The organism is Salinicoccus halodurans, from assembly GCF_900114445.1.
GTDB classification, from domain to species: Bacteria; Bacillota; Bacilli; order Staphylococcales; family Salinicoccaceae; genus Salinicoccus; species Salinicoccus halodurans.
Genome location: NZ_FOTB01000006.1, coordinates 230,687 through 288,357 on the forward strand (window position 1 = coordinate 230,687; position 57,671 = coordinate 288,357).

61 protein-coding genes, 5 tRNA genes and 1 pseudogene (2 of these 67 running past the window's edge) are annotated in these 57,671 nt (G+C 39.7%); 22 read left to right on the top strand and 45 right to left on the bottom strand.

The genetic code is table 11. The features are described 5' to 3' along the window. The 3 genes from BM271_RS13500 to BM271_RS13510 form a co-directional block, all read right to left on the bottom strand. Positions 1–3: transfer RNA gene (locus BM271_RS13500), tRNA-Phe, on the bottom strand; it reaches 70 nt to the left of the window's first position. A 24-nt stretch (positions 4–27) separates the two neighbouring features. Then, positions 28–103, bottom strand: a tRNA-Asp gene (locus tag BM271_RS13505). Positions 104–123: 20 nt separating this feature from the next. After that, positions 124–197, bottom strand: a tRNA-Met gene (locus tag BM271_RS13510). A 180-nt stretch (positions 198–377) separates the two neighbouring features. Between BM271_RS13510 and BM271_RS13515 the strand changes: the two genes are divergently transcribed. From BM271_RS13515 to BM271_RS13525, 3 genes are all read left to right on the top strand, one after another. Beyond that, a complete protein-coding gene (locus BM271_RS13515; protein ID WP_046790584.1) occupies positions 378–1,001 on the top strand; it encodes an NAD(P)/FAD-dependent oxidoreductase in 624 nt (207 codons plus the stop codon). 173 nt (positions 1,002–1,174) lie between these two features. Next, a complete protein-coding gene (locus BM271_RS13520; protein ID WP_143544953.1) occupies positions 1,175–1,741 on the top strand; it encodes an FAD-binding oxidoreductase in 567 nt (188 codons plus the stop codon). Between the two features lie 3 nt (positions 1,742–1,744). Beyond that, on the top strand, positions 1,745–1,915 hold the full coding sequence (locus BM271_RS13525; RefSeq protein ID WP_268794022.1) for a Rieske 2Fe-2S domain-containing protein: 171 nt from the start codon (positions 1,745–1,747) through the stop codon (positions 1,913–1,915). 52 nt (positions 1,916–1,967) lie between these two features. On the opposite strand, the gene BM271_RS13530 is transcribed toward BM271_RS13525, so the two are convergent. After that, positions 1,968–2,711, bottom strand: coding sequence for a MerR family transcriptional regulator (locus tag BM271_RS13530; RefSeq protein WP_046791523.1), 744 nt, complete (start codon positions 2,709–2,711; stop codon positions 1,968–1,970). Positions 2,712–2,850: 139 nt separating this feature from the next. On the opposite strand from BM271_RS13530, the gene BM271_RS13535 reads away from it, so the two are divergent. After that, positions 2,851–3,417, top strand: a complete 567-nt coding sequence (locus tag BM271_RS13535; protein WP_052749880.1) for a thermonuclease family protein — start codon at positions 2,851–2,853, stop codon at positions 3,415–3,417. A gap of 59 nt (positions 3,418–3,476) precedes the next feature. On the opposite strand, the gene BM271_RS13540 is transcribed toward BM271_RS13535, so the two are convergent. Both BM271_RS13540 and BM271_RS13545 read right to left on the bottom strand, forming a co-directional pair. Further along, positions 3,477–4,871: a M20/M25/M40 family metallo-hydrolase gene (locus tag BM271_RS13540; RefSeq protein ID WP_234960613.1), complete on the bottom strand. Its 1,395-nt coding sequence runs from the start codon at positions 4,869–4,871 to the stop codon at positions 3,477–3,479. 89 nt (positions 4,872–4,960) lie between these two features. Further along, positions 4,961–5,311 (bottom strand): winged helix-turn-helix transcriptional regulator, encoded by a 351-nt coding sequence (locus BM271_RS13545; protein WP_046790587.1) that lies wholly within the window; start codon positions 5,309–5,311, stop codon positions 4,961–4,963. A 137-nt stretch (positions 5,312–5,448) separates the two neighbouring features. Here BM271_RS13545 and BM271_RS13550 point away from each other — a divergent pair, with 137 nt between their 5' ends. From BM271_RS13550 to BM271_RS13565, 3 genes are all read left to right on the top strand, one after another. Next, on the top strand, positions 5,449–6,297 hold the full coding sequence (locus BM271_RS13550; RefSeq protein ID WP_046790588.1) for a VOC family protein: 849 nt from the start codon (positions 5,449–5,451) through the stop codon (positions 6,295–6,297). Positions 6,298–6,433: 136 nt separating this feature from the next. Continuing rightward, positions 6,434–6,937, top strand: coding sequence for a GNAT family N-acetyltransferase (locus BM271_RS13555; protein WP_046790589.1), 504 nt, complete (start codon positions 6,434–6,436; stop codon positions 6,935–6,937). A gap of 795 nt (positions 6,938–7,732) precedes the next feature. Next, positions 7,733–8,491: a hypothetical protein gene (locus tag BM271_RS13565; protein WP_052749881.1), complete on the top strand. Its 759-nt coding sequence runs from the start codon at positions 7,733–7,735 to the stop codon at positions 8,489–8,491. Positions 8,492–8,891: 400 nt separating this feature from the next. Here the strand turns inward: BM271_RS13565 and BM271_RS13575 are convergent, their stop codons facing one another. Both BM271_RS13575 and BM271_RS13580 read right to left on the bottom strand, forming a co-directional pair. Continuing rightward, on the bottom strand, positions 8,892–9,200 hold the full coding sequence (locus tag BM271_RS13575; protein ID WP_046790592.1) for a DUF771 domain-containing protein: 309 nt from the start codon (positions 9,198–9,200) through the stop codon (positions 8,892–8,894). Between the two features lie 33 nt (positions 9,201–9,233). Further along, complete coding sequence (locus BM271_RS13580) at positions 9,234–9,455, bottom strand: hypothetical protein (protein WP_046790593.1); 222 nt, start codon at positions 9,453–9,455, stop codon at positions 9,234–9,236. 262 nt (positions 9,456–9,717) lie between these two features. Between BM271_RS13580 and BM271_RS13585 the strand changes: the two genes are divergently transcribed. Further along, a complete protein-coding gene (locus tag BM271_RS13585) occupies positions 9,718–10,329 on the top strand; it encodes a DUF4352 domain-containing protein (protein ID WP_052749882.1) in 612 nt (203 codons plus the stop codon). Positions 10,330–10,363: 34 nt separating this feature from the next. Here BM271_RS13585 and BM271_RS13590 read toward each other — a convergent pair whose 3' ends face one another. Continuing rightward, a complete protein-coding gene (locus BM271_RS13590) occupies positions 10,364–10,792 on the bottom strand; it encodes a YolD-like family protein (protein WP_052749883.1) in 429 nt (142 codons plus the stop codon). 107 nt (positions 10,793–10,899) lie between these two features. On the opposite strand from BM271_RS13590, the gene BM271_RS13595 reads away from it, so the two are divergent. After that, positions 10,900–11,778, top strand: coding sequence for a hypothetical protein (locus BM271_RS13595; RefSeq protein ID WP_046790594.1), 879 nt, complete (start codon positions 10,900–10,902; stop codon positions 11,776–11,778). A 204-nt stretch (positions 11,779–11,982) separates the two neighbouring features. On the opposite strand, the gene BM271_RS13600 is transcribed toward BM271_RS13595, so the two are convergent. After that, on the bottom strand, positions 11,983–12,333 hold the full coding sequence (locus BM271_RS13600) for a hypothetical protein (RefSeq protein WP_046790595.1): 351 nt from the start codon (positions 12,331–12,333) through the stop codon (positions 11,983–11,985). A gap of 195 nt (positions 12,334–12,528) precedes the next feature. Here BM271_RS13600 and BM271_RS13605 point away from each other — a divergent pair, with 195 nt between their 5' ends. The 3 genes from BM271_RS13605 to BM271_RS13615 all read left to right on the top strand — a co-directional run bounded on the left by BM271_RS13605 (position 12,529) and on the right by BM271_RS13615 (position 15,589). Then, complete coding sequence (locus tag BM271_RS13605; RefSeq protein WP_052749884.1) at positions 12,529–12,954, top strand: hypothetical protein; 426 nt, start codon at positions 12,529–12,531, stop codon at positions 12,952–12,954. Positions 12,955–13,058: 104 nt separating this feature from the next. Then, positions 13,059–14,060 (top strand): Abi family protein, encoded by a 1,002-nt coding sequence (locus tag BM271_RS13610; RefSeq protein ID WP_046790596.1) that lies wholly within the window; start codon positions 13,059–13,061, stop codon positions 14,058–14,060. Between the two features lie 242 nt (positions 14,061–14,302). Then, the gene (locus tag BM271_RS13615) at positions 14,303–15,589 is read left to right on the top strand and encodes an HIRAN domain-containing protein (RefSeq protein WP_052749885.1); all 1,287 of its coding nucleotides are present in this window, start codon (positions 14,303–14,305) and stop codon (positions 15,587–15,589) included. Positions 15,590–16,011: 422 nt separating this feature from the next. On the opposite strand, the gene BM271_RS13620 is transcribed toward BM271_RS13615, so the two are convergent. The 5 genes from BM271_RS13620 to BM271_RS13640 form a co-directional block, all read right to left on the bottom strand. Continuing rightward, positions 16,012–16,782 carry a LysM peptidoglycan-binding domain-containing protein gene (locus BM271_RS13620; protein ID WP_143544954.1) on the bottom strand — a complete coding sequence of 257 codons (771 nt, stop codon included), beginning with the start codon at positions 16,780–16,782 and terminating at the stop codon, positions 16,012–16,014. Between the two features lie 236 nt (positions 16,783–17,018). Beyond that, on the bottom strand, positions 17,019–17,702 hold the full coding sequence (locus BM271_RS13625; RefSeq protein ID WP_046790597.1) for a phage portal family protein: 684 nt from the start codon (positions 17,700–17,702) through the stop codon (positions 17,019–17,021). 21 nt (positions 17,703–17,723) lie between these two features. Beyond that, positions 17,724–19,412, bottom strand: coding sequence for a terminase TerL endonuclease subunit (locus tag BM271_RS13630; RefSeq protein WP_046790598.1), 1,689 nt, complete (start codon positions 19,410–19,412; stop codon positions 17,724–17,726). Then, positions 19,409–19,741, bottom strand: a complete 333-nt coding sequence (locus tag BM271_RS13635) for a P27 family phage terminase small subunit (protein WP_052749887.1) — start codon at positions 19,739–19,741, stop codon at positions 19,409–19,411. Before BM271_RS13635 ends, BM271_RS13630 begins: the two co-directional genes overlap by 4 nt. A gap of 173 nt (positions 19,742–19,914) precedes the next feature. Beyond that, the gene (locus BM271_RS13640) at positions 19,915–20,259 is read right to left on the bottom strand and encodes an HNH endonuclease (protein WP_046790599.1); all 345 of its coding nucleotides are present in this window, start codon (positions 20,257–20,259) and stop codon (positions 19,915–19,917) included. Between the two features lie 439 nt (positions 20,260–20,698). Here BM271_RS13640 and BM271_RS13645 point away from each other — a divergent pair, with 439 nt between their 5' ends. After that, positions 20,699–21,385, top strand: coding sequence for a hypothetical protein (locus tag BM271_RS13645; protein ID WP_046790600.1), 687 nt, complete (start codon positions 20,699–20,701; stop codon positions 21,383–21,385). 71 nt (positions 21,386–21,456) lie between these two features. On the opposite strand, the gene BM271_RS13650 is transcribed toward BM271_RS13645, so the two are convergent. After that, positions 21,457–22,230 carry a hypothetical protein gene (locus BM271_RS13650; protein WP_046790601.1) on the bottom strand — a complete coding sequence of 258 codons (774 nt, stop codon included), beginning with the start codon at positions 22,228–22,230 and terminating at the stop codon, positions 21,457–21,459. 182 nt (positions 22,231–22,412) lie between these two features. After that, positions 22,413–22,646: pseudogene (locus BM271_RS14545) on the bottom strand (SAM-dependent methyltransferase); the annotation flags it as partial. A gap of 92 nt (positions 22,647–22,738) precedes the next feature. Between BM271_RS14545 and BM271_RS13665 the strand changes: the two are divergent. Continuing rightward, a protein-coding gene (locus BM271_RS13665) for an IS3 family transposase (RefSeq protein WP_268794023.1) occupies positions 22,739–23,886 on the top strand; the annotation gives its coding sequence in 2 pieces (ribosomal slippage) (positions 22,739–23,003 and positions 23,003–23,886; 1,149 coding nt in all). Between the two features lie 208 nt (positions 23,887–24,094). Here BM271_RS13665 and BM271_RS13670 read toward each other — a convergent pair. The 3 genes from BM271_RS13670 to BM271_RS13680 form a co-directional block, all read right to left on the bottom strand. Further along, positions 24,095–24,183, bottom strand: a tRNA-Ser gene (locus BM271_RS13670). A gap of 1 nt (position 24,184) precedes the next feature. After that, positions 24,185–24,259 (bottom strand) — tRNA-Asn (locus tag BM271_RS13675). A gap of 88 nt (positions 24,260–24,347) precedes the next feature. Then, positions 24,348–24,944, bottom strand: a complete 597-nt coding sequence (locus BM271_RS13680; protein ID WP_046790604.1) for a competence protein ComK — start codon at positions 24,942–24,944, stop codon at positions 24,348–24,350. Positions 24,945–25,160: 216 nt separating this feature from the next. Here BM271_RS13680 and BM271_RS13685 point away from each other — a divergent pair, with 216 nt between their 5' ends. Then, positions 25,161–25,385, top strand: a complete 225-nt coding sequence (locus BM271_RS13685; RefSeq protein ID WP_046790605.1) for a hypothetical protein — start codon at positions 25,161–25,163, stop codon at positions 25,383–25,385. 60 nt (positions 25,386–25,445) lie between these two features. On the opposite strand, the gene BM271_RS13690 is transcribed toward BM271_RS13685, so the two are convergent. From BM271_RS13690 to hemE, 4 genes are all read right to left on the bottom strand, one after another. Further along, positions 25,446–26,435 (bottom strand): lipoate--protein ligase, encoded by a 990-nt coding sequence (locus tag BM271_RS13690; RefSeq protein WP_046790606.1) that lies wholly within the window; start codon positions 26,433–26,435, stop codon positions 25,446–25,448. A gap of 65 nt (positions 26,436–26,500) precedes the next feature. Continuing rightward, entirely contained in the window at positions 26,501–27,871 is a 1,371-nt protein-coding gene (hemY, locus tag BM271_RS13695; protein ID WP_046790607.1) for a protoporphyrinogen oxidase, read from the bottom strand. Between the two features lie 18 nt (positions 27,872–27,889). After that, positions 27,890–28,807, bottom strand: a complete 918-nt coding sequence (gene hemH / locus BM271_RS13700) for a ferrochelatase (protein WP_046790608.1) — start codon at positions 28,805–28,807, stop codon at positions 27,890–27,892. Positions 28,808–28,813: 6 nt separating this feature from the next. After that, positions 28,814–29,839: a uroporphyrinogen decarboxylase gene (gene hemE / locus BM271_RS13705; protein ID WP_046790609.1), complete on the bottom strand. Its 1,026-nt coding sequence runs from the start codon at positions 29,837–29,839 to the stop codon at positions 28,814–28,816. Positions 29,840–30,004: 165 nt separating this feature from the next. Here hemE and BM271_RS13710 point away from each other — a divergent pair, with 165 nt between their 5' ends. Next, positions 30,005–30,541, top strand: a complete 537-nt coding sequence (locus tag BM271_RS13710; RefSeq protein WP_046790610.1) for a hypothetical protein — start codon at positions 30,005–30,007, stop codon at positions 30,539–30,541. A gap of 12 nt (positions 30,542–30,553) precedes the next feature. On the opposite strand, the gene BM271_RS13715 is transcribed toward BM271_RS13710, so the two are convergent. Then, a complete protein-coding gene (locus tag BM271_RS13715) occupies positions 30,554–31,756 on the bottom strand; it encodes an ABC transporter permease (protein WP_046790611.1) in 1,203 nt (400 codons plus the stop codon). Continuing rightward, a complete protein-coding gene (locus tag BM271_RS13720) occupies positions 31,749–32,489 on the bottom strand; it encodes an ABC transporter ATP-binding protein (RefSeq protein ID WP_046790612.1) in 741 nt (246 codons plus the stop codon). Before BM271_RS13720 ends, BM271_RS13715 begins: the two co-directional genes overlap by 8 nt. An 86-nt stretch (positions 32,490–32,575) precedes the next feature. On the opposite strand from BM271_RS13720, the gene BM271_RS13725 reads away from it, so the two are divergent. The 3 genes from BM271_RS13725 (at position 32,576) to BM271_RS13735 (ending at position 34,606) form a co-directional block, all read left to right on the top strand. Continuing rightward, the gene (locus BM271_RS13725; RefSeq protein ID WP_046790613.1) at positions 32,576–33,004 is read left to right on the top strand and encodes an HIT family protein; all 429 of its coding nucleotides are present in this window, start codon (positions 32,576–32,578) and stop codon (positions 33,002–33,004) included. 56 nt (positions 33,005–33,060) lie between these two features. After that, on the top strand, positions 33,061–33,444 hold the full coding sequence (locus BM271_RS13730; RefSeq protein WP_046790614.1) for a YtxH domain-containing protein: 384 nt from the start codon (positions 33,061–33,063) through the stop codon (positions 33,442–33,444). 94 nt (positions 33,445–33,538) lie between these two features. After that, entirely contained in the window at positions 33,539–34,606 is a 1,068-nt protein-coding gene (locus BM271_RS13735) for a peptidylprolyl isomerase (RefSeq protein WP_046790615.1), read from the top strand. A 36-nt stretch (positions 34,607–34,642) separates the two neighbouring features. On the opposite strand, the gene yhaM is transcribed toward BM271_RS13735, so the two are convergent. From yhaM to BM271_RS13780, 9 genes are all read right to left on the bottom strand, one after another. Next, positions 34,643–35,584, bottom strand: a complete 942-nt coding sequence (gene yhaM / locus BM271_RS13740; protein ID WP_046791533.1) for a 3'-5' exoribonuclease YhaM — start codon at positions 35,582–35,584, stop codon at positions 34,643–34,645. Between the two features lie 10 nt (positions 35,585–35,594). After that, a complete protein-coding gene (locus tag BM271_RS13745; protein ID WP_046790616.1) occupies positions 35,595–38,522 on the bottom strand; it encodes an ATP-binding protein in 2,928 nt (975 codons plus the stop codon). A 7-nt stretch (positions 38,523–38,529) separates the two neighbouring features. Beyond that, positions 38,530–39,714 carry a metallophosphoesterase family protein gene (locus BM271_RS13750; protein ID WP_046790617.1) on the bottom strand — a complete coding sequence of 395 codons (1,185 nt, stop codon included), beginning with the start codon at positions 39,712–39,714 and terminating at the stop codon, positions 38,530–38,532. An 89-nt stretch (positions 39,715–39,803) separates the two neighbouring features. Next, positions 39,804–40,160, bottom strand: a complete 357-nt coding sequence (locus BM271_RS13755; RefSeq protein ID WP_046790618.1) for a YlbF/YmcA family competence regulator — start codon at positions 40,158–40,160, stop codon at positions 39,804–39,806. A gap of 54 nt (positions 40,161–40,214) precedes the next feature. After that, entirely contained in the window at positions 40,215–41,345 is a 1,131-nt protein-coding gene (locus BM271_RS13760) for a DUF445 domain-containing protein (RefSeq protein ID WP_046790619.1), read from the bottom strand. Between the two features lie 90 nt (positions 41,346–41,435). Next, positions 41,436–41,891 carry an XRE family transcriptional regulator XdrA gene (gene xdrA, locus BM271_RS13765; RefSeq protein ID WP_046790620.1) on the bottom strand — a complete coding sequence of 152 codons (456 nt, stop codon included), beginning with the start codon at positions 41,889–41,891 and terminating at the stop codon, positions 41,436–41,438. A gap of 168 nt (positions 41,892–42,059) precedes the next feature. After that, positions 42,060–43,364 (bottom strand): dicarboxylate/amino acid:cation symporter, encoded by a 1,305-nt coding sequence (locus tag BM271_RS13770; RefSeq protein WP_046790621.1) that lies wholly within the window; start codon positions 43,362–43,364, stop codon positions 42,060–42,062. A gap of 107 nt (positions 43,365–43,471) precedes the next feature. Continuing rightward, positions 43,472–44,104, bottom strand: a complete 633-nt coding sequence (locus BM271_RS13775) for a response regulator (protein WP_046790622.1) — start codon at positions 44,102–44,104, stop codon at positions 43,472–43,474. A gap of 4 nt (positions 44,105–44,108) precedes the next feature. Continuing rightward, positions 44,109–45,215 (bottom strand): GAF domain-containing sensor histidine kinase, encoded by a 1,107-nt coding sequence (locus BM271_RS13780; RefSeq protein WP_200795357.1) that lies wholly within the window; start codon positions 45,213–45,215, stop codon positions 44,109–44,111. 125 nt (positions 45,216–45,340) lie between these two features. Between BM271_RS13780 and BM271_RS13785 the strand changes: the two genes are divergently transcribed. From BM271_RS13785 to BM271_RS13795, 3 genes are read left to right on the top strand one after another with little or no spacing between them, the layout of a single operon-like run. After that, positions 45,341–45,748 (top strand): disulfide oxidoreductase, encoded by a 408-nt coding sequence (locus tag BM271_RS13785; protein WP_082103676.1) that lies wholly within the window; start codon positions 45,341–45,343, stop codon positions 45,746–45,748. Between the two features lie 13 nt (positions 45,749–45,761). After that, the gene (locus BM271_RS13790; protein WP_046790624.1) at positions 45,762–46,268 is read left to right on the top strand and encodes a thioredoxin family protein; all 507 of its coding nucleotides are present in this window, start codon (positions 45,762–45,764) and stop codon (positions 46,266–46,268) included. Continuing rightward, positions 46,269–47,096: an RluA family pseudouridine synthase gene (locus BM271_RS13795; RefSeq protein ID WP_046790625.1), complete on the top strand. Its 828-nt coding sequence runs from the start codon at positions 46,269–46,271 to the stop codon at positions 47,094–47,096. It abuts the gene before it with no gap. Positions 47,097–47,176: 80 nt separating this feature from the next. Here BM271_RS13795 and BM271_RS13800 read toward each other — a convergent pair whose 3' ends face one another. The 10 genes from BM271_RS13800 to queG all read right to left on the bottom strand — a co-directional run. Continuing rightward, positions 47,177–47,755 carry an anthranilate synthase component II gene (locus BM271_RS13800; RefSeq protein ID WP_046790626.1) on the bottom strand — a complete coding sequence of 193 codons (579 nt, stop codon included), beginning with the start codon at positions 47,753–47,755 and terminating at the stop codon, positions 47,177–47,179. Between the two features lie 15 nt (positions 47,756–47,770). Then, positions 47,771–49,276, bottom strand: coding sequence for an anthranilate synthase component I (gene trpE, locus BM271_RS13805; protein WP_046790627.1), 1,506 nt, complete (start codon positions 49,274–49,276; stop codon positions 47,771–47,773). 110 nt (positions 49,277–49,386) lie between these two features. Beyond that, on the bottom strand, positions 49,387–51,507 hold the full coding sequence (locus BM271_RS13810) for an RNA degradosome polyphosphate kinase (protein ID WP_046790628.1): 2,121 nt from the start codon (positions 51,505–51,507) through the stop codon (positions 49,387–49,389). Between the two features lie 36 nt (positions 51,508–51,543). Continuing rightward, positions 51,544–53,070: an exopolyphosphatase gene (ppx, locus tag BM271_RS13815; protein WP_046790629.1), complete on the bottom strand. Its 1,527-nt coding sequence runs from the start codon at positions 53,068–53,070 to the stop codon at positions 51,544–51,546. Between the two features lie 10 nt (positions 53,071–53,080). Then, positions 53,081–54,469, bottom strand: a complete 1,389-nt coding sequence (fumC, locus tag BM271_RS13820; protein WP_046790630.1) for a class II fumarate hydratase — start codon at positions 54,467–54,469, stop codon at positions 53,081–53,083. Positions 54,470–54,537: 68 nt separating this feature from the next. Continuing rightward, positions 54,538–54,732: an SAS053 family DNA gyrase inhibitor gene (locus BM271_RS13825; protein ID WP_046790631.1), complete on the bottom strand. Its 195-nt coding sequence runs from the start codon at positions 54,730–54,732 to the stop codon at positions 54,538–54,540. A gap of 14 nt (positions 54,733–54,746) precedes the next feature. Further along, a complete protein-coding gene (locus BM271_RS13830; protein ID WP_046790632.1) occupies positions 54,747–55,340 on the bottom strand; it encodes a sugar phosphate isomerase family in 594 nt (197 codons plus the stop codon). A 312-nt stretch (positions 55,341–55,652) separates the two neighbouring features. Further along, complete coding sequence (nfsA, locus tag BM271_RS13835) at positions 55,653–56,390, bottom strand: oxygen-insensitive NADPH nitroreductase (protein WP_046790633.1); 738 nt, start codon at positions 56,388–56,390, stop codon at positions 55,653–55,655. Positions 56,391–56,403: 13 nt separating this feature from the next. Beyond that, positions 56,404–56,874 (bottom strand): tRNA (uridine(34)/cytosine(34)/5-carboxymethylaminomethyluridine(34)-2'-O)-methyltransferase TrmL, encoded by a 471-nt coding sequence (gene trmL / locus BM271_RS13840; protein ID WP_046790634.1) that lies wholly within the window; start codon positions 56,872–56,874, stop codon positions 56,404–56,406. A gap of 13 nt (positions 56,875–56,887) precedes the next feature. Then, a protein-coding gene (queG, locus tag BM271_RS13845; protein ID WP_046790635.1) for a tRNA epoxyqueuosine(34) reductase QueG crosses the window boundary here: on the bottom strand, positions 56,888–57,671 show its 3' portion. It continues 347 nt past the right edge of the window; 784 of the gene's 1,131 nt are visible here — the last part of the coding sequence; the start codon falls outside the window, past its right edge — the gene reads right to left on this strand; its stop codon occupies positions 56,888–56,890.

The following is a 57,671-nucleotide window of genomic DNA, read 5'->3' on the forward strand; positions in this document are numbered from 1 at the left end:
ACCTTGGTATGTATAGAATTTTAAAAATGGCGGTCCCGACGGGAATCGAACCCGCGATCTCCTGCGTGACAGGCAGGCATGTTAACCGCTACACCACGGGACCTTAATTATAAACAAAAAAAATTGCGGGAGGTGGATTTGAACCACCGGCCTCCGGGTTATGAGCCCGACGAGCTACCAGACTGCTCCATCCCGCGATAATATTATTTACGTCGTTTTTCAACGTCTGATATATATACTATATGTTTTGTTAAATTATTTCAAGTAATTTTAATAACTTTCTTATGTCAAATTTACACTTTCTTAAAATCCACAGAGTATAAGTACATTATATGCATTACGGGTATAACATTGAAAACGCTTTATGAGACTAAGAAATGAGTGAATTTTCAAATGAAAATATTTCGTTTTGGAGTGATTCAGTTGAACTGCCCTCTTTTACCGCCCTGGATAAGGATATAGAAACTGAAGTTCTTGTGGTCGGCGGTGGAATCAGCGGCCTGATGAATGCATATCAGCTCACAATGCGTGGGCATGAAGTGACAATTATCGAGGGGAACAGCATACTAAGTGGTACTACTGCGAATACGACAGCAAGAATTATGGCGCAGCAGGGGCTGCTTTACGGACAGATCAGCAAACAGAAAGATGAAGATTCGGCACGTCTTTATTATGATTCACAGATGGAAGCCATTGATGAAATTGAAAATATCGTAAATAAGCATGATATCGATTGTGATTTCAAGCGTGTCGATGGTGTGATTTATGCCGTTTATGAAGATTCTGTCAAAGATCTTAAAAAGGAAGCCGAAGTATATAAGACTCTCGGAATTGATGGCAATTTATTCAGGAATGAAATGAAACTGCCATTTGAGACTTCAGCTGAACTGGTAATGAAAAACCAGGCGGAGTTCCATCCCCTTAAGTTTCTACAGACCATACTTGAAGTACTGAAAGAAAAAGTGTTACAGTTTATGAACACACGCGCGGTGAATCCATAGATGGTAATACATTATCCACAACGGACGGCATTAAAATAGATTTTGAAAACATTATCATCGCAACACACTTCCCTTTCCTTGATTTTGACGGCTTATACTTTAACAGTTTCAAAATCAGCTATGGATATGGTCTTGTCGTTACGTCGACTACTCCCCCACCTGAAAACCTTTCATTGAATGGTTACGACGGCGCATCGCTGTCTACAAGAAATGTGGTCAACCCAGACAGCAGCCGGCCTACTGTCCTTTTTGGCGGTCTTGGTCACATGTCTTATGAAATGAAGGACATGTCTGAACAGCTGGATAAATTAAAACTCTACGCTGATCAGAAAACGAATAATGAGGAGATTCTCAATGCGTACAGGGCCCAAGATCTTATGGCAGCCGATTCGCTCCCCTTCATCGGCTTTTTTGACAAAGAGCACAATAATAGATTTGTCGCGACCGGCTTCAATAAATTCGGTATGACAAACGGCGTGCTGTCTTCAATGATAATCAGCGATCTGATGGAAGGAAACGATAACAGATATGAAGCGCTGCTGAGTCCACATAGAAACAAAGGAACATTCCAACAGCTGAAACAGCATATTTCCAACCCGATGCATGTGGTTCAATCAGAAGCCAAAAATATGATGGACAAGTACCCCGATATTACAGAAACCAAGCTCAACGCAGGACAGGGAAAAATAGTGAAGGATGGCTCCATGAAGAAAGGTGTGTACAGGGATGACGATACCTGACATATCGTCGATAACCGCTGTACGCATATGGGTTGCAGCCTTGGCTGGAACCAGGATGACAAAACATGGGACTGTCCATGCCATGGATCAAGATTCAATTATAAGGGCGAGGTCATTGAAGGGCCTGCCATAGAAAACCTCGAAAATGAAACCAGGAATGCAAAAGAATCATAAATGACAGACAAAAATTAATCCCCCGGAGTTTCAAAAACTTCGGGAGATTAACCTATTTCCTGTTCTCATAAAACAACTTCATCGCCTCACACATGAATTGTGCAAGTCCTTCACCATACTTATCAATATTTTTTGTAAATCTTTTATCCGAGACATACATTTGACCAAGTCCCATAAAAGCTTCCGGAGAATAATCTCCAATTTCATTTAAATATTCATACCATTCTTCAATACCTTTCTGTGCGATTTCAGATTCCGGTGCTGTATGTCTGATTCCAGACAGATTTTTATATATTTCATCAAATCGATCTTTGAGTTCTTCCTGCTCTCGATGAGACATTTTTTTAATGCGTCTTTCTGATTCCTCTACCGCTTCATCCCCCCATTTTTTCCTCGCTTCTTTTTCATAAGGGTTATTTGTAAAATCGATTCCTTCAAATTTTTCTTCATTTGTCATTTCTATATCTCCTTTCATATACAGAAGAGTTTTATCGATAGTTTTGATCATCTTTTCTATTTTTCCCGCTTCATTTTCAAGCATTTCCCTCTGCATTTTCAACGCTTCTTCGCGATCATAACCGGGATTATGCATCATTTTCCTGATATATTCCAGAGAAAAACCGAGCTTTTTAAAAAATAAAATCTGCTGCAGCATTTCCAGATTTTCTTCCGAATATTTTCGGTATCCTGCATCGGTGACTTCATCAGGCACCAGCAGTCCTATCTTATCGTAATGGTGCAGTGTCCGGACACTGACACCGACAAGATCCGCTACTTCTTTGATTCTCATATCTATCCCCTCCTGCAAATATAACTGTAGAGTATGACGTAACGTCAGAGTCAACGCATATTTGAAATTTTTCACCATTTCACAATTTGATTCATCAATAATGTATTATAATAAATAAGATTCAGCTTAACAAAAGGGTGTTTTCATGAAAAAGAAGACTTATGGAACAAAGAAGAAAGTAACAATTCCATCCATCATACTGCTGTTGATCATCATAGTCATCTCCTCATTGGTTATGGAAGAGGAACCAAAAGATCAGAGGCTTGAACAGGACGCTTACGGCAATGAAGAGATCAGCGACAGGCTAGAAGTGACAGTAGCTGAATTTATTGATGGAGATACGACACGATTCAATTACAATGGTTCCAATGAAAGCTTCAGATACCTGATGATTGATACGCCTGAGACAAAACATTCCAGACATGGTGAAGAGCCTTATGGTCATGAAGCATCAGAGCGTACTGAAGAACTTCTGTCAAACGCAGAAAAAATCGAAATTGAGTTTGATGTTGGACCAAAACAGGATGATTATGACAGATACTTGGTTTATGTGTATGCAGATGGTGAAATGGTCAACGAGATATTGGTCAGGGAAGGCCTGGCGGAAGTGAAATACGTCAACCCTCCTAATGATACATATGTCGATATACTTAAAAATGCCCAACAGGAAGCGCAGGCAGCGAACTTGGGCATCTGGTCGGAAGATGACTAAAGCCTTCGGATTCTTTCCGAAGGCTTTTTACAATGTATATATCTAGTAGAATACACTCACTATTTCTCAAATGATTTATCATATTCCCCCAGCCTTTCGATGAGGGTACATGTACATTTGATGCCGCCGAAGAAGCTATCCAGTTTGATATTTTCATTTGGTGAATGATTTCGCTGGTCGAAGTTTGCATAGGGCATAATTATCGAAGGCGTCTGTAAAATACTTGTCCAGACATAATCCGGCAATGATCCACTTAAACTCGGCTGAATCAGCGGCTTGGTATTATACGCCTGGTGGACAACATTGGTCACTACATCCACTATTTTCATGTCAGCGGAAGTTCTCGATGGTTTCATCGACCCTAGAAACTCAACTTCCATATCAGGATCATATTCCTTGATGTAATCTGAAATTCTGTCATAAACGTACGAAGGATCCTGATCAGCAACCAGTCGTATATCCATTTTAGCAGAGGCTGTTGCAGGTATGATTGTTTTCACACCGCCACCGGTATATCCGCTCTCCATTCCGGATATATTGAATGTTGGTTCCATAGTTAATTTCCTGTAATAACTCTCTCCGTCCATTGTCAATCCGGAATAACCGATTTTACTCCCTATTTTTTTCTGATCGAAAGGCAGTTGCCTCAGTAATTCCATTTCCTTTTCCGATGGAGAGCGTATATAATCATAGAATCCCTCAATTAAAACATCGCCATTCTCATCCTTCATGGAATGAAGCAGATCGATCAGCTTCCAAGCCGGATTAGGTACGATATTTCCTGTGTTTCCCGAGTGGTTATCCCATTCCGCTCCTTTTACTGTTATTTCTATTGACAGCATTCCTCTTGCACCGAGCAGAATCAAGGGAGATCCACTGTAATGGGAAGAGCCGTCAGCTGTATATACCAAATCAGCTTTTAGAAGTTCCTGGTTATCACTGACAAACCTCGGAAGATTTACACTTCCCTTTTCTTCTTCACCTTCAAATACAAATTTCAGATTGATTGGCAGATCTCCAAAAACTTCCTTATAAATTTTAATGCCAAGAAGCTGAGCCATGAGTTGTCCTTTATTATCCCCGGTGCCTCTGCCGTACACTCTGCCGTCACGTATCGTTGGATCAAACGGAGGAGACACCCACTGATCCAGCGGATCCGCTGGCTGTACATCGTAATGGCCGTATATCAGAAGAGTGAATGAATGTTTGTCCCTCACCATTTCTCCGTAAACTATAGGATGCCCTTCTGTCTGCATGATTTTTGTTTCAATACCGCTTTCTTCCATATAGGCTTTAAGAAGATCAGCACACTCGGTCATTCCTTCGTTTTCTGTACTGATGCTCTTCTGTCTTATGAAAGTGAACAACTGTTCAAGAAATTCTTCCTTGTGACTGCTTATCATCTCATCCACTTCATCAAATGTCATACTGCCGCCCCCTCTTTTAGTATCCATTAATGGTATATCCATTATATTACACTATCATTCGGTGCATATAAAAAAGCGTGCCATCTTCTTCATTCATGAAAGATGACACGCTTTCTTCACTTTTGAGTATGATCAGAGTCTGATTCATCAGGTTCCTTCGGTGGAATCCAGTCCTGCGACCATTTCTCAATATCTCTTAAGACAGGCTCAAGTGAACGCCCTTTGTCTGTAAGTGAATATTCAATTATAACCGGAGTTTCGGGGTAGACATCTCTTTTGACCAGTTCCTCCTGCTCCATATCTTTAAGTCTGTCGGAAAGCACCTTACCACTCACACCGATTGCAGACTGTATAGCGCCAAATCGTTGCGGTGCATCGAGCATCTGATAAATGACCAATGCCGTCCACCTTTGACTGAGTAATGAAACAGCTTTTTCAAACCTTGGGCAAAGTGTTGATTGTTTCACTTTCTATCACTTCCTTCGATTGCATTGTACCATAGATAACTATATAATTAAAAGATATCAAATCTCTTTACATTATTTATTATATATTATATACTAAGTTACATAAAGTAACTATAAAATATTCGGAGGAAGTAATTATGACATTCCATACACCACCTGCAGCACATGTAGAACACGTTAAAATAAATGTTTCCGATCTGAATCGAGCAATTGAATTTTATACAGAATCTTTAGGTTTCTCTGTATTGGATAAGAATGACCAGTCCGCGAGCCTGACTACAGATGGAGAAACAAGTATCCTGTCACTTTACCAGCCAGAGAATGCCGCGCCTAAAGGCAGAACTTCGGGTTTGTATCATTTCGCAATACTATTGCCGGAACGCTCAGATCTTGCTGCAATCACTTTGCAGCTTGCTAACAAAAACATCCGCTTCGGTTCTGCCGACCACCGCGTAAGTGAAGCGCTGTACCTTAACGATCCTGATGGCAATGGCATCGAAATTTATATAGACCGGCCTGCCGAGGAATGGAACTGGCATAATGGACAAGTTGAAATGACGACAGAGCCTTTGGATTTTGAAAATCTGTTAAAGTCATTCGATCCTGTCAGGCCCTGGAACGGTATGCCAAAAGATACTGTCATGGGCCACCTGCACCTGCATGTCGGAGATTTGAGTGCCGCACTTAAATTCTACACCGAGGGGCTTGGCTTGGATATTGTATGTGACTTTGCCGGTCAGGCGATGTTCATGTCCACGGAAAATTATCATCATCATATTGCGGTTAATATATGGAATGGCCCTGACGCGCCAGCTCCAGATAAAAACGGTGTCGGCCTCAATTACTATGTGCTAAGGTATCCTGATGAAACCTCCAGAGATGCAGCAATCACAAGACTTGAGAAAATCGGTTTTGACGTAACACATGAAAATGGTAAAGCGTTCTCAGCTGATTCTTCCGGAAGCCGCGTAGAACTGGCATTTTAAATTTTCGATAATACTTTAAAAGAAGCTATCCTTTTTTCAAGGATAGCTTCTTTGTTGTGGATTTATCATTTTTCGGTATCCACTGTTAAAATGGTAATATATAATTATAAAATTAATTTAAATACAGGAGGCAGACATGAAACTACGCCCTTTGGAAGAAACAGACCTGGAATTCATACATGAACTCGCTAATGATTATTCTTTGATGTCATACTGGTTCGAAGAGCCTTATAATTCATTGGAGAAATTGAAAGAGTCCTATCGAAATAATAATTCAAGTGAATCTGCAAGGAGATTTGTAATCGTAAATGAAAACGATATGGTTGGTATTGTAGACTTGGATTATATAGACTTTATCCATCGAAATTGTGAAATTATGTTAATTGTCAAACCAGAGTTCAGTGGAAATGGTTTTGCCAAGTTTGCATTTAAAGAAGCTGTAAAATATGCTTTTGAAGTATTGAATATGCACAAAGTATATCTATATGTAGATACTGAAAATGAAAAAGCAGTCAGGATATACGAAAAACAAGGTTTTAAAAATGAGGGTGTTCTAAGAGAACACTTTTATGCAAAAGGAAAATACAAAGATGCTGCATTCATGTCCATATTAAAGAGTGAATGGACAGAAAATGAATAGAAGGACGATAAAATCCTAAACGTTCGTTTGTATAGTTTTGACCAATCTTAGTAATGAGGTTGGTCTTTTTATTTGAATTTTATATAAAGGCTGAATCAAAAATATAGAAACATTTAGAATTCCGGTCGTCCTGATCATTAAAGTGATGCCTGATATTGGGAATAGAATTTTAATAAGACTATTTTAATTGTTTTACTCTCTTCACTTGATTCGGAAAAATCTCATTTCCGTTCAGCATCAGATGTCCATGGCCTTCCTCTTTAGCCTTTTTAATTTCTTTCTTCAGACTTTCCAGAGTATGGATATTAGTATAAATGGTCTGTCTCAGACGATTCTTATATATTATTCTGAATTTCTTTATAGTGATCACTCCCCCTCTATATGCCCCTACACATTTAATATTAATATTATGTTAACAAATTATCAAATTATTAAACTGAAAAAAACCCGCAAACGATATGTTTGCGGGTCAGGTATTACGGAGATGGAGTCCGCTAAGGTAAATTAATGGCGCATAAGATTAACCGTGGTTACTAGGATTAGCAGTGATTCAATTATGATTAAAAGCACTTAAAATAGATTAAAAAGGCACGTATTGGACACGTGAACGGTACTCAAGGGTTTGTCGGACAGTGAGATATCCAGTTGAATTACCACAACTTACCGGAGAGCTCTGAAACGGTGATTTTAAAGGGTTTTAGTATTAATCATTTACCGTTATTTCACGTAACTTGATAAGTAAAATGGCACAAGACTGGCACAATAAAACTAACAATATTTAGGAGAGAACTAATTATGACAATTATACTTGTATTACTTTGGGTACTTGCAGGTTTGGCAACTGCTACTTTGATAGTTACTGCATTAGTATTTACGTTAAGGAAAAAGAAATCAGAGAAGCTATGGGTATCATCAGGTATCTCCGCGGTTCTATTCATATTTTTATTCTTTGGAATGATATTCTCTATTCCAAGTAGTGATGATCAGTCGTCTGAAATTGCTTCAAGTAATGAGAGTGGTGGAGAACCGATTCAAACAGAAATAGGAAAAGAGGCAGAGCGTGAACGATCTCTTGAAGAAGAAAGAGAAGAGAATACGGAAGAAGTAGAAGAAACTGAAGAAAAAACAGAAGAGTCGACAAACGAAACAGTAGCGGCTGAGGAAAGTGAAGCAGATGAACTTGAAGAAGAGATTGAAGAACCTACTGACGATTCATTCGACCCTGCTGATTATCAGACTGGTATAGAAATGGCCGAATTGGAACGCCGCCCGGATGATTTCATTGGTCAGAAATTCATGTACGAGGGTAAAATCGTACAGGTAATGGAAGATGAGCCATACACAGCTTATCGTGTGGCCGTGAACGATGATTACGATCGTATTGCATATATTCAAATGTTCAGCAGCACGCTGGAACAACGCTACTTGAAAGATGACTACATCACTTTCTATGGACATTATGAAGGACTTTTGAATTATGAGACAGTTATTGGTGGAGAGCAGACTGTTCCCTCATTTACTGTGAACGGCAGTCATATAGAGATAGCTCAATAAATAAAAAAAGCCACATACAGCTTGATGTAGGTGGAACTTAATCGTTATGCCGATATTCCAGTCCGACATAAAAAAATACAATGGGATAATAATATTTTAGGTGGTGCTATATCGTGACTCGAGGAGACTGGTTTATTGATAAAAAAACTTTATGCAGCAAAATGTGCATCGGAGAAACATACTTTGACCAACATTTTCTAAAAGATGACCGAATGAGATCGTGTGAATATAGAAGAGGAAATAAGCTTCTTTGGGAAACTGAGAAGGCAAAAAAGTATATGAAGCAAATTGTAACTGAGATTTTTGATTAAGAGAATCATATAAAAGCGGATAACTATAAAATTTCAGTGATTATTAGAAAAGCCATACTTCAAAATGAAGGATGGCTTTTTATTTTGAATCAATCACCTCTGCTTAATATCTTTAGAAATTCACTTTCCAGATATTCGTACATTTCTTTCGCTTTGAACGCCCAACGGTCGCCCTTCCCTTGCGGGAAGTGAGTGAACAGCTCTATCTGTCGCATCCGTATTGGATGATTCAATAGGTTGTCCTCTAACCAACTGCGTGATTTACCTGTATGCTTTATCACATCTTTTAATGTTAGATATTTACCAAGTAGTATGTTGGATGACAGTTCTTCATATTCAACTTTAGTAATCATTACATATTCTTCAGGAATTTGAATTGTTACATTAATCTTTTGCATTTCATACTCCTCTAAAAAATCTTTGCTTTTTGCTTATCTAAACTGCGAACTCAGCAACGTCTCACTCAGCTCCATCGCAGTCATCATCCCAGCTACCTGTCCTGGCACAGCGTTAATATCTACATAGTAATTATCGATCAGATCATTCTCCATTGTGTAATAGACAGTACCATCTTTATCGATCTTTCCGGTTACCATATCATGCAGCAAATTTTGATTTAACATGACGTATTCAATATTTATATGTAAGTCCATGTGATCACTCTCCTATATTGAGTATAGACATACCTCTAATAGAAAGAAATACATAACAATACTTTATTCTGTGGAGAATAAGTTTCTAAATTATCTCGTAAATATAGACAAATTTAATGTTAGCGATTCAGTACATTTGCTTAACATTATATCTATAAGTGAAAGATTTCAAAAATTCTTCAATATTAATGAATTTATGATAGTCGGTTTCAAAAAGTAATGTTACAATATATTTAGAAAATATTGGGAGGTATTACATATTATGAGTGAACAAAATGAACAACAGCCAAAGAAAAAGAAAGGCGGCGCCCTGAAATGGACTGGCATTGGGTGCTTTGGTATAGTCGCTTTACTTATATTGCTGGGCGGCTGTGTCGCTCTTATCACGCCAAGCGGTGACGATGGCACTGAATCGTCCGATGATGTTGCAGGGAGCGAAGAAACAAGCGTAGAAGAGACAGAAGAAGCAGCACCTGAAGACCAAGAGTATGCCGTTGGCGATACTGCAGACATTGATGGCAAACAAATTACGATTTCTAATGTTGAAAAACGTCAAGCAGATGAGTTCGAGGTAGTGAAAGATGGGTATGAATTTGTCATTGTAAATATTGAAATAGTCAATGGATCAGATGAGGAAATTAACTATAATCCATTGAACTTTGAACTGCAGGATGGAAACGGCAATATCACTGATAGCTTTGGAGTGCTTTCTCTTGATGGCGTTGGAGAGCAACTAAATTCAGGCGCTTTGGCCGCTGGTGGTAATGTGTCAGGTACTGTCGCTTTCGAAGTACCGCAAGGTGACGAAGATTTAACACTGAGATATAAGGATAATATGCTTTCTAACGACACAATAGATTTCAATTTATACTAAAAAACAACCGCCTCCCAGGGCGGTTTTGTTATGTCTAAATAAGCAATATTGTGGAAATGGGTTTATTTGAACAAACTCCGTTTTTTAAAATTATCTCATAAATATATCTAAACTCCACATTAATCACTTCAGCACCTTTGCTCACTACCACCATGCCTGCCTTATCCGCTATGTACTCAATCTTACATTCAAGCTGCACCTCGAATCCATCGTTCCAGTAACGTAGCACGACTGTCTCCCCTACTGACCTGCGCAGTTCTTCTTCCAGCATGACCAATGTTTCATTGTCATGGGTAGGTGCCGGAGTCTTAGCCTGGACCTCTATCATCTCGGCCACTCGCTCATACTGTTCTGGCATTGTGGCAAATGGTGCCCACTTAATCATGCCCCTCCCCTGTGGAATGTTGGAGTCAAGTTCTGATACATCCATTTCCCTGTAGTCTAGTCCTCCATATACGCTCATGATAATCACTCCTCTTACGAATTATTATATAGAACATATGTTCGTATTGTAAAGCGATATATCATAGTTATAATAAAATTAAACAAACTTGGAAGAAGGTAAGTTCATTGCACAAAAGCAAAGATGAAACAGGTTTTAAAAAATGGTTTAAAAAACTTAATTTTATTCTAAAGAAATGTAATAGAAATTTAAGTAAGATTACCTCAAATTATAGTTATATCTTAATCTTAAGTATTGTATTCTTGGCTGTACTAACACCTTTTATAGTAGCGATTGGCATAACCAATTTTCCTTTAGTAAATTTAGTAAGCGGTACTTCAAATGGTTGGCTTGGATTCTGGGGCAGTTTTTTAGGTGGGATATTAGGTACTATAGGCGTAATATATGTTGCCCATCTACAGAATGAAAAACAAATAGATAATTTAAAAATGGTTGAAGCGGATAACAAGAAGAGGCTTCAAATTGAAACAGAAATTGACTTATTAAAATCTTATCAATCTGATATTAATATACTTGAAAATGATATCAGCTTATATAAAGAAATTGTAAGTAAAATATTAAATAACTTAGAAAGCAAAGATGCTTTTAAAACAACCAAATCTGATAAAACAAATGATAAAGAAATATACCAAGATAGAATAGATGTATTAACCAGAAAAATTGAATATATTGAAAGCAATCATTTTAGTACTTTATTCAATAAAATAGAGTTAATGAATATAGTATTAAAGGAGAGCTCTTATATTAATCTGATGCCTCTACCATCTGGAAATGAATTCGAGGAACTAGATAAAATTATAGATTCACTTAAAGATGGCATAGACATTAATTCTTTTCATAAAAGTTTCGCTAACTTCGATTTAATGGAAATAGGGACGGATAATTATATGAAAGAGAATGTTTTTGAAAAATTGCATTCTTGGCTAATAATAGAAAATGGAGAAATTCATAAGAGCTTATCAAACTTACTTAGAAATTTAAGGTAATATACTATACTTTAAAAAAACCACCTGCAGTGAGGTGTTGAGATTAACTATTTCTTGAGTAATAATAAGAATGAGTTATAATGCCCATTTTCAATAATACACCTCTTTTTGGACATAAATAATAGTTGTACATCATAATCACTCCTCTTACGAATGATTATAACGAACATATGTTTGTATTGTAAAGTAATTAAAGTATCTTGGTTAAAAACTATTCCACTCACCGGTTATATTGTATTGACCTAATTTAAACAATGCATCAACTGCTTTTTCTGAAACTCTTCCTAAGACTTTTTCTCCTATATTATTAGCACCCTTATTTTTTTCTATTACTTCTAAAGCTTCCATCACTTCTTTTAGTGTTTCCTTTAATTCATTGATTTCAACTTCAGACATATTTTCTAATCTTAAGATGTTGTCCGAAATCTCTATATTTCTCGTTTCTCTGGCTGTAATACCCTTATCAAAAGAACCAATAACTTCATTACCACTCACTGTTCCGTCGGAACTTCCATCCATATCAATACCTACAGTTTCTTTTCTTTCATCTTTCATAATAAGCACTCCCCTTTGATATATTGATAATATTATTTAAATATAGCAGAATAGCCTTATATTAGATATATAAATAAAGGTGTTTACTTACTTAAGCTAGTTAGTGTATATATAATGTTCTATGTGTAAAGACCAGTTCTAAATGCTATAATTTATAAAATAATTAGGATTAAATATAATAAGAGGTGTTTGATAATGAAGAATGGTAAGAAAATTAAAATCGCTGCTATCTTAAGTGAAACTGAAGTTATTATTAATGCGGGTAGTTTGGACGGTGTACAGAACGGATACGCATTCTATATTATTGATGCCGAAGGAAGAGTGATTAAAGATCCCGATACTAATGCAGTTCTAGGAAAATTCGAAGGATATAAAGGGAAATTAATTGTCAAAAAAACTGAAGACAGGTTTTCATATTGTGAAACTCCTACATATTATAAGAATCTAGCTGTCGAATCAACTTTAGCAAGTAGTAAATCATTATTAAATAGCCTAAATACTATATCAGGTACCCAGCAAGATAAATTAAACATTTTAAAAGAAGATGTTCTTGATTTAAAATCAATGTACACAGACACTCCGGTAAAGGTTGGAGATAGTTTAGAGTATATTTCAAAATAAATGTTGATAAAGTTATAAAAAATGATATAATAAGAGTAACTGAAATGCCGGCGAGAAGCCTGGTACGGAGTTCTCTTATTTATCTTAGGGGGCTCCGTTTTTTTATGTCTGAATTAGATGAAGTACCATTTTATGATTATCCTACCTTATTGGAGAGAATCATAAATAAAAATATAATTGTAGATGATGAAGATCATGCTATATCAGAACTTAAAAATCATTCCTACTATTCATTAATAAACGGTTATAAAAATTATTTTTTAGAAGTTGACACAACAGATACAATGGTTGACAACACAACATTTAATGATTTTACTTCCACCTACTATTTATATTCCGATATTTCTTCTTTAATATTCAAGTACATTTTATACATTGAAAAATCTTTACGTTCACGTCTATCGCATATAGTAGCTAGAGAGTTCGGTGTTTATTCTAGTGAATACTTGGACCGTAATAACTACAAAGACTACCAATACTTAAGGTACAGAACTTTGCGAGACATTCAAGAGGTTATTGATACATGTAAGTCAAATTCTCTAACACATTATTTTAAAGAAAATAAAAAAAATATTCCTCCTTGGATTGTAGTTCAAGATATCTCATTTTACACTGTAATTTCTTGGTCTAACATTCTACCGAAACATCTAAAAAGCGAATTATTTAAAGATTTTTTTGAAAACAGTAACTTGTATGAATGGTTTCAAGAAAAATATTTCCATCATTCTTTTCACTTTCTGAGAGAATATAGAAATCTAGCAGCTCATGGTAAAAGAGATTTTAAAGAAAAAATAAATAATAAACTTCAAGAGGAATCATCCGTACATTTTTTCGGTTCTACCTTATTAAAAAAAGAAGACCTTGATAAAAATAGAGGACTTCAGGACCTTTTAGCTGCTATTAATTTAATATTAAAATATACTCAGGACATTGAATTGATACATAAATTTTTAAGTGAATTTATCTTGGTGATTATACCTTATGTGGACGAAAAAGATTATTCTCCGACGCAATTAATTAATCAAAAATCAGTTTATCAAATACTAGGTTTACCAGAAGATATTATGGATCGGATAGCTTTATATATTCAATATCGCACTATGTAAGTTCAATAATTACAAATTTTAGATAAGTGCAAATCAATTAGTCTATAGACTTTGAGAAATCTATATAATTCTAATTAAATTAACCCCCGGCAGCAATTATTCCGCTAGAGGGGGGGATTTTAGCTTTTAAAAAACAATATCACATTTATGTTCAACCGTTCAAAGTTAGAGTAGTTGGATATGATATAAATAAAATGAAAACTATGTAAAGATGATCAATAGGTGGAAAGAGGAGAAAACTAATGGAAAAAATAGAGTATCGTTTTGATAAAAAGGAGGTTTCTGATTTTAGAAATTCTAGTTATGGTAAACGATATAATAAATTATTGTTAAAGGATAGCAAAATATATGGATTAGACAGAAATATTAGAGATTTCATTCTTTATACTAGAAAAAAAGAATTAGAATCTTTAAACAAATCTACGAATGTTTGGACATCTACAAAATACTTCTTAGAGAATCATTTCGATATTTTTAATTTTCATGACTTATTTACCAAAGATAAAGGTTTAATAAAATTTTTTATCGTAGTGTCATCTGAACAAGGAAACACAATAGAAAAAATTTGTGAAGATTATAATGTCCATTATAAAATCTATTCATGTACTATAAAAGAAACAAATGTACAAATTTCCATATTTGTTATTTATGCCAAAAATGAGACTGGTAGAGAAATATGGAGACAATGTGAATACGCTGGATTGAGAATTGGTGTTTATAGTTACAGTGATATTACTTCTAAAAGTTTACGCTTCTATAAGATATATAATGGTAGAAGTTTTCCATTGGATAAGCCTGCAACAAATAATTATTATGCTGCTTTAAGTGGGTACAGGAAAGATTTAAGGCATAGCTTTAAATCTAAATGGGAGGCTGATTTTGCAAGATTCTTGGAGTTTCAAAATTTAAACTGGCTTTATGAAGATCCATCATATTTCATTGATACTGGTGGTAAATATTATCTTCCTGATTTTTATATCAAAAAAGGAAATGACAGTGTTCTTGTTGAAATAAAAGGAAGATGGGACAAAAGAAGTTTAAGTCACATAGATTACTCTTTGAGAAAATCGGATAATAATCACTTAATAATCGACTCAGATGTAATTAAGATTTTAACTGATAAATATAAAACAAGTATCCCAAGTTGGGAAACTAATAAAATGAGCTTCGTAAAAAAAGTGGTTCCTGTAGTCGGTACTAATATCGCCAACAGAACACAGTACATAAATAAATTATCAAAGAATGATTCGGTGTGTTTAATAAGAGAAAATAATAATTTATATGATGAGTTTGCTATAATGGTTACTGATGAATTACAAAATCAAATAGGATATATAAAGTCGGAGTGGGCATCTATTATATCTGAATTTATGAATTATGGATTTACGTTTGATTCTAAAATTGAAAAAATCGAAAGAAACTTTATTAATATTTCAATAAAAGTGAGCAATGTTGATTTTAATAAAGTAAATAAAAGTATAATAGATTCGAAAATAAAGTATAAACTTCTTAAAGAGATATTTAGATAATTAAATTTTAAAGTCAGTAAATTTATTAATACAAACGTAGTTATAGATTAACATTATGCACTTTAAACATAAAATTGCAAAGAACGAAGAATAACCCCTCTTTCGGATATTACTCCAATTGAGGGGTTTGTTAAACCATACATCTATGGCAATGACTCCATAGTCGTATTAATGTTTTATGCTATAGTTTGATTATTTTTTTAAACACTACTGCTTATGCGACTTGTCGATAATGATTATTTAACTCTTAATTCCTGACTCGGGTTTTTTCTAGCAATATCTACCAAACCTGCTATAATCATATTTGGAATATACCATACGAGCTGGTGCAGCGGAAACTGCATCAGCTTTTTTATGTATCCCGCCCTCTCGGACGGGTGCAGATAGCACACAAGTGCATGTGTACATATACGTTATTGGCTTTAGCTAAATGTGCCCCACGGCCCATCTTCTCCGACAGCGCCTGTCACACTATCCCATGTGTTGTACGGCAACCACCATGTCTGTCTGTTTTGCTCGTATTCGATCCAAACATGATTACCTTGCCTGCAAAGATATGCGTACTTAATTTTATACCCTGGATATACCCATCCACCTTCTGGATTGCTGACAAACGGCCCGTTCGCCCGACTCATAATTCGGGAACCGCCAACAGTAAATGTACCTTTCGCTTTGATATACTGCGTACCGTAATCATTTGTTTCCCAGTCTCCAACTGTGTATGGCGTTTGTTGCTCATCAGTTTGGCTACCATACAGCTTCAGTTCCTGCCCCACTCTGAGCGTTGTTGGGTCTGCAATGCCATTCCAAGTCATCAAATCATCGGCAGTGAAATCTTCAGTGGCAGCAATACTATAGAGCGTATCGCCTTGCTGCACAATATAGACATCTGGTGTCGGAGATGGAGCGTCCGGCACAGATACTTCTGTTCCACCGGATTCACCAATAATGTCCTCGCCAGTCTCAAGCGCATATTTCGGGCTATACACACTGCATTTCTTCCACTCATACCCCGGATACGCACTGTGGGGGAACATGCCCCCCATCGCAATATTGTCCTGGTCCAGTGCATTGTTCAAATCCGCAAAGGATGCCATCGCTGCATCGGTCAGTTCTTCTTGAGTATAGTCCCCTGCAATCAGAATGCCCATGGAAAGGTCATTACTGTTACCGATGTTTAATGCAAGATTCAAATACACATTATTGCAGAATCTAAAGACTAATATTGCAATGTTAATTACATAAAGAATACTTCACGATTTGATGTGGAGAAACAAGCATGATAGCCTTGCTGGCAATGCCAGATTACTTTTGAGCTCTGGCTTCCTGGCTCTTATTCATGCTTGTAGAGGCTCCATGTCAAATTGATTTAATACTATATATTCTTCCTTGCAAAACTATGTACTATGCCTTTGCAATATTATGTATTTTAAAAATGCAAAACACAACCGACATGATATCCGACGATAGGCAGCGAGTGATTGTAATGGATAACCGCTCTCGGTCCGTCTGGCGTTTCTATAATATTGTGCGGCTCAATCGAGAACTTATATCCAATACATGGCCAATCATGCGTATGCACATGGAACCGGGCAAAGGCTTCAGTCGTGCTCCCTGCAAGCGTTGAAAGTGTGGCACTATGGTGAATGCCTCTTTCAAGCTGCGCAATCGGTGTTTGATAGTGCGGTGCCGCCCATCTTGTCGATTCTGCAAGCTTTCCTCTCATATCTACCAATACACCTTCGAATGTGTCATCATATAGTGCCATTTCTTTTCGGACGAAATAGTCCGCAATGACCAAATCATCTGTGTCTGTCTTGATAACAAGTACTTCATTTTCATAAATCAGCTTATACACGAAGTCTTGCCAAAAGTTTGCCGCACTTTTATCTGTGTTCGGCCGCACATTCAATTTATAGAATAGTGTATTGCTTTGTGCTTTGTTCTCTTTCATCACACGGAATTCACTATCACTGATGGTGCGGCCGATAAAGTTGATACAGGTATCGAGTGCCAAACGTTTCAGGTAGACACGATTTGTCGTTTCAATCGACAATTCAATTTCACTCAAGCGTACTTCTTTGTTTCTATTCATAAAATCTAAGATGCCCACATTGTATTCACCTCCTGCAATCTATCCCAGCATGGCATCCATCATGTCCAGTGATTTATTGATATCTTTCTGGAGCACTTCATCCGAACGATACAGCGCATGCAAGAATGCATGGAAGCCGTCCGTTTTTCGCCTGACGGGGTCTTTCTTGATAAACTCTTTATTGCCATCTTTTCCAATCTTGACCGCGGTATTGTTCGTATTCCACCGCATCAGCGGATTATCGCCCCAGATGACTTGATGGTTATTAAATATCATTTCAACCCTTGGTGATATTTGTGCATGAACTGATTTCATATAGTTGAGAGGCTCCAATTCAATCCCTGCGCCTTGAAATGCCGGGCGGGTGATATCATATCGGAACCGGTCAATCATGACCTTATGCACCCTCAAATTAAGCCGTCTACATTCTTTTTGTATCCATTCGACCATCAGTTCTGGTGCAATCGTTGGTGTATCCACAATAGTGAGATGCCCTTCTTTCTCCCATTCTTCAATCGGTGGTCCAAGCGAAACTTTATCCAGGAACCCACGACGGGCAAATTGATGACTATGCCATATATAGTTATTATCAACACGGAATAAGAAACCAATCGCAGCGAAGTCTACTGTATTGGCGTAATCGACACCAACAACGGCGGTTCTGTTATTAAGTAACGGCATCGGCCGATTGGTTTTCATAATGTCTTCCCAGGTAGCCACAATCTTCTCCAGATCCTCTTCTGGCAAGTTCATACGCTTAGTCATGAATTCAGCACGAGAAGTGCCGTCATAATTAAATTTCATGTATTCCTCTTGAATTTCTTCAAAGAGTATTTCAGCGTATTCACTCATCGGCTGGGAAAACATCGGGTTTGCTTTCTCCCAATTTTTTTGATCAGCTACTTCTTTTTCATCGTCCAGTTTGCAAATAAAAACGAACATCTTAGAATCAGGATGTTCGCCATCTAATATATTATTCGCAATGCGTTTCATGTTATCTAGATAACCATCTCTGACATAACCGTCTGTACCAATGTAGAACTTCCGTGAGTCTTTTTTCTTACCCATACCAGAGGTGTATACATTGACCAGATCAGAGCTTTCATAAGCATGTATTTCATCAAAAATAACGAAGCCCTGGCGCCCACCGTCTTTTGTTTTCGGGTTTGCCGTATGGAACTTAAACTTTGAGTTGGTGCCATTCGATTTGATTTCCAACTTCGTTTTGTAGAATGCTCTTTGAAGTGTGGTTGCGGCATTGATTGAATCATATATTTCTTCAAAGCTTGTTTTTGCCTGTTCTTCGCTGTTCGCTACTACAGAGCCATTATAGTTTTCAATACCATGCAATTCAGATATTAGATAGTGACTGATGACGGATATTAATCCGTTTTTACCACCGCCACGCCCCATCATTATCAGGAACTCTTTATAGTAGCTCCTATTATTATGTGAGTGAAATAAAAATATAAAGCTGATGATGAATTTTTGAAATGGCTGCAAAGGGAAATACCACTTCTCTGCAAACTTGATACATTTGCTGATGTGTTCTTCATCAAAATATAAATCGCCGGATTCAACTCTCTTAAAAATCGATTTTTCAAGCAGTTTTATTAACTTTATTCGCTCGGTATTAAGTACAATATTGTTATTTTTGTAGCTATCAATGTAGTCAGTAACAAAAGAAGGAACACCATTTTTATTAAGAATAGAATTTTCAGCAGTCATGTTAATTCTTCTTCACTGTATTCTGCTTTATTCTTTTCTTGGATTAACTTCAATTCATATTCCTTCATGTATCGATCGATTTCTTTTTTGATATTTAGTAACTGAGCATTGATATTCTTCATGTCACTGATGAGCGGATGGGCTTTCACATAGCTTTGCTCACCATTTTTTATTTCCACAGATGGTCCATCTTTTCTCACCTGCGCCTGCATCTTTCGGAAAAGATTCAGGAGATCCACATACCGTTGGATAATTTCAACAGCACTGTGGTCATCCTGGTCAATCTTGGACAAAAGGTATTTAGAAACATTATCAACTGCTACTGCCATGCTACTCACCTCATTTCTTTGTCAACCCCTCCCCCCCTCTTTTCGTAAGCTGTGAGACCCCCATCATGAGAGATTAATTTATAAAATCTGCGGAGTTGATTCCCCCCATCCGGTTCCCCAGAGGAAATAAAAAGTCGATTCGGTTTGACCCGGGGCATTATGTTCTTATTCTTTTACCACATTTCATCAGCTGACCATTTGTTTTCTTTAGGCTTATGATTTTCTTTCCATCGTTCATGATGCCTTTCATGACATTCAAAACAGACAGTGACTAAATTACTTTCATCAAGTCTAAGATCTGGTCGCTCTTCTAACTCTTTAATGTGATGAACAATTAATGCATTCTTCTTTCGTCCATTACGATTAAGCTCACCTCTATCAATCGTGAGCTTGCCTTTGGCTTTACACCATTGACATTCATTGTTATCTCTTTGTCTAATCTTCTTTCGCATTGCCTTCCATGATTGACTAAGATAAAACTTCTTTCTATCAATCAGTTCATCAAAGTTAAATACCATTCTTTTTCACCTCAACAAGTTAGCCTTACTGCAACACTCATCTGCAAGCCAATATATGGCCATCAAGATGTGGATCACTGTCCTCTCAAGCTGTGACTTATCCTGTTGCCATAACTGATTATCATATGCATCCACTCCTATATAATAAAAGGACGCTCGACTGAGCGCCCTCGTTGATACCATATATATTATTATCTTATCTAATAATGATGAATCCCACAGATCATGTGAGCTTCAGTGTGAGTAAGGAAAACATTCCAGGTTTTACAATGTGTGTGACTGTATAAGCAAAGCGATTTATAGATATACATCTACACTTACTATTATAAAGAGTATCAACAGACAATGTGTCCAGATAAAGTCCGACTTTTCAATAATAGTATTAGAGAATATATAAAATCGATGTATAATGATATATAACAGTAAAGGAGATGATGATATGTACTTTGATGGATTTGATGCAGCAAGAGCTCAGATGGCTTCAGTTAATACCGCAATGAATTATTTAAACAGTCAACGTGATATGGCTATAAGCATTACTAAGTCAGTTCCGATAAATAACAGCATTCAAATATCATATGAGAAATACTTAGCAGAAAGAGAAGGGCTTATAAATCAAGTAAAGGAAATCACATCACCCAAACATTATTTAAGTAATTTCAGTTTTTCTAATGTTCCAGCTTTAGATCACAACTATTTTAATATTGATGTAATCAAAATAAACTTACCTCAGATAAATATTCAAACTGATTTATTTAATTCAATATCCCAAGAATTGACTCGTACTATTAATAAACAGCAAGCATCTGTTATTCAAGTCTTTCGAGAGATTTCTTCCACTATGAATTTGATAAGCGAATTCAACATGCGAACTATTATTTATAATGCATCGACCATACCAATCGATAAGGAAATGGATGAAGATACATTAAATATTTTAGAGAAATATAAAACAGCAATAATAACTGTATCACCTTATATCGTTCACTATTTCATTGGATCAGTTGTATTCGCCTTTATATTCATCCAAATAGTTAGTGATCCATCCGGTTTTTCACTTCTTCTATTTTTACTCCAAAGAATATACGAAAGTGATTCATTGATTAAAGATGATAAAGAAAAATAAGACGAAATTTCGATATCATCTTATTTCTTTTTTCCTAAGAAGAAAGGAGGAGAACTTTGGCGTCTGAACATTCACTCTTTGTTAATCCCTCGTATTCCGATTTTTAAAAACCTTCCTTTTGTACCATCACTAATTTTATACCTGTCAATAACCAATAGAATTGTATCATTGAAATCTTTGTTATATACATTTTTTCCTTGAATACTAATTTCTAGTTTAGGTAATTCATCTACAATTTCAGCGAAATGTAAGTTTGAAAAAAGTATAAATTCTTTTGGTATTGATACATCTAAATATCCATCTGAGGTAATCCCTTTATAAGGTGTCTTAAAGGTTTCTTCTGAATTAAAATCCATTCTAAACATTGACCCGTTTTTACGATGACTAGTAGTCAAGGAATACTGTCCTGGCTTATTTTTTTCTTCTTCAAATAATACATCCCAATAGCCATGTTTATATGTCTTTTTTTGTTCTAATTGATTTACTGGTACTTTAAATGATGTTTTAACAGTCAATTTTTTACCAATTCCCCCAGCATTATAAAGCTTTAAATACGTTTTTTCGTTTGCTATATTCATTTTCCTCCTGAAATCATGAACTGATTTCTCTCTTATAACACTTAATTGTTCTTCATCTGTTGATGCAGTAATGAAATTATAAAGTATAGAATTTACAAATATATCATTTTGAAATTTTGATTCAAATGTAGTTGAATTAAAAATAAAGAATGGATTATCTTTTAAACGCCTATCTGCAGTATTAATATATAATGAAAATCCACTTAGTAATACAGAAACTAGTGCTATTACTGCTGAAAAAATTGAAATTATCAATGATGTTTCCAAAAAATATATCCTCCTTGAAAAATGGTATATAATTATAATAACAAACCATAGACGATATGTTTTCTGATATCCTTCCTATATCAGTATTTACGATAAATTTCTTACTTTTGCAGGTACAAAATATTTTCTGCCATGCTCAATCTTTAAATGTCTGAAATCCATTATATTGTCGCTCATCTTACTCACTCCTTTTCTAATTTCATAAATACCAACCAATGAGTCTTAGACCTCTTGTTACCGAAGAGTGGTTTATATCCAATTGCATTCAAGACTTCTTTTAAGCTTACCTGCTCCTCATTCCATTTGAATATCAGTGTGCCATTTAGTTTGAGGACCCTCATGCACTCGCTGAACCCTTGATGAATGTCTATTGGCCATAAGTCATCCAGCACTCCATATTTCTTAGCAAGCCATGAATCTGAAGTTAGACTAGAAACCGGACACAGTAAATTGAGACAGAAAAAGATACAATGGTATCATATAAAATTTACGGAAGGTGTTCATGATTATGGCTAGAGGCAGGAATTACGATAAACAGATTAAGGCGGAGGCAGTGAGTTTAGTGGTCGATAATGGTAAGACCATTGCTTCAGTGGCCCGTGAATTGGAGATTCCAAAGAGTACCGTGGGCAAGTGGGTCGAGAATTATAAAGACAATGGGACGGATGCATTCATCGGCAGCGGTAACCTGAGCCCAGAGAATCAGAGAGAGCGGGATTTACAGAAACAATTAAGAGATCTGGAGGAAGAGAATAAAATACTAAAAAAGGCTATGCGCATCTTTACCAACGACCAGAAGTGATTTATGGCTTCATCGCAGACCACCGGCACGAATTTCGTGTATCAAAGATGTGCAGCACCCTCGGTGTTTCAAAGGGCGGCTTCTATGAATGGATGGGACGAACAGAATCACCACAGAAGCAACGGAAAGAAGAGATGAAAGATAAGATTCGGCAGATCCACAAGCAATCCAAAGCGCGGTATGGCAGCCCGAAAATCACAGCGATACTCCGTCAGGATGGCATCCGCATTTCCGAACGCACTGTGACGCGTTATATGAAAGAGATGGGCATTCGTTCAAACACAGCGAAGAAATATAAGGCCACCACAAATTCAAAACATAATCTACCGGTTTATCCGAATCTGCTGGATCAGGACTTCAAAGTCAGCGGGCGTGGCGAAGTATGGGTCTCAGATATCACTTACATCCCGACGAAAGAAGGCTGGCTTTACCTGGCGACCGTGATGGATCTGTTTTCCAGGCGCATCATCGGCTGGGCGATGTCTGGCAAAATGACGAAAGACCTGGTAATTCGCGCACTGAAGCGTGCATTTCAGACTCAGGCGCCCACAAAAGGACTGATTCATCATTCCGACAGAGGCAGCCAGTATGCAGCGCTGGACTATCAAGCCTTACTGCGGGCCAACGGTATCACGACCAGCATGAGCCGCAAAGGCAACTGTTACGACAATGCCTATATTGAATCCTTTCACAGTATCATCAAGAAAGAACTGATTCATCATGAGAATTACGCCACCAGAGCAGTCGCAAGCAGGAGCATACTGGAATACATCGTCAGTTTCTATAACTACGAAAGAATACATTCTTATATCGATTATCTGTCACCGATTGAATTCGAAAAACGGTATGCTTAAGTGTCTCAAATTTTAAACGCGAATTTTAAATTTAATACTTGTAAAAAATAAATAAGGCATGAAAATATTACACATTAGATGGATTGTCCCGATTTAATGTGTCCGTATTCTTGACAGAGGTTCATATATATATGAAACCATATAAAAAAGAATGGTCACGTATTGGACACGTAACCACTCTAAACGTTGATATATCAACTGGTTATAACGGAGATGGAGGGATTTGAACCCTCGCGCCGGCAAAACCGACCTACACCCTTAGCAGGGGCGCCTCTTCAGCCACTTGAGTACATCTCCATGGCTCCACAGGTAGGATTCGAACCTACGACCGATCGGTTAACAGCCGATAGCTCTACCACTGAGCTACTGTGGAACAATGTTATTTTTTCAATCGAACATTTACAATTATATCTATTCCCACAGATTATTTCAAGCTTTTCTCAACATGTTTTATATTAAATTTACACTCTGCCTCTGGCTTGCAGACCATTTATATAATTTATATAAGAATGATAGATTGTTTCATTAATTTGGGCGGATTCTCCCCTGCCCAAAGAAGGATATTGGAAATGCATTCCCATCTCTTTCTTTTGATACTTCTCCTTCTGCTGATTAAACCTGTAATGCAACTTAAGTGCATTCAAATACTGATTGTTGAATGAAGAATAAGAAATATCCACTTCAAGTTCTTCATTATTTGAAAACTGTATGCGTGTCATTCCTTTATTATCCCAATATGCCTGTATATGTTTTATATTGAACCAGTTATTTTCATGCACTCTGTCGGAATGTGTACAGAAATATATGTAAGCGCCGAACAAATCTATGATTACAGGAATTTTACTGGTGATATTGGTCAGAGATTTACTCAAATCTTTTCGGGCAAGATAATTTTGTGAATGATTTCTGCAATTTCTTTCTATTAACTTATTCGGAGTCAGTCTGCACTCCATACTGTCTCCATAAGTTTCCCCGATTCTGCTCTCTATATTCCCGTTATTATTAATTGATACGATATACATTGTTTCTTCATTTATCTGATACTGAAGCCGATTCATATTATTCCTCCTCTGTCTAAATATTCTAATTATAGAATATCACATGTTAACTATTTTGTTAACAAAAATATTAATTAATTAAAATTATTGTTAATAAAACCCTTATAGTTGTAATATTACATTAATAAATAATCTAAATATTCAAACTTTGTTTGACCTGCCTCGAAACGTGTTATATAATTTGTAACAACCATTTAGATGAAGGGGGATTTAGGGATGAATAAACAAGTATACCCAGTTAACCAGTTGCGTGTCTTCATCAACACAATCAACGACCTCTCTGCTGAACTCCTGTTGCAAGAAGCGATGGATGAATACAATTGTAAATTATACAATGATAAGATTGAGGAAGCGCTCTTGGCAAAAGATGAGGAAAAGTTCATGAAATACACAAATCTGCTAAAGGAATTGACTGATGAAGATACAGACGACAGCGAATGACGACAAAAAAAGCTGACTTTACATGTACATTGTACATAGAGTAAAGTCAGCTTATTTATATTATGCGACAAGTTCCAATAATTCTTCTCTCGTAATGCGTCCGAGGTAATGGGATATATCCACATCTTTTAAAGCTTCTGCGATCGCTTCCCTGTTATGCTCCACTCCAATCAACTTTTCCTCGATTACATCAATCTCACCAACACCGAAGAAATCACCGAAGATTTTAGCATGTTCAATCCTGCCTTTCTTGACATCCAATCTGACATCAAGCAGACCCGCCGGGAATTTGTGGGATACATTAAAGTTATACTTAGGGTTTTTACCGTAATTCCATTCCCATGTCTGATATTTTTCTGCTGAAAGCTTATTGATTTTCTCCCAGTCTTCATCTGTCAGTACATACTCTTCAATATTCTCTTCCCCATCGAATATATACTCCAGAATTTTGCGTTTGAATTCTTCTATATCGATTTTTTCTTCGAGGAAATCATTAATATTACCGACACGTCCCCTTACTGATTTGACACCTTTGGATTCGATCTTTTTCGGGTTTACTTTCAGTGCATTCTGAACTTCTGAAATATCGCTGTCGAGCATAAGAGTACCATGAGAGAACATTCTGCCCCTCTGGCTGAACATTGCATTCCCTGATACTTTCTTGCCATTGATTTCAAGATCATTTCTGCCTGAAAGCTCTGCAGGTATTCCCATATCATTCAATGCATCCACAATCGGCTGCGTGAATTTTCTGAAGTTATGGAAACTGTTTCCGTCGTCTTCTGTGATGAAGCTGAAATTCAGATTCCCTTCATCATGATATACTGCACCGCCGCCGGAAACACGTCTGACTACTTTGATGCCATGTTCCCTGATATAGGTTTCATTGATTTCTTCTATAGTATTTTGGTTCTTTCCAATGATGATTGATGGCTGATTCACATAGAACAGAAAATATGAATCATCAGTGGGAATCTCGCGCAGTACATACTCTTCCATTGCCAGATTAATCATTGGGTCTGTAATATTATTGTTTGAAATGAACTTCAACTTTTTTCCTCCTCAAAAAAATGACCAGATATTATTATAATAACATTCTGGCCATGACTTTCCATTTATTTAATTATGCTGTCTACAGCATCTCTCGCCTGGTTCACACAATCCGGCAGCCCTACGCCGTAATGAGAGGCTCCTGTAAGTCTGATACCCGGATAGTGCTCTTCCATATATTTTCTGATGGCATCAATTCTTGATTTATGCCCTACTTTATATTGCGGCATGGAGTGTTTTAATTTTGTAACAATGGTAAATTCCGGATCGCCTTCCAAATCCATGATCTTATCCAGATCTTTTCTCGCCAGACGAACGATTTCATCATCATTTTTCTCTTCAACTATAAAATCCCCCGGCCGGCCGACATATGCTCTCAGAAGGGCTTTTCCGTCCGGTGTGGAGTGTTTCCACTTCTTGTTGGTCCATGTACAAGCTGTGATGGAAGTATCCATTCTGCGGGACACTACAAAGCCTGTGCCGTCAATGTCATTCTTTACCTGGTCTTCATCAAATCCCATGACGACAGTTGCTACGCTTGTTGCTCCCATGTGTTTGAAGTACTCAAGTGGAAGGTCATCGAACCACCTCTTGTACTGGAAGTGCGGCGTTGTAATGATGATGTTGTCATAGATCTTCGTCTCACCATTTACCCGGAGGGTGTATGCAGCATCTTTTTTATCAATAGACTCTACGTCACTTTCGAACCGGGCATTGACCCCTCTCTCAGTATTCACTTTTAGGAGCTGGTCAACGAACGATTGCAGACCGTTTTCAAATTGAAGGAACTGTCCCTGTTTTTTGCCTGTCGGCTTTCCGGTTGATTTCGGTTTTTCTGCAATAGCGCCTTTGATGAGACTGCCATATTTCTCTTCCCTTTCTTTGAAATAGGGAAAAGTGGACATCAGACTCAACTCATCAATATTCGTCGCATATATACCTGAAAGCAGGGGCTCAATCATGTTTTCAAGAACATCATCCCCCAGCCTCCTCCGGAAGAATCCGCCTACTGACACATCTGTGTACAGAGGTGCAGGCTTTTTGAAAAGATCCAGTCCGGCTGTCAGTTTGCCACCTGCTGAAACAAGGTCGGTCGTAAGGAACGGACCGAGCTCTGTCGGCACTCCCAGCACAGCTCCTTTGGGGAGTGCTGATAATTTATTGTTTGAATAAATGTAGGATTGCCCGGTTGAATTCCTTACCAGCTCATCTCCCATGCCAATCTCTTCGGCAAGTTCAGTCATTGCCGTCTTTCTTGCCAAATAGGATTCAGGACCGAGTTCAATGGTATACCCATCTCTTCTGTGAGTTCTGATTTTACCGCCGGCACGATTCTCTTTTTCAAACAGATCTATCTCAATATCATCATGTTTGGATAAATAATATGCTGCTGAGAGTCCAGTAATTCCCGCTCCGATTATGGCAACTTTCTTCACTTTAATCAGCCTTCTTTACTACAGTTTATTAATTTCGTTAATCATCGCCTGGATAAAGCGTTCATCCGTATTCGGCATTGCAGGACGGTGATAGCCTGCTCCAACTTCATCACAAACCACTTTACATTCGTAATCGTTGTCATAAAGTACTTCCAGATGCTCACACACGAATCCGACAGGCAGATAGATGAAATGTTTGTAGTCATGTGTTTCATGAAGTTCCCTCGTCAGGTCCTGCACATCCGGTCCGAGCCATGGGTCCGGCGTGTTCCCTTCTGACTGCCAGCCGACATGTACATTTTCCAGGCCGGCATTCTTTTTGATCAACGCTGCTGTTTCTTCCAGCTGATCAGGATATGGGTCATTATGTTCTTTGATCTTCTCAGGAAGGCTGTGCGCGCTCACAATCGTTGCCGTTTGTGACAGTTCCGCTTCAGGGATTTCCGTGATCGCAGATTTCACCGCTTCAGTCCAGAAATCGATGAACGGCTCCTGCTCATAAAATGATTCGACGGATTTTATTTCAATCCCATATTTTTCGCCCTCGGCTTTTGCCCGTTCATTGTATGATCCAACCGAAAATCCCGAGTAATGAGGTGCCAGTACAACGGATACCGCTTCTTTGATTCCATGGTTGCTCATGGATTCAACCGCGTCCTCAATGAATGGATCGATATGCTTCAGTCCGATGAACAGTTCATATTCCACATCATTCTGCGCGGCATTCAGTTTATTGACGAGCGCTTCAGCCTGTCTTTTAGTAGTATCCGCAAGCGGAGATATGCCTCCGATCGCTTCGTAGCGTTCTTTTAAGTCCTGCAGCGCTTCTTCGGAAGGTTTTCTTCCATGTCTGATATGTGTGTAATACGGCTCGATATCCTCCTCCTTATAAGGGGTACCATACGCCATCACTAATAATCCTTTTTTCACTGTCATTCAAAATCACTTTCCTTTGCTGTATTCATGTACAAAAGTAGTCAGTCGTTTCAATGTTTCCGGTTTTACTTCAGGGAACACGCCATGACCCAGATTAAAGATATGGCCGTCATTGTTCCCCTGATCCAGTATCTGTTTAGCCCGCTGCTCTATGATCTCCCAGTCCGCCAGCAGAAGCGCGGGATCAAGGTTGCCTTGAAGGGCTTTCTTCACACCCATGCCGCGTGCTTCTTCGATGGACGTCCTCCAGTCAAGACCCATGACATCCATATGCAATTTATTCCATTCAGGAATAAGATGGGAGGCGCCGATTCCGAAAACGATCACAGGCACATCCATCGCCCTGATGCTGTCGACGATCTGGTTCATATATGGCGCAAGATAATGTGCATAATCCGCTTTGTTCAACGCACCGCCCCAGGAATCGAATATTTGAATGAGGCTCGCTCCGGATTCAACCTGCGCTTTTAAATAACGGATGCTCATATCAGTCAGCTTTTCCATGAGTCTGAACCATGTTTCCGGCTGATTATACATCATAGTTTTCGTCTTATGATAATTTTTTGTAGGACCGCCCTCGATCATATAGCTGGCCACTGTAAACGGTGCCCCGCAAAAACCGATCAAAGGGACATTCAATTTTTCCTTGGTCAGTATCTCTATCGTCTTGTAGACATAATCAAGATCTTTATACGGATCAAGTTCACCAAGTTTTTCAACATCACTGATATGGCGGATTGGATTGTGGATCACAGGACCTACCCCAGCCTTTATCTCCACGTCTATCCCGATTGGTGCCAGTGGTGAAACAATGTCCTTATAGAGCACTGCAGCGTCCACGTTATAATTCTCCACAGGTGTTGCTGTCAAATATGCAGTCAGTTCAGGCTGATGCGTAATTTCCATGAGAGAATATTTTTCTTTGACCTTGTTATACTCGGGCTGACTGCGACCGACCTGTCTCATAAACCAGACAGGAGTATAATCTGTCTTTTCACCTTTTGCCGCTTTGATGATAATATCATTGAACAATGTATTTTCCTCCAATATTCTATATATCACTCAATATTTTAACATACTGTTGATAATTATTATTAATTGCGGCCATAATGTCAAAAAATCGATTTATTTGGATTGCGTTTACCGTCATATGATTTAAGGTATGTAGATACTAAGACTATTTAAGAGGTGAACAGAATGCAACTACATTTAACAACAGGAACACTGAGATACTTGAAAGATATAAGACAGGAACATCCTGAAGTTCATATCGGTGCAATGGGCCAGGATGCTATGCTTTATTATGAAGATGACAAAGAGGATTCAATATTCAATTCCCGCCACACCTATAATATTGACCATTCAAAAGGTGCCTTGGATGATGAAAATGCGACATCAGCACATTTCATCCCTATTCCTGATAATAAGAAGGGTTCGATGCACGGCCATATTGCCGACTTGGAAAGTGCATTGCAGAACACGAATGGTGTAATGGCGTACCGGATTGGCGAGGCTATCAATGATGAGTCATTTGTCGTCCTGATTCAATGGGCCGGAGCATCCACATACAGTGATTTCAAACACACGGATGATTACAGGTCCTACCTCAGCAGCGAAGCATTGAAAAAATTCCGGACAGCCGAATCTTTATTCCATCAATCCATCTCCGCAAGGTTCTTCCTTCCTTTGAAAGACAATGAAGAAGACTCGGAAAACCCCGAAGACGAATTTTAAGCGACTGAAGTATCAGTCGCTTAATTCCTGCTCTTTTTTATATACGGTTCTGCTGAATATCCTGTTTGTCAAATATCCCCAGACAGGGAAGACCACTGCGATATAGAAGAGTGCCGGATGGATAGCTGCGAATATGATACCGAATATCAGAGATATGACGAACACTGATTTATGTGAGTAAGTGACATAGCTTCTCTGTATGAATGTCCTGTCCACGGGCCAGACTTTCGGCCAGAGCAGATAGGCCTGGGCGGAATAGATCTGGGACATCTGAAGGACGATGACATATATGCCGAATAATCCGATGACGACGGACAAGTATATATTACCCATCCATACCATTATAATGCCGAAAAGTATGATGAGCCTCAAAATGATCATCGGCAGGTCATGATCCCGTGCAAAGGTTCTGTAAAATAAGAACTCATACATTTTTTCCTTATTGAAAGATGCGCCTTTCGGCTTCCACAATAATGGATCCAGATATTTCCTTCTTTTAAACTGCTTTTCAAGATGGCTGACATTCGTAAACATGGAAACATTCCTGTAATAACGGTTAAGCTGCACCTCCTCATGTTCTATATATGCATTCCAATCCAAATAGCGGTGTTCCCGCCTCTTTACATACTTACCCATTGCAAACAGCAATATCAGTGAAAGTACCAGCCATGCCGGATGCTGCAGCACAAGCATCAGGCTGAGTATATTCACGATGAAAAGGACGGGCGTCATGCCTATCCTTGAAATCTGGGTGTTTATGGCACGCTTATTTATATGGAAATTGGCAATATAATGAAGCAGGGATAACAGTAAAAACAATGATATTACGAATGTATCATGGCCAACCGTCAATATCAGCAGGGCAACCACTGCACCAGTGATCACTTTCGATATACCGAGCATCAAAGAGTACCGGCCGGCATCTTTGAAATAGGCATCCATGCGTGTTTCATACGGCAGCAGAAAGATACCATCCGCAGGTTTCAGGAGCGAGCGGTACCCTGGTAATAAAAGCATGCTCATCAGAAGAGCCGCAATCATATCCAGCCATATTGAAGACTCCAGTGTCTGAAGTAAACCAAGCAGTGAATAAAGGAACACACCGCCTGCGATTGTAAGAAAGATCAGAAAGTGGCTGTTGAAGATAAATTTACTATAATAGCTGCGGCGCTTGATGTCCGCATTCATCCTGGGTTTAAAAAGAGTATCAGGCATTGTCTATGCCGCCTCCTGTGATCTTGAGATATACTTCATCAAGTGAGGCGCCATGCATGTTGAATTCATCCCTCAGTGCATCGAGACTGCCTTCTGCCACCATTTTACCGTTGTCAATGATTGCAAAGCGATCACAATATTTTTCTGCTGTAGCCAGAATATGTGTACTCATCAATATGGAACGGCCGCCGTTTCTTTCTTCAACCATCAGATCAATCAGGGAATCTATACCCAGGGGATCCAAACCTAGAAATGGCTCATCGATGATGTACAGATCCGGTCTGGCCAAAAAAGCACAGACCAGCATCACTTTCTGCTTCATACCTTTGGAGAAATGAGTCGGGAACATGTTGATTTTTGTATCCAGCCTGAATATTTTAAGGAGATCGCCTGCCCTTTCCAGTGCTGTCTCCTCGCCAATACCGTATGCCATTGCTGTCATCTGTATATGTTCTTTCAATGTCAGCTCTTCATACAATACCGGTGTTTCCGGTATGTATGCCAGATGTCTCCTGTAATCTTCTGCATTTTCACCGATTGTGATGCCGTCTACACGTATTTCTCCTGAGTGCGGCCGTAATAATCCAAGAATATGTTTAATGGTCGTACTCTTGCCGGCACCGTTCAAACCTATAAGACCGACAATTTCACCTTTGTTTATGTTCAGCGATACATCATGTATAACAGGCGTCTTCGAATATCCACCCGTTAAATGTTCTATTTGCAGTACCATAACCGACTTCCTTTTATTTGTGATCATTTATTTGTATACTTGTATTAAAATTAATATATCATAACTGAACAATGGAGGTACAATGAATGAGCAAAACAATCTTTGAGAAAATAGCCGACCATGAAATCCCTTCGAACATCGTATACGAAGACGATGTGTGCGTTGCATTTACAGATGCTTTTCCGCTTTCAAAAGGACATACGCTCGTAATACCAAGGAAACCGGTTGAAAATATTTATGATCTGGATGAAAAAACCGGTGCACATATCATGAAAGTGATCACTGAAGTTGCAAACGCGATCAAAACAGCCTTTAATCCGGCTGGACTGAACGTCGTCCAGAATAATGGCGAGTATGCTTCCCAGACGGTCTTCCATATTCACTTCCATCTTATTCCAAGATATGAAAGTGAATATGACGGGTTCAGTTACAACTGGAATCAGGATCCTGACGAGCGCAGTGATCAACAGAAAAAAGAAATAGAAGACGCCATTAAAAATCAGTTGAATGTATAATACTTTCATGGTTCGGGTAAAGAGACCTAAATGCCAAAAAGGACGTGACACTAATAATGAAACTTAAAAACGCAGGGATTGGATTTCTCGTCGGTGTAACCGGCGGCACGCTTATTGCAATGCTGAATGCACCGAAATCCGGAAGTGAGCTTCAATCCTCACTGAAGTCCGGTTCAGGAAGTATGAAGTCCCAGATGGGCCAACTGAAAATTGAAGCGAACGAAGTGAAATCTTCATTCCTGAAAACAAAGCATGAATCCCAGGAAGTCTTTAAAACACTGGGCGATGAAGTCAAAACAATGATCAGCAATTACAAGGCGGACATTTCCCCGAATATTGAACGCATACAAAAAGACGTGGAAAATCTTCAAAATCGCGGTGAAGACATTCAGGAATCAGTTGGAAAAATCCAGGATAACTTTAAATTCAAATTTAAATAGACGTATATGAAGCAGCAGGGTATAAATCTTTGTACCCTGCTGCTTTCTTGTGATATATTAGCATCTGTAGTCAAAACCAAAGGAGACTTGTATAATGAAAAAGAAAATAGCTCCGATTGTCATTGGTCTTGGACTGGTTGGCCTGGCAGGCTGCTCAGACGACAATGGAAGCGGAAACAGCGAAACAGAAAATAATGAAACTGAGTTTGGCAGTGTACTTTCTACAAGTGATGCAGGAGAAGTCACAACAGATGACATCCTGAACCAGATGGGTACGAGCACTGTGGCAAACCAGACTTTCCAGCTCACTCTGGATAGTATATTAAAAGACAAATACAGTGATGCTGTCGACACTGAACAAATCGAATCCCAGATAGATGATGAGATTGAACAGATGGGCGGAGAAGAACAGTTTGCCATGGCGCTGCAGCAGCAACAGCCCGGCATGACAGTTGAAAAATATAAAGAGCAGCGTATTACAAACGCCTACCATGATAAATTCTTCGAAGAGAAATTTGAAGTGACTGACGAAGAGGCAAAAGAAAATACACGCGAAGCCTCCCATATCCTTATAGCAGTGAAAGACGAGAATGCAGAAGAAGGCGCTTCACAGCAGCCACAGGCGCCGCAAAGTGATCTGACTGACGAGGAAGCCAAGAAAAAAGCTGAAGATATTAAGGCGCAGCTTGAGGATGGAGCAGATTTCGGAGAACTTGCCAAAGAAGAATCACATGATACCGGATCAGCCCAAAACAATGGTTCCCTTGGATATGTTCAAAAAGGACAAATGGTCGAAGGTTTCGACAAAGCACTGTTTGAACTAGAAAAAGGTGAGGTCTCCGATGTTGTCAAATCTGAATTTGGATATCATATCATCAAACGTCATGATGAAGAAGATATCGATGAAGAACTGCCTCAGATCAAAAAACAGATTGTAAGCAAGAAGATCCAGGAAAACCAGGATAAAGTACTTGAATACTACAAGGAAGTACTGGAAGAATATAACGCTGATTTCGAAAATGAAGAAATCAAAACATTCATTGAAGATACTTACTTAAGCCCTGAATCACAACAGGCTCCGGATCAATCTTCCGGCGAACAACCAGCTGAAGGTGAAGAGCAATCAACCGAGGAAGAATCAACTGAAGAAAATGCAGAATAGAAAAACTGCCGCAAAATTTTGCGGCAGTTTTTTATATCATTCAAATTTCTCCGGACGGTAGAATGCCCGGTTCTCGAGCGGGAATATACGGTCTGTAAACTTCCCTCTGTCCGCCTGATTCATATGTTTGTCCATCATCATCATACGCGCATCTATATTGTCAATGAAATGCAGAATTTCCGCTTCTTTGATCATAGGCTGCTTCGGAGAACCATATTCCAGTTTGCCGTGGTGGCTGAGGATCAGATGCTTCAGCAGCATCACTTCTTCACCTTCGATGTCAAGCTCATCTGCTACCCGTGTGATTTCATCATTCGCAATCACTATATGGCCTATAAGGTTGCCTTCGACAGTATAAGTCGTCCCCACCGGTCCTGTAAGTTCTTTTACCTTGCCGATATCATGCAGGATGATTGCGCTGTATAGAAGGCTCCGGTTCAATGATGGATAGATGTCACAGAGTGCCTCTGCTGTTTTCAGCATATAGTGTACATGATAGGCAAGACCCGAAACGAAATCATGGTGATTCGTCATTGCTGCCGGGAATGTCAAAAATTCTTTTCTGTATTTATTCAGGAGCTGACGGACAATCCTCTGGAGACTTCCATTCTCGATTTTTATCACATAATCCATTATGCTTTCATACAATGTATCTTCGTCTATAGGCGCCTTTTCAACAAAGTCTCTGGCGCTCAGGCCATCCTCTGCGTTCGCTGTCCTGAAAGCAGATATTTTCATCTGCTTCTTATTGCGGTAATCAATGACGTCGCCTTTCACTTTGATCAGGGTCTCGGGTTTCAACACTTCCATATCTTCTTTTGAAACTGTCCACAATTTCGCTTCGATTTCCCCCGAACGATCCTGGAGGAACAAAGTCATATACGGTTTTCCCTGTGTGGTTACTCCCTGCTGGCTCCTTTTTATCAAGTAGAAAGTTTCCACGCTATCCCCTGGTTTAAGCTTTGAAATATTATTAATCAGAGCCACCTCATTTCACTTTTTCTTTTAATTTTATCGTTTGTGCAGAAGGTATTGAATTATCAAGATTACATGTAAAATACAATACCTGATCTGTTACTTCATTGCGGAGATATTCCATGATGATTTTCTTACGTTCCCTGTCAAAATGGACAAATGCATCGTCGATGATGAGCGGAAGCTGATAATACCCTTTCAATGCTTTGATGAGACTCAGCCTCAGACTGATATACAGCATTTCCTTGGTGGATTGGGACAGCTCCAGCGGATGGAACAGCTGTCCATTGCTGTGCCGGACTTTTATCCCATCCTCATCATATATCACATTGATATATCTTCCCCGTGTCACACTTTCAAAAATGGACCTCGCCTCTTCTATGACGATCGGGAGGCGCTCATCCTTGATTGCCTTGATATGGGTTTCAATCAATATGCGGATGTAATTAAGTGACATATATTCCCTGGAGAGGCCCTGTATCTGATTTTTACGCATTTCGAACATATGGTTCAGTTCACTAAGCTTACCGTCACTTTCGAGACTGCCGATTTCAGAGTTGATTTCAGCAAGCACTTTCTGTTCCTGCTGGACCTTATTGTTGAATTCTTCTATCTGTCCGGAAATATTTTCTTCTTCCTCTTTCAGGTCGGCAAGCAGGAAGCGGGAAAGTTCATTTCTTGAATCATAATCAAAATGCTCTTCATCCAGTTTCGCGCTCAGTTCTTTGAATTTCGCAATATTATTATGATATTCTTCGTGCTTTCTGGCATAGTAGTAGTACTCTTCCTCGTCCTCTGCATCTACATATCCGAGCAGTTTCCCTACTTCGTCCTCTGAAACAGCATTTCTTTCTTCCAGCACATTGATTTCATTTTCCAGCAGTTTAATCTGGTCATCCAGCCTCGTGTAATGGGACTGATCTTTATACATTTTTGAAACTGTGCTATTGATATCATAAAAGATGCTGTTCTCATCATATTGGATATCCATTGTGGAGATATCATTCTTCACTTCAGTCTTGAATTCCTGGAGTTCTTTTCTTATATTATCCATTTCAAGAATATGCCTGTTAATCTGGTTTCTCTTTTGTTTGATTTCCCTGATGGTATGGATGGCATCCACGATATACTTATTTTCAATATCCGGATTTACCATAAGACTTTTCTTTACTCTGAGCAGATCAGTATTGAGAGAATCATGAAGTGTTTCTTTTACTGACAGTGCATCTCTCATCTCTTCAAGTTTTACATTGGAAGAAATGCGTTTTGTAGTCTGCGTTTTCAAATCCATTTTCAAATCTCTTGCATCGTTTATATCAAAGTCCACGTCGTTGTTTCTTTTAATCGTATCGATGATATCCTCCAGCTCACGAACTTCCTTCTGGTAATCCGTCTTAAGAGATTCATCCTCTTTCTGATTCGTAAGCATCAGGAGCAGAAGCGTGACTATACCGATTGCTACAAACACTCCACCCATCAGCCAGTTTGATGAAAACAGATAATAAATACCGATCAGAAGTGCAATGACACTGATTCCGATGATCAAAATGGACTGCCCGCGCTTCACTCTGTTTCTTTCTCGTTTTTCCCGCTCATAGTCCTTTTCGATGAGTTTGAACATTTTCTCTTTTTCTTTAAGTTCGAACTCGCGGTCGATCACTTCTTTTTTAATGCGCAGCCGCTCTTCGCTGATCTGAGAATTTTCGAGACGTTCTATATCCTGGTCGAGCTGTTTTAAATCGGATTTAAGATGGTCGATCTCCCTGACCAGATATTGTTCTTCGAGTACAGCTTCATCAAGTTTTGAAAGCAGTGTCTGAACCGATTCCTTAACAATATTGGAATCGTCCACATCGTCATGTTCCTGCTGCCAGCCGATATCTCTCTGCAGTTGGACGATGTCGTCTTCCAGATTTTCAACAGCTGTACTGAGACGGGATACTTCCAATTTTTTCTGTTTGATATCCGGCTCTCTTTTTTGAATTTTTTCCAGACAGGAGAGATGCTCTTTATCAGGAAGCTCAACTGCCGAGATTTCAGTTTTCAGGGATTTCAGTTTTTCTGTCCTTAGTGCAACGTCTCTTTGAATCTGCCTGATTTGATTTTTCAGACCTTCGTAACGCTCCACTCCCTGCTCTGGAAAGACGACCGGGTCGATGTTCAATTTATCTTCAAGAGATTTCCATTCTTTGATATCTGTATGGTACATGACTTCTTTCATCTTCTGTTTGCGGATTGTTTCAAGCTGATATAAAGCATTTTTCTTGGCATTTAAACTTTCTTCAGTTTTGGATTGTTCGTTGATCAACGTTTTATATCTTTCTTCATGCTGTTCAAGACTTTTAATTTTTTCATTCACAGAAGCGATCGCTTCGAGTTCCTGGTTGACCTTTGGATTGATGCCATTTTTCTTGTAAATCGATTTTAGTTCAGCATCAATCGCGCTCAGCATCTCATCATATTCATGTGAACCAAGTGCCCCTGCACGGAGCAGATATTCCTGCAGTTTATCTTCAGTCATGTTTTTATGGATATCCTGCAAACCCAATACATCAAAAGAAAATATGGAGCGATATGTTTTCTTGTCTATGAAGTTCAGCTTCTTGATCAACCAATCTTCACTTCTCACTGTACCGTCATGAAAATAAATTTTCACGTCACCCTGAACTTTCCCTTTGATCCGTTCGATTTCCACGGGCCCAGCTTCATCAGGAAATTGAACCGTCAGTTTACCCCCGTAAAGGTTATGCATCCGGGGTTCTCTTCTTGGTTCCTGTTCTTTCCTCGTCGGGAATCCGAAGAGTATGGAATGGATAAATGACTGCATTGTTGATTTGCCCGCTTCATTCTCACCAAAGATTTGGACAAACTTCTGGTTTGTATTGAGTTCAGTTTCGGTTATTTTGCCGTAACCGTATATATTAAGTGATATGATTTTCATATACTCACTACTTCCTCATAAGCATTTTAAGGCGTTCTTCGCCCTCATTGAGCAGCTCTTCCTGCTCTAATTCCTGGATAGGCAATAAGTAGCGGTTGAGCCTTGGATCCATATACATTGAATTGATCGCCTCTTTGAACAGAACATCATTGGAAGAATAGCTTGCTTTAATATCATTTAAAAGCGCTATACTGTCCTGATTCATATATTTAAGATGCAGACTGTCGATCCATATGAAATCCTTCAAGTCTCTCTCATCTTCTTTAAGAAGTTCAATGACCTCATTAAAATCCGGTTCAGAGATGATTTCATCTCCATTATGGTAAAGGGTCAGTTGGATAATCTGTTTCCCTTTTTCTCTTAATCTGTGTTTAAATTCCACAATCGACTGATACAGGTCCTGTTTATTCAATGAAGAGACATCCAGAGTATATTCTGAGAATATGATATCCTGGACCGGTATGAACTGTCTGTCGAGATAGACTTCGTCTCCTTTTACATATATGAAACCTTTTTCTCCATATTCATTCTTGTGCCTTCCCTGTATATTCCCTGAATAATGGATGGGAGGCAGATCACTCAGCTGTTCCCGCTGATGAATGTGACCAAGTGCCCAGTAATGGTACAGTTTCTGATTTAAAGTTTCCAGGTTGAATTCGGTATATCTCTCCTGTTTATAAGTACCTTTTGAATATGTACCATGCAGAAGGCCGATATGAATACCTTCGTTCATCGTGTTAACCGGATAATTATCGAGTTTATTTTCGTAGGAATCATCAAGGAAGTAACTGAAACCATGAAGGAAGATCCTCTCACCTTTTGAACTGATCATTTCATAGGTCTCTACATTTTCTTTAAACACTGTGACGTTATCCGGCCACGGTGTTTTAAAGCCATCTGTCAGAGGATCGTGATTGCCATGGATGACATATGCAAAAATCCCATTCTCCTTCAGTCTGTCGAACTGCCGCTTCATGAATATTTCCGATTTCAGAGTACGGTTCGCTTTATCGAAAACATCTCCGGCTATCACTATGAAATCCACTTTGTTTTCTATGGCGAAATCGATCATTCTTTCCACGCTATTATATGTACTGTCCATCAGTGCATTTAGAATACCGCCCGGCATCCTTGATCTGGACTTAAAAGGACTGTCTAAATGCAGGTCTGCACAATGTATGAATTTGACCATTCGTCTCACCTGACTTTTCATAAAATCATTTATGTATAGTATACCAAAAAACAGAAAAGAAAGAGGTCTGTAACAGACCTCTTTCTGAATTAATTCTGGTTGTTCAGACCGTAAAGTTCTTCAATTGGTTTCATGATCACTTTGTTGAGGTCCTGAATCAGCTGACTCATTTTCTGTTCAGCTTCCATCAATGACTTGATATTTTCATCTTTTTCGATGTCTTCAGCAGATTGTTGTGCTTTCTGCACCTCTTCTTCAAGGATTTCTTCACCCTGCATCTGCTTTTGCTGAAGGTTCATCTGAACCTCCCTGAAATCATCAAAAAGTGCTTTTGATTCTGGATTCTCATTTACTTTACCGTAAAATTCCTTCATATTTTGAAATTCTTCGGATTGACGGAGAGCACTCTCGAGTGCATTCGCCTGATCATATACGTTGACTGTCATTAGATTAAAACTCCTTTTACACAAGATATTACTACTTTAACACACTTGCGGCCCTTATAAAAAGGCTACGATGATTCCCTGCAAAACTCCTATGATTCCCCCTAAGACGAATCCCAGCACTGTAATCATTCTGAACTCTTTATCTGCAATATCAAATACCAGTTTTTCGATATGGCTCAGTTCAAAGCTGTCAATCTGTTTCTTTATCAGCTGTGCAAGCTGAAGCTTCTCGAATATTTTACCTGTGTTCTTCCCTAAATAATCAATAATGTTATCGAGAAGTTTATATTTGCCCCGCTCTTTAAACGATTCGAACATTTCCGGGTTGAATTCGGCAATCGGACGATCGAGGATTGCATCGATATTGATACGCTCCTTAAGGACATCGGAAACACTTGCAGACAGTCTTTCCTTGTCGTTTACAGATAGCAGATCACTGAGTTCATATTCTTTAAGTCTGGTGTACTCATCCTGAATGATCCGAACCTGGATATCGGTCATTTTAGGATGGTGGAGCAGTTTTATTATTTCACGCCGGATACTTTCAACGATTGATTCCTTAGTCATAATATATTTTATTGAGCGGGCAAGCCTGCCCCTGTTTTCTATAAATTCATCTGTCATGGTATATAAATCCTCATACCCTTTTTCAGATTCTATATACTCTTCGACTTTACTGATAATCTGCGGCTGAAGCGCATTTACTTTAACGTCCATTGTTGTCATGGCATCGGGCGGGATCAAATCATGAATTTTCTTATAATACAACCTGTCCCCTTCAGCAGTCACCTTATCTTCGATTTCTCTGTTGAAGCTGCCTGCAACTTTTTCAGAAAGCCCTTCACTCAAACGCTCCAGAAAATATCTCATTGACAACTTTTCATTTTCAATCGTCTCAATCTGCTTATCTATAAATAACATGATGAAATTCCTTGTTTCAGGACTTTGTATCTTTTCAATGAACACATCAGGTGTCAGAAGATGACCAATGATGATGTTTCCGAGCTTGCCGGAGGCTTCTTCCCTCCTCCTTGGAATGACGCCTGGAGTCAGAGGCAGCCTCCAGCCGAATAAATACTTTGCCTCATAGGGCTTAAACAGCATCTTGATGGCAATCATGTTGGTCATACCGCCAATGAATGAACCGATGATGCCCATGAAGATGATTAATAAAAAAACATTCAAAAGATAATCCCTCCTCGAATATTGTCATTATCCTACAAAAGTCCCTTCAGACAAAACAAAAGCACCTTTCGGCGCTTTTGTTAAAATTTATTAAACTGGCTGTAAATCTGTCTGCCTCAAGAAGAATGTACGAATTTCACGCTCGATATATGATGCATGGACCGGACGGTTCTCCGGATTAAGCACTCTGTATATATTATTGCTCTTATTGTACTCCAGACGGAAACCATTTTTAGTTTCAAGCTCTTCCCAGTAGACCGCTTCACTCTCATAATTGGGATACACACAATGACCTCTTGATATCACCTGTGCAAGCTCCAGTGGATCTCCCCCGAATGTATTTGTCAGTACTTCACTCTCTCTGAACAGTGCACATAAGGAAATGCAGGTAGTCCAGTTTGGAAGAATGCGTTCTTTCTCTATTTGTACGAGCGTTTTCTTTGAAAGCCCGATAGTATGACTCATGGAGTCCTGTGTATAACCTGCTTCAGTCCTGACCATTTTGAACTTGGACTGTAAGATTTCAGTAAAAGCCTGTTTATCCATTTCTTTCTTCCTTTCATGTCTGCCTTTTATATTGTAATATTTCAATGCTATAATAATACACTTTTAATATAATAATATATTTCGGCAAAAATTAAAAGGGGCATGCATCATTATTCACGAAGTGTTCATGATGTGCCCCTTTTAACTATTCATTTGAATTGCAGTGGATTAAGCTTTCGCTCCACCATTTTTTGCTGCCTGCCTTTCTTCTTTAACATCCTGCTGATGGTCAAGCACAACCGCAATTGCTGCATCACCTGTGATGTTTGTCATCGTTCTTGTCATATCAAGCAGTCTGTCGATACCGATAATGATACCGATCGCTGCCGGATCCAGCCCGACTGCTGTCAGCACCATTGCAAGCATTACAAGGCCGACACCCGGAACACCCGCAGTACCGATGCTCGCGACCGTCGCGATTATAACCACAGTCACCATCTGCATGATTGTCAGATCCACACCCGACAACTGGGCAATGAACACTGTTGCGACACCCTGCATGATCGCAGTGCCGTCCATGTTGATCGTTGCACCCAAAGGTTGCACGAAACTTGAAATCCCTTTACGGACTTTCAGATTCTTCTGTGCCGTTTCAAGTGAAATCGGCAGCACGGCGCTTGATGAAGAAGTACTGAACGCGACACCCATAGCCGGTGCGAAGTTCTTAATGAACCATACAAAACTCTTCTTGGCCATGAACTGCACCATTGAGCCGTATACTATTGCCATATGAATGAATAATGCAAGAAGCACACAGATAAAGTACATGCCCAGCTGCTGTATTGCATCAAATCCTGCCTGGGTAAATGCAGTTGCAACGAGTCCGAATGCGCCGATGGCTGCGAAATATTTCATGATCGCCATTACAATCCACATCACAACCTCGTTCGCCTGTTCAAATAACTTTACAAGCCCGCCAACTTTGTCTTTGACTGAAATCATCGCAATACCGATGAACACTGCGAAAGCAATCACCTGAAGCATGTTGTCCGTTGCCATCGCATTAAGGACATTGGTCGGTATTATATTGATGATCGTCTGGTCAACCGTCTGCTCGATCGCTTGTCCGGTTTCTCCACCTTCAAGTTCTGATGTCCGGTATTCTGAAACCTCTTCTGAATCCAGAAGATCCGACTGGCCGACACCAGGATCCAAAATATTTGCCAGTGTCATAGCAATGGTAATAGCAATTGAAGTAGTCACCAGATAAAATCCAAGCGTTTTGATTCCAAGACTCCCCAGAGTTTTAGGATCACCCACGTTATAAACACCAAGAACTATGGAAATAAATACAATTGGAACAACCATCATGAAAATCATATTAAGAAATAATTGTCCGATTACATTGAATATGTATTGGTCGATCCACTGTACCCATCCTTGATCAGCCATCGGACTGAGAATTGAACCTACTGCGATACCCAAAATCAAACCAATTACGATATACAGAGTCATTCTGTTACCGACTTTCATAAAATCCCCCCATAACTTTGAAAGTACTCGTCTTATTATAAGGCTATGCATTCATTTTTGTAAACTGATTTTTTGTAACCGTTTACCCCATAACCTTATTGGGCGGATCAAAACTCTACAATGTTGTATTTGATCGCATATATGACAGCCTGGGTCCTGTCTGAAACCTCCAGTTTATTCAGTATATGGCTTACATGTGTCTTCACTGTTTTTTCACTTACAAACAGCGCTTTCCCTATTTCTTTATTCGATTTCCCTTTGACTATTTCTTTCAAAACTTCAATCTCCCTTGCTGAAAGAATATTCTTTTCGTGCGGCATATCCCCTTCTCTGTCAATCACTTCCAAAATGTCCGGATGGATCACCTTCTCTCCTTCTATGACATTTTTGATGGATTCAATAAGTTCTTCCGCTGCCATCTCCTTGATGATATACCCATCAGCTTGTGCTGCAAAAACAGGGCGGATATACTCTTCACTCGTATAGCTTGATAATACGAGAACTTTGATTCCTGGATATTCCGCTTTTATCCTCCTGGTCACTTCGATGCCATCCATTTCAGGCATTACCAGATCAAGTAATACCAAGTCTGTGTCCCTGTGGTTTTCTGATAAAAATTCCAATGTTTCCGCCCCGGTACCGAAATCCTCGATTACCCTTATATCTTCAGTGGTGGATAGCAGAAATTTCATGCCCTCCCGTACTATATGATGATCGTCAGTCATTATGATTTTATACATTTGCTCATGCTCCTCTCGGTACAGACACTTTTATAGAAGTCCCTTCGCCTTTTTTTGATTTTATTTCCAGTATGCCTCCAAGTTTCCTGACCCTGTCTTTCATATTACCTAAACCATAGCTGTAACCACTTTTTTCTTTCTGCTCAAAACCGATGCCGTCATCTTTGATTTGGATGTTGAGCTCGTCGCTCTTTGAAAGGATTGCAATCTCGGCTTTCGTCGAGCCTGAGTGCTTTCTGACATTATTCAACCCTTCCTGCATCACTCTGTACAGACCAACTTCAATGTGATCCGGAACATCATAGAAGCCGGTCACTTTGACTTCCAGCTCCAGACCGAGCAAATCTGCATATTTTTCTATCGCATCAATAATCCCTTTTTCCAGTCCAATCGGTTTCAGCTGCCAGATCAACGCCTTCATTTCCCTCATGGCGTGTTTCGAAGTATTTTCGATCGAATCAAAGGCATCGGATAATTTTTCCTTATCCTTCAACGTCTTTGCAGCATGAGAAGTGATACCGATTGAGAAAAGCATCTGGTTAACGGAATCATGTAAATCACGGGCCAGACGCTGACGTTCCCTTATTATCATATTTTCCTGTTCCTGGGCCGTAAGTTCTATCCGTTTTAAAGTCGAACCGATCTGGAAAGCAACGGATTCCAGCAGATCCAGTTCATCTTTGGCAAACTGCTCTGTATAGGGGCTGGCAACATTCAAGAGGCCGAATGATTCATCCCCTGACAAAAGCGGCACTGTGGCATGATGGGTGATGTTATTATTTTCCTCGGGATACTCCATCCTTGCTTTCTCCAGACGGGAACATACGAATATATTCGTCGCCCGGTCAAGCTCCCTGTTATTATATTTGTTGACACACCAGCACTTACCCTCGCAAAGATGCTGATACCCTTCTTTTTTCAGTGATGGCGGCAGCTGGTAATGAGCCTTTAATTCCGGATTTCCATCATTATCAATGAAAAACAGCCAGCCGGTTTCAAAATCAGAATGGTCGATTAAAAGTCTGAGCGCACCTTCTATCATTGTGTTTCTATCTGTTTCTTCGTTGAGGAATTCCGCAATATCTTTCAAAAGCTGCAGTTTACTTTTCATCAGGTCTTCACCCTCCAACTTTTAAAGTTAATCATTTTGTAAAATTCTCACTGCCAACTAAACAAAGCATTCTTTTATAATGGTATAGTATGAATTATAAATTAACACCAAACAGGAGGTCTCAGATGGATCGCAGAAAATTATACTTGCAATTGCTATTCTTCACTTCACTCATTGCAACGATGGGTTCTCTCTACTTCAGTGAAATCAGACAGTATGTTCCATGCGAATTCTGCTGGTATCAGCGTATTCTCATGTACCCCATCGTCATCATCTCCCTTATCGGCCTCATAAGGAATGATTTCGGTGCAAAATATTATATCCGTATCTTCAGTATACTCGGTATCATCATCGGCGGTTACCATTATGCGCTCCAAAAAGTAAGTATTCTGGGGGACGGCATGGCTGCATGTGAGGGTGTCTCCTGCACGGTTCAATATATAAACTGGTTGGGTTTTATAACAATTCCTCTCCTGTCATTCACAGCGTTTGTAGTTATTTTAATTTTAACATTTTTGATCAAAAAAGATTAAAGGAGAATTTATAATGGGAAACAAAGTATTTTACGGCATCATCGCTATAGTTATTATTGTTTTTATTGGAGTATTCATTTTCATGAACAGCAGTTCTGATGATCCAGAGAGTCTCAGTGAATCCGGCTATTATCCTTACACTGACAAAGATCCCGGTGAACTGGAAGGCGCAACAATCGACAAGCTGGATGACGAAAACTATCAGCACAATAAGACACTTGATGAAGTCGGAGACATCGTAAGCGGCGGTGAAGGAGAATTCGTATATTTCTGGAGCCCGACATGTATGCACTGTGAAGCTGCTACGCCTTTCCTGATGGACGCCTTCAATTCAGCTGGTGAAGAAGTAACACAGCTAAATATCCTAGAGTACGAACAGGCATGGCAGGAATATCAAATTGAGGCTACACCTACTCTTGTCTACTTCGAAAATGGTGAAGAAGTAGACCGAATCACCGGCAACCCTGGAAACTCGGATGACTATGAGTCATTCATTAATGCAATGACTGGAGAAGAATAAATGAAATTCACCGTAAACGAGCGCTTCGACTCAATGTCACTCGAAGATATATTGAAAGCACTGCATGTTCCGAAGAAAGAAATGCATCTGCTGAGAATGTCAAAGGACATTGTAATCAACGATGAAAAAAAGCCGCTCAACAGTACAGTTTCATCCGGTGACAAAGTGGTTCTGCCTGACGATCACAGTCCAAGCAACTACAAACCCAGTTACCGCACTTGTGATATTTTATACGAAGACAGATATCTGGCTGTCCTGTTCAAGCCGAGAGGTGTAAAAACCCATCCCAATGACATGCATGAAACGAACACTCTGATGAATCATGCGATTTATACATTGGAAACACCTTATCTTGAACCTGTCCACAGGCTGGATCAGGAAACAAAAGGTGTACTTTTAGTCGCGAAGCACCCACTGGTCAAGAAAATGCTCGATCACATGCTCGCCGAGAGGGAAATTAAAAGGACTTACATCGCCAGGGTTGATACTAAAAAACTGGTTGAAGCGCAGACTGTCAATCTGCCGATTGCCAAAAACCCCAAAGAACGCAACAAATATCATGTTACAGATAAAGGTAAAGAAGCAATCACTCATATTTTAAGCTCAAAAGTACATCAGGATTACTGCGAAATTGAAATTGAACTCGAAACTGGAAGGACACACCAGATCAGAGTGCATCTGGAGCATATCGGGCTGCCCGTAATCGGAGACACACTCTATGGCGGAGCGACACTCCGCGACCTCCAGCTGTTCAGTTACAGAATTGAATTCGTCCATCCGATCACCCAAAAAGATATCATCGTTGAATTGGACAGGGAAACTCTATAAAAAAGCAGACTCACGGTAGTCATCTTCAAAAGTTGGATTTTCAACTCCAACCTTTGAGGGCGACACCAAAGTCTGCTTTTTTATATATGCACTTTTATATGACCTGCTGCATTTTCAAGCAGCTTCCTGCCGTCAATGGAACCGATTGATTCGGGATGAAACTGAACACCTTCAACAGGCAATTCTCTGTGTCTGATCCCCATGATTTCTCCATCTTCATTTTCCGCAGTCACTTCAAGACAGTCCGGCAATGACATCCTGTCAACGACGAGTGAATGATAGTTCATCACTTCAGTCCCCTGCGGAATTGCTTTATATATACCTGCCGCATCGTGATGGATGCTTGAAGTTTTTCCATGCATCAGCCTTTCGGTTTTAACAATTTGACCGCCGAATGCATAAGCTATGGCCTGGTGTCCCAGGCATACTCCGAATATTGGAATGACGCCTTTGAACTTTTCTATCACTTCAAGCGTCATACCTGTCTGTTCGGGTGTACGCGGCCCCGGAGAAAGAAATATCAGATCGGGTTTTAATTCTTCAATTTCAGTCAGGCGGACCTCATCATTCCTTCTGACCGTTATCTCTTCTCCGATTTCCCCTAAAAACTGAACAATGTTGAAAGTAAAGGAGTCGTAGTGATCAATCATGTATATCATATTATCCTCTCCTCCTCAGGCATTTGAATGTACTTCCTGTTCCCTGAATATCAGTTCAGACAAATGGACTGCTTTTTCAAGTGCGCTCGCCTTATTGATCGTCTCCTGATACTCCGATTCCGGATCTGAATCTGCAACAACACCTGCCCCCGCCTGGATATATAGATCATTTCCGGACAGGGTCATCGTCCGTATCGTGATACATGAATCCATATTGCCGTCGAAGCCGAGATATAGAATACTGCCGCCGTACAGGTTTCTCGGTGTGGGCTCAAGCTCCCTCAAAATTTGCATCGCCCTTACCTTTGGTGCACCTGACAGTGTTCCAGCCGGAAAAGAGGAGATAAATGCATCGATCGGGGAAACTTCATCTCTCAAATCTCCATTGACTTTACTGATGATATGCATCACTTTTGAAAACTTTCCAATAGTCATATAATCGCTGACGGTTACAGTTCCGTATACAGACACCCGGCCGATATCATTTCTGGCGAGATCTACAAGCATGCGGTGTTCTGCAATCTCTTTTTCATCATTTAGCAATTCTTCAGCCAGCCTGTCATCCTCTTCTTTTGTTTTCCCACGCTTTCTGGTCCCCGCAATAGGATGGATTTCAAGCTTTCCATCCTGAACCTGCAGCTGCCTTTCAGGAGAACTGCCGATCACTTCAACATCATTGAACTTCAGGTAGTACATATAAGGCGACGGATTCACATTCCTTAATACTCTGTACAATTCAAATCCGCTTCTCTCTGTTTTCGTATGGAACCTCTGCGACAGAACAGCCTGGAGGATGTCTCCCTTCGTGATATACTCTTTTATTTTTCCAACGTCTTCTTTAAATTTATCTTTCCCATAATTACTCTCCATCTTTTTTGCAGGGCTTTCATACAGATCCACAGGCATCATCAGATCGGAAAGCTCACTGTTTTTAACCAGACGGTCTCTGATGTATCTGATATGGTGATTTGCCCTGTCATAGATTTCACGAGGAGATTTATCCTCACTGATTCTGGCAAAAGTCAGTATCGTTATTTTTTTCGTCCGATGATTATACGCGAGCAGGGTCTGGCAGAATAAAAGGTGATAATTCGGGAGCTTCTCCTCTGTCACAATCGCTTTTTGAACAGGTTCATAGTCGGAAATGGCATCATAGCTGATGTAGCCGACGCCTCCACCCTTGAAAGGAATATCGATTTCAGGGATCTTCACCTTCAATTCAGCAAGCACTGTATCGAAAGCACTTTTGAACGAGGGTTTTTTTGCTGTGAAACTATACTGTAGATCCCGGATGACAAATTCATTATTTACCTCCGTCACATCTATCATGGGATTTATGCCAATAAATGAGAAATTGGACCACGGGGATCCCGGCTCCTGACTTTCCAGCATATAGGCTGCTTCATCTTTTAAAGCATGAAACATATGAACCGGTGTCAGTACATCAGTATAAAAAGATTGCACAACCGGAACTGTGCGGAAGGTTTTTGCATCATTTAAAAACGCTTCATACGTGGTCATCTTATCACCTCGTTCATTTTTTCGGAAACATATGTAAACAGTCTATACAATTCAGAAAATAAAGTCAAACCAATACAAAAAAGCCAAAGTCGGACTTTGGCTTTTATATTTCATTTTCTTTTTTTAAATCGGTTTTTGACTTTCAAAAGCAGCTGATTCTCTTTTTGTACCTGCTGCTCGCGTCCGTAGCTTTCAGAACGTCTCATGAGTTCATCCTGTGCACTGATCGGTTCATATGAATTTTTCACATATTCATAAGTTCCATCAGATTTTTGGACCCTGGCCTTAACATTATCTGTGAGATAGAGCCTGTTGACGGATTTCAGTTCTTCCAGAATGCGCGGATCATTGATTGGAAAGAGTATTTCAACACGCTTGATCATGTTTCTCGTCATCATGTCCGCAGACGAAAGATACATTTTTTCTTCACCATTATGATTGAAGTAATAAATCCTGGAATGTTCAAGGAAACGTCCGACAATACTGATCACACGGATGTTGTCGCTGACACCTTCGATGCCGGGTTTGAGGCAGCAGATCCCTCTGATGACGAGATCTACTTTTACACCCTCCTGGGAAGCCTGCAGCAGCTTGTTGATCACTTTTTTGTCCGTCAATGAATTCATCTTGGCAAAGATATAGCCATTACCGTGTTCTTTATGAAGCTCAATTTCTTCATCGATCGATTCACCGAACAGGTCGCGGATTTCGAATGGTGCGACATGCAGTGAATTATATTCAGGCTTGAGTGAATAACCACTGAGATAATTGAAGAAGTTGATCGCATCAGTACCAATTTCAGAATCTGTTGTAATAATTCCCATATCAGTATATTGTTTTGCTGTCGAATCATTATAGTTCCCTGTACCCAAATGGACGTATCTGACGATCTTTCCCTTTACCCTTTTAACAACAAGGGTGATTTTACTATGAGTCTTGAGATAGTGCATGCCGTAGATGACATGACATCCCGCATCCTCGAGTTCTTTGGCCCATTGGACATTATTCTCTTCGTCAAACCTTGCTTTCAGCTCTACAAGAACTGTTACCTGCTTATTATTCTCAGCTGCACGTTTTAATGCCTCGATGATGGGTGAATCACTCGATACCCTATACAATGTCTGTTTGATTGCAAGCACATCCGGATCCTCTGCTGCCTCCTTCATGAAATCCACGATAGGCTCGAAGCTTTCAAAAGGATGATGAAAGAATATATCTTCCCTCAGTGCCTTATCGTAAATATTATCTGAACCGAGGAATTTCGGTTCCTGAGGTACGAAGGACTGATAGACAAGATTCGGCAGCCTCTCTTTGAGTTTTGAAGACAATTCGAACAGGAACGTCAGATCGAGCGGTCCATCAAATTTATATATATCATCTTCATGCAGATCAAGTTCATTCCTCAGAAATGAGCCGTTGATTGTATAATCATTGCTGATATCGATTTCGAGTCTTACCGCCGCACCTTTAGTCCGCTCTTTAAGGAAACGCTCTATTTCAATAAGGAGGTCTGCCGCCCCCTCTTCATGAATCGTCAGATCGGCGTTTCTTGTAATACGGAATGGAAACGTCCTGTCAATGCGGTAGCCTTTGAATAATTTTTCGATATATGTTTCGATAATATCTTCTGTAAGCACATAATACGTATTTATTCCGTCCTGCATCTCATAAAATCTTTTGATGACTGTCGGCAGCTGAACGATTGCTGTCTGGTCCCCAAGATCATCTGAGAGATTCACGAATATATTGATCTTTTTATTTTTCAATTTTGGAAAAGGACGGTATGCATCGATGCCGAGCGGTGTAAGTGAGGGATAAATTTCCGTATCAAATATACCCTCTAGTTCTTCCTGTATGGATTTTGGCAGTTCATGGGGATGTTTAAAATAGATATTATATTTACCAAGCTCACTCGTCAGCTTATGATAATATTCATATTGAACTCTGCTGTTTTGCCTGTTCAGTTCACCGATCCCTTTTAATTGCTGTCCCGGGGTCAACTGTGTTTTTGTATCCGGTTCGTGGTAATTCATTTTCACCTGGTCTTTCAGACCGGCGACACGCACCATAAAAAATTCATCGAGATTTGAGCTGGTGATCGCCAGAAACTTGAGTCGTTCCAGAAGAGGATTATTCGGATCTATCGCTTCCTGGATCACTCTGTAATTAAACTGGAGCCAGCTCAGCTCTCTATTGTTATAATACTTTTGATCATTCAATCTGTATGCCATCTCAATCCTCCCCTTCGATATTATACATTCTGAATATTAATTTTCTGTAAATTTGACCACCAGATCTTCATCCATAATCTTTTCTATATGCTTTTTTTGACGATTTGCCTGATACTCTTCAGCAATAGGATCCCCTTTATATTCAACCGTCAATACCATCTCATCATCCTCTTCCTCGAGATAAAGCTCCTTCACCACTCCTGTATCTGAAACATTCAGGGCATTTGCAAATTTCAGTATGCTGCCGAGAGCCAGTATATCCTCGATTTCATCGTCATCGAACCAATCGGTCTCATCGGCATAGAACTGGAGGAGGGTTTTATTTTTAAAACTGGCCATCAATGCCAGCCTGACCCTGTCTTTGTGCACGATACCATTGATGTTGCTGTTGGAGATCAGATAATAGGTATGCTGACTGGTCGCATCACGATCGATGAAATCACCAACATAGAAAAGATACGCCGCATTCTTCATCAAATTTTTCTCATGCTTTTCAAAATCAATATATTGATGCTTTTCCAGCTCATGAAAGAGCCTCTCTGCCAGTTCAGTCCTGCGTTCTGATGCGGACGGCTTTATTTTAAAATCATTTGCCAATTCAATCAGCGATTCCTTGAACACTTCATGTTTATCGAATGCATCCGGATAATCTTTGGAGATGATCGATATCGCCATTCCTTCACGGATCCCTTTTCTGCTGAATTTGAACTCATCCGCTTTGACAACATCATAAATCGTCCTGAATACTATTGTACTCGGCAGGATGATGTCACTGCGGTCTTTGCTCAGACCATCAATATCATCGAGATCGCTACTGTCCGTATTTTTCAACAGACTGTAGACATTCTTAAGATCCCCTTTTGTCATGGAATAGCCATGTACACCTGCAATCGGATAATTCGTAGAGGACTGGTGGATTCTGGCAATATTACGTGCACTGCCGCCGATTGCCAGAATTGGAACCTTTCTCTTTGCAAGCCATTTGACGCTTTTCAGCTGTTCTTTAACGTACTTTTCGGTTTCTGCAATTGCTTTTTTGTCATTATGATCCCTGCCTTCAAAGAACATCGATTTCAACGTCACTACACCAAAAGGCAGACTGGCAGAGTGTATGAGCTTTTTATCCTCAAAGTAAGTGAGCTCAGTACTTCCTCCCCCAATATCGATTGTGACTGCATCAGTATTACTGATTGTGTGCACCACTGCATGATATCCATAGTACGCCTCTTCTTTTCCGGTGATGACTTTGAGTTTCATCCCGACTTCTGATTCCACCCGTTCCAGAATCTCATCAACATTGACGGATTGTCTGATGGCTGCTGTTGCAACCGGATAGATATCATTAACTTCATATTTCTCTGCAATCTGTCTGAAACTGTTTAAAATAGAGATGAGGGCATCTATTCCCTCGTCCTCCATTTCATAATCTTCATTTAAATATCGTGCAAGCCGGGCCGGTGTTTTAATGTTCTGCAGCTCTTTCAGCCCTGTGCTCCGGTCATATTCAAACAGTACAAGACGGATTGTATTTGAACCAATATCCACTAAACCAATGCGTTTCATAAAATACCCCTTAATTTTTAGATTGAATCATGTCTTCCGGTTTAATCCATTCATCGAATTGTTCTTCAGTCAGATGACCGGATTCAATTGCGGATTCTTTAAGCGTAAGTCCTTTTTCATGCGCGTTTTTTGCGATTTTAGCTGCATTCTCATAACCGATGTGCGGATTGAGTGCTGTAACAAGCATAAGGGAGTTCTTCAGGAAGCGTTCAATATTCTCTTCAATCGGCTCGATACCGACAGCACACTTGTCATTGAATGTCTGCATACCATCTGCGAGCAGATAGATGGATTGGAGTGTGTTATACAATATAACTGGTTTGAATACATTCAGCTCGAAGTTGCCCTGTGATGCTGCAAATCCGACTGCTGCGTCATTGCCGAACACCTGTGTGGCAACCATCGTCAGCATTTCAGACTGAGTCGGGTTGACTTTACCCGGCATGATTGAAGAACCCGGCTCATTTGCAGGAATCTCGATTTCGGCAATTCCCGCCCTCGGTCCGGATGCAAGCCACCTTACATCATTTGCAATCTTCATCAAGTCTGCTGCAAGTGCCTTCAGGCCACCATGAAGATAAACTACTTCATCATGTGCAGTCAATGCGTGGAACTTGTTTGGAGAAGATACAAAATCATAGCCTGTCTGATTGGAAATCTCTTTGGCCACTCTATCGCCAAATTCCGGATGGGCATTTATTCCCGTACCTACTGCTGTACCTCCAATAGCCAGGTTTTTAAGCTGCTGTTTAGATTCTCCAATAAGCGTCTCGCATTTTTCCAGCATGTATCTCCAGCCACTGATTTCCTGACCGAGTGTAAGTGGCGTCGCATCCTGCAGGTGCGTCCTGCCAATCTTGATGATGTTCTGAAATTCATCTTCTTTTTTCTGGAATGTATCTTTCAGCACACGAAGTGCAGGCACTAATTGTTCTTCTACAGATTGATAGAGCGCAACATGCATCGCTGTAGGATAAGTGTCATTGGAACTCTGGGATTTATTCACATCGTCATTAGGGTGCACTTTTTCATCAACGCCCTTTTCAGCGAGGTATTCATTCGCAACATAACTGACCACTTCGTTCACATTCATGTTGCTCTGTGTGCCGCTGCCTGTCTGCCAGACGACTAGCGGGAAATGCTCATCCAGTTCCCGTGCAATGACTTTGTCACATGCATGGATAATCGCATCTTTTTTATTATCTGAAAGTTTTCCCAGTGCATTGTTGGATACTGCCGCAGCCTTTTTCAGATGGGCGAAGGCGACGATGACTTCCATAGGCATCTTCTCTTTGCCGACCGGAAAGTTCTGTCTGCTCCGCTCTGTCTGTGCAGCCCAGTATTTTTCACTTGGCACCTTGATTTCACCGATAGTATCTTTTTCTATTCTGTATGACAATTAAAAAACCTCCTGAAAAATTAGTATTCATAGAATATTTTATACTAATTTCCAGGAGGATTCATCTGTTATTGACGTTTTTCATTTTCTTCCGGGTTCAATCCATGGGATTCATCATCTGAAGAATCGATCGGATAGTCTTCATTTTGGGAGATTTGTTCCATTTCTTTACCCAGTGCTTTAACGTCTTCCATATCTTCTGTCATTTCATTTGGATCCGGCTCAACATCTTTTCTGTAATCAAAATCTTTTTTCTTTTCCATCATTGCCACCTGCTTTAAGCGAATTCCGAAGTATAATATTCTACGATATCCGGGTCCAGCTCAGAAGCCGCTTCATTATCCAGCACTACAGTCACCATTCTGTGCTGTTTGACTCTACCGAATGCTTCTTCATCATTTTCCTTGGCATTGTACAACTCTCTCACAGCTTTGGCCTTATCTCTGCCTGTTGCGACAAGGATCATTTCTTTTGAATCGAATAAAGCATCATTGCTGCCGGAGTCACCGTAGCCGATTTTTCCATCCGTTCCGATTGTAAGCAGTGCAAGATTCACACGCTTCTTACTGCCCAGAACATCTTTCAGTGCTTCCGGCGTCCCCTCGGTCCTCAGCTGATTTTCCGGTATATCCAGCTTTTTGAATACATCAGCAGAAAGCTCACTGCCCACTCCCACTAGATATACCTGGGAAAAATCTGCAGGATGCTGCTTGACTTCCCCCACAAATTTTTCATACGTCCATTCCAGACTTTCATCAAGCTCTACAGCCATGACACTGGTGGGATTATTATGGACCTGTTTCCTCAAAATATCAGCAGCATATATGCTGAGCAATTCATTGTCCTTATAGATTTTGAAATTCATAGCCATGATGATTCCTCCTAATTTTCTCACTGTCAATCCTATTGTACCCTTATCAATACTGTTTCTAACAATAAAAATTATCCGAATACCGCTTTTTTCTTTCCCTGCTTTGGTTTATAATGAATATATGTATTTAACACAGGAGGGCCTATATCTATGAAAGCATTTCTTATACTGATGGTTTGTGTCTCCTTTATGACTTCTATTATGACAGCGTGCCGTGAGTCAGAATGGGGTTATAAAGATAATGGTGAAGAGAAGATAAATTAATTACTTACGAAAAGAAGTCATGCAGGAAAGTACCTGCATGACTTCTTTTTATTGACCTAAAAAGCCCTGACCTTTGATCACTGCATCCACATCGAGCCTCTGTTTCTTCGACAGCATGCCGATGACCTGATCGCTCCACGTATCATTTCTCCTGCCGCCGCTGCGCTCTTTGTAATATTCACTGATCCTCTCATCATATTCCTCTATGTCGTCCTTCACCTTGTCCACAGACTTATACGTATTCTCATGGTAGACAACATCGAACGGCAATCTTTCCTTCCGGCTTCCTTCATGGTCGGGTTTCCCCACAACCATGCCGAAGAGTGGGATCACACCTTTGGGCAGTCCGAGGATTTCCACCACTTTGCCCATGTCGTTTCTGAGTGATCCGATATAGCACATTCCAAGCCCCATGCTTTCTGCTGCTACAGCGAGATTTTGTGCCGCGAGAGTCGCATCGACGGTACCAACAATCAGCTGTTCTGTCTTATCATAGGAAATAGGCGTTCCCTTATCTTTTGATAATTCATAATGCCGGTTGTAATCTGCCAAAAAGACGAAAAGATGCCCGTTATTTTCGACATAACTCTGTGTGCTTATTTCTTTTAACGCCCTTTTTTTTTCATCATCCGTGACACCGATGATCGTATAGGCCTGAACGTAGCTCGACGTACTTGCACTTTGGGCGGATTCCACCAGTTCCCTGATTGTTTCCTGGTCCAATTTCTCATCCTTGAACTTTCTGATTGATCGGTGATTTTTAAGAATATCAATGGTTTCGTTCATCGATCTATTCCTCCTAATGTAATCCTTGGTTCCCCTGCTGCCTCAATGCTTCATAAATCAATATGGCTGCAGTGTTGGAAAGGTTCAACGATCTTATTTTATCATTCATTGGAATTCTAAGTGCATTATCTGCATAGCGTTCCATGATCCAGTCAGGCAGACCGGTGGTTTCCCTGCCGAACACAAAGTAATGATTCCGGTCAGTATCGCTGAAATCCATTTCTGTATGGAATCTTTCCCCGAATTTTGTAAGGAGATAATATACGCCCTCCGTCTTCTCAAAAAATTCTTCAGCAGAATCGTAATATCTGATATCCATATGGTGCCAATAATCAAGCCCTGCCCGCTTCAGCATCTTATCGTCGGTTGAGAATCCCAACGGGCGGATGAGATGCAGGGTTGTGCCAGTTCCGGCACATGTCCTGCCGATATTGCCGGTGTTCGCCGGTATTTCAGGCTGATAGAGTACAATGTGATTTGCCATTTATTCTTCTCTCCTAAACTGCTTCCTGGATGCCTTTCAGCATCTCTTCCTTCACTTGTTCATCTGTTTCGATTTTATATCTTTCATTGATATATTCAAGGGCATCATTTTCCAGAATCCTGCCGATCGCCCAGTATGCTGTTCCCTTGATTACAGGTCTGGCATCATTTTCAGCAACCCGCTTCAATACTTCTGCTGAATCCACTTCTTTGAAATGGGCAAGTGCGATGATCGCATTCCTCTGAATCGGTTTCTTGCCTCTCCATACACCTGCCAGATGTCCATATGTTTCTTTGAAATCCCTGTTTGAAATCTCGAGCAAACTGGTAAGTTCCGGTTTTAATATTTCAGGTTCAAGCACGATATCTTCATGGTGGTCGGTGTTTATCCCTTTATTCCTCGGGCATACCTGCTGGCATGTATCACAGCCATAGAGCCTGTTGCCGATCTTACTGCGGTATTCGTCCGGCAGAAATCCTTTGGTCTGTGTCAGGAATGAAATGCATTTCTGCGAATCCAGCTGGCCGTTCCCCACCAATGCCCCGGTAGGGCACCTGTCGACACAGAGGTTGCAGTCTCCACATGAATCGATCAGTTCTTCATCCGGCGGAAACGGATAGCTTGTAATCATTTCACCCAGATATGAATATGTCCCCAGATTCGGATTGATCATAAAACCATTCTTGCCAATGTAACCGAGCCCGCTTCTCCTTGCTACTTCCCTGTCACTCAATACACCCGTATCCACCATACTTTTCGTTTCAATATCAGGATCCAGGGATTTAATGAATTGCTCC

Coding starts and splice junctions, on each gene's coding strand:
- BM271_RS13515 (WP_046790584.1), top strand. CDS start 378: ATGAGTGAATTTTCAAATGAAAATATTTCGTTTTGGAGTGATTCAGTT.
- BM271_RS13535 (WP_052749880.1), top strand. CDS start 2,851: ATGAAAAAGAAGACTTATGGAACAAAGAAGAAAGTAACAATTCCATCC.
- BM271_RS13540 (WP_234960613.1), bottom strand. CDS start 4,871: ATGGATACTAAAAGAGGGGGCGGCAGTATGACATTTGATGAAGTGGAT.
- BM271_RS13550 (WP_046790588.1), top strand. CDS start 5,449: ATGACATTCCATACACCACCTGCAGCACATGTAGAACACGTTAAAATA.
- BM271_RS13555 (WP_046790589.1), top strand. CDS start 6,434: ATGAAACTACGCCCTTTGGAAGAAACAGACCTGGAATTCATACATGAA.
- BM271_RS13565 (WP_052749881.1), top strand. CDS start 7,733: ATGACAATTATACTTGTATTACTTTGGGTACTTGCAGGTTTGGCAACT.
- BM271_RS13575 (WP_046790592.1), bottom strand. CDS start 9,200: ATGCAAAAGATTAATGTAACAATTCAAATTCCTGAAGAATATGTAATG.
- BM271_RS13580 (WP_046790593.1), bottom strand. CDS start 9,455: ATGGACTTACATATAAATATTGAATACGTCATGTTAAATCAAAATTTG.
- BM271_RS13585 (WP_052749882.1), top strand. CDS start 9,718: ATGAGTGAACAAAATGAACAACAGCCAAAGAAAAAGAAAGGCGGCGCC.
- BM271_RS13590 (WP_052749883.1), bottom strand. CDS start 10,792: ATGAGCGTATATGGAGGACTAGACTACAGGGAAATGGATGTATCAGAA.
- BM271_RS13600 (WP_046790595.1), bottom strand. CDS start 12,333: ATGAAAGATGAAAGAAAAGAAACTGTAGGTATTGATATGGATGGAAGT.
- BM271_RS13605 (WP_052749884.1), top strand. CDS start 12,529: ATGAAGAATGGTAAGAAAATTAAAATCGCTGCTATCTTAAGTGAAACT.
- BM271_RS13610 (WP_046790596.1), top strand. CDS start 13,059: ATGTCTGAATTAGATGAAGTACCATTTTATGATTATCCTACCTTATTG.
- BM271_RS13615 (WP_052749885.1), top strand. CDS start 14,303: ATGGAAAAAATAGAGTATCGTTTTGATAAAAAGGAGGTTTCTGATTTT.
- BM271_RS13630 (WP_046790598.1), bottom strand. CDS start 19,412: ATGACTGCTGAAAATTCTATTCTTAATAAAAATGGTGTTCCTTCTTTT.
- BM271_RS13635 (WP_052749887.1), bottom strand. CDS start 19,741: ATGGCAGTAGCAGTTGATAATGTTTCTAAATACCTTTTGTCCAAGATT.
- BM271_RS13640 (WP_046790599.1), bottom strand. CDS start 20,259: ATGGTATTTAACTTTGATGAACTGATTGATAGAAAGAAGTTTTATCTT.
- BM271_RS13645 (WP_046790600.1), top strand. CDS start 20,699: ATGTACTTTGATGGATTTGATGCAGCAAGAGCTCAGATGGCTTCAGTT.
- BM271_RS13680 (WP_046790604.1), bottom strand. CDS start 24,944: ATGAATCGGCTTCAGTATCAGATAAATGAAGAAACAATGTATATCGTA.
- BM271_RS13685 (WP_046790605.1), top strand. CDS start 25,161: ATGAATAAACAAGTATACCCAGTTAACCAGTTGCGTGTCTTCATCAAC.
- hemH (WP_046790608.1), bottom strand. CDS start 28,807: ATGACAGTGAAAAAAGGATTATTAGTGATGGCGTATGGTACCCCTTAT.
- BM271_RS13710 (WP_046790610.1), top strand. CDS start 30,005: ATGCAACTACATTTAACAACAGGAACACTGAGATACTTGAAAGATATA.
- BM271_RS13715 (WP_046790611.1), bottom strand. CDS start 31,756: ATGCCTGATACTCTTTTTAAACCCAGGATGAATGCGGACATCAAGCGC.
- BM271_RS13720 (WP_046790612.1), bottom strand. CDS start 32,489: ATGGTACTGCAAATAGAACATTTAACGGGTGGATATTCGAAGACGCCT.
- BM271_RS13725 (WP_046790613.1), top strand. CDS start 32,576: ATGAGCAAAACAATCTTTGAGAAAATAGCCGACCATGAAATCCCTTCG.
- BM271_RS13730 (WP_046790614.1), top strand. CDS start 33,061: ATGAAACTTAAAAACGCAGGGATTGGATTTCTCGTCGGTGTAACCGGC.
- BM271_RS13735 (WP_046790615.1), top strand. CDS start 33,539: ATGAAAAAGAAAATAGCTCCGATTGTCATTGGTCTTGGACTGGTTGGC.
- BM271_RS13745 (WP_046790616.1), bottom strand. CDS start 38,522: ATGAAAATCATATCACTTAATATATACGGTTACGGCAAAATAACCGAA.
- BM271_RS13750 (WP_046790617.1), bottom strand. CDS start 39,714: ATGGTCAAATTCATACATTGTGCAGACCTGCATTTAGACAGTCCTTTT.
- BM271_RS13755 (WP_046790618.1), bottom strand. CDS start 40,160: ATGACAGTCAACGTATATGATCAGGCGAATGCACTCGAGAGTGCTCTC.
- xdrA (WP_046790620.1), bottom strand. CDS start 41,891: ATGGATAAACAGGCTTTTACTGAAATCTTACAGTCCAAGTTCAAAATG.
- BM271_RS13770 (WP_046790621.1), bottom strand. CDS start 43,364: ATGAAAGTCGGTAACAGAATGACTCTGTATATCGTAATTGGTTTGATT.
- BM271_RS13775 (WP_046790622.1), bottom strand. CDS start 44,104: ATGTATAAAATCATAATGACTGACGATCATCATATAGTACGGGAGGGC.
- BM271_RS13780 (WP_200795357.1), bottom strand. CDS start 45,215: ATGAAAAGTAAACTGCAGCTTTTGAAAGATATTGCGGAATTCCTCAAC.
- BM271_RS13785 (WP_082103676.1), top strand. CDS start 45,341: ATGGATCGCAGAAAATTATACTTGCAATTGCTATTCTTCACTTCACTC.
- BM271_RS13790 (WP_046790624.1), top strand. CDS start 45,762: ATGGGAAACAAAGTATTTTACGGCATCATCGCTATAGTTATTATTGTT.
- BM271_RS13795 (WP_046790625.1), top strand. CDS start 46,269: ATGAAATTCACCGTAAACGAGCGCTTCGACTCAATGTCACTCGAAGAT.
- BM271_RS13800 (WP_046790626.1), bottom strand. CDS start 47,755: ATGATATACATGATTGATCACTACGACTCCTTTACTTTCAACATTGTT.
- trpE (WP_046790627.1), bottom strand. CDS start 49,276: ATGACCACGTATGAAGCGTTTTTAAATGATGCAAAAACCTTCCGCACA.
- BM271_RS13810 (WP_046790628.1), bottom strand. CDS start 51,507: ATGGCATACAGATTGAATGATCAAAAGTATTATAACAATAGAGAGCTG.
- ppx (WP_046790629.1), bottom strand. CDS start 53,070: ATGAAACGCATTGGTTTAGTGGATATTGGTTCAAATACAATCCGTCTT.
- BM271_RS13825 (WP_046790631.1), bottom strand. CDS start 54,732: ATGGAAAAGAAAAAAGATTTTGATTACAGAAAAGATGTTGAGCCGGAT.
- BM271_RS13830 (WP_046790632.1), bottom strand. CDS start 55,340: ATGGCTATGAATTTCAAAATCTATAAGGACAATGAATTGCTCAGCATA.
- nfsA (WP_046790633.1), bottom strand. CDS start 56,390: ATGAACGAAACCATTGATATTCTTAAAAATCACCGATCAATCAGAAAG.
- trmL (WP_046790634.1), bottom strand. CDS start 56,874: ATGGCAAATCACATTGTACTCTATCAGCCTGAAATACCGGCGAACACC.